At 71.4% G+C, this 51610-nt stretch carries 45 protein-coding genes; 16 read left to right on the top strand and 29 right to left on the bottom strand.

The annotated features are described in order from the left end of the window. The coding region (locus tag VFO68_RS33245) for a hypothetical protein (RefSeq protein ID WP_325162401.1) at nt 1-3234 on the bottom strand (3234 nt) is incomplete at its 3' end. Between the two features lie 124 nt (nt 3235-3358). Beyond that, the gene (locus tag VFO68_RS33240; protein WP_325162400.1) at nt 3359-3901 is read right to left on the bottom strand and encodes a hypothetical protein; all 543 of its coding nucleotides are present in this window, start codon (nt 3899-3901) and stop codon (nt 3359-3361) included. A gap of 258 nt (nt 3902-4159) precedes the next feature. Between VFO68_RS33240 and VFO68_RS33235 the strand changes: the two genes are divergently transcribed. Further along, nucleotides 4160-5380, top strand: a complete 1221-nt coding sequence (locus tag VFO68_RS33235; RefSeq protein WP_325162399.1) for a nucleotide disphospho-sugar-binding domain-containing protein — start codon at nt 4160-4162, stop codon at nt 5378-5380. 8 nt (nt 5381-5388) lie between these two features. Continuing rightward, nucleotides 5389-6594, top strand: coding sequence for a nucleotide disphospho-sugar-binding domain-containing protein (locus VFO68_RS33230; RefSeq protein WP_325162398.1), 1206 nt, complete (start codon nt 5389-5391; stop codon nt 6592-6594). A 4-nt stretch (nt 6595-6598) separates the two neighbouring features. Here VFO68_RS33230 and VFO68_RS33225 read toward each other — a convergent pair whose 3' ends face one another. Together VFO68_RS33225 and VFO68_RS33220 are read right to left on the bottom strand one after the other, a co-directional pair. Next, nucleotides 6599-7495, bottom strand: coding sequence for an NAD(P)-dependent oxidoreductase (locus VFO68_RS33225; protein ID WP_325162397.1), 897 nt, complete (start codon nt 7493-7495; stop codon nt 6599-6601). Further along, nucleotides 7492-8592, bottom strand: a complete 1101-nt coding sequence (locus VFO68_RS33220; protein ID WP_325162396.1) for an FAD-dependent oxidoreductase — start codon at nt 8590-8592, stop codon at nt 7492-7494. Before VFO68_RS33220 ends, VFO68_RS33225 begins: the two co-directional genes overlap by 4 nt. Nucleotides 8593-8722: 130 nt before the next feature. On the opposite strand from VFO68_RS33220, the gene VFO68_RS33215 reads away from it, so the two are divergent. Further along, nucleotides 8723-9448 carry a class I SAM-dependent methyltransferase gene (locus VFO68_RS33215; RefSeq protein WP_325162395.1) on the top strand — a complete coding sequence of 242 codons (726 nt, stop codon included), beginning with the start codon at nt 8723-8725 and terminating at the stop codon, nt 9446-9448. On the opposite strand, the gene VFO68_RS33210 is transcribed toward VFO68_RS33215, so the two are convergent. From VFO68_RS33210 to VFO68_RS33110, 21 genes are all read right to left on the bottom strand, one after another. After that, nucleotides 9449-10594, bottom strand: coding sequence for a hypothetical protein (locus tag VFO68_RS33210; protein ID WP_325162394.1), 1146 nt, complete (start codon nt 10592-10594; stop codon nt 9449-9451). A gap of 9 nt (nt 10595-10603) precedes the next feature. After that, nucleotides 10604-12577, bottom strand: a complete 1974-nt coding sequence (locus VFO68_RS33205; RefSeq protein WP_325162393.1) for an NAD-dependent epimerase/dehydratase family protein — start codon at nt 12575-12577, stop codon at nt 10604-10606. A 20-nt stretch (nt 12578-12597) separates the two neighbouring features. Further along, nucleotides 12598-13326 (bottom strand): glycosyltransferase family 25 protein, encoded by a 729-nt coding sequence (locus VFO68_RS33200; RefSeq protein WP_325162392.1) that lies wholly within the window; start codon nt 13324-13326, stop codon nt 12598-12600. 9 nt (nt 13327-13335) lie between these two features. Next, nucleotides 13336-14547 carry a class I SAM-dependent methyltransferase gene (locus VFO68_RS33195; RefSeq protein ID WP_325162391.1) on the bottom strand — a complete coding sequence of 404 codons (1212 nt, stop codon included), beginning with the start codon at nt 14545-14547 and terminating at the stop codon, nt 13336-13338. Nucleotides 14548-14560: 13 nt separating this feature from the next. Beyond that, nucleotides 14561-16024 carry an NDP-hexose 2,3-dehydratase family protein gene (locus tag VFO68_RS33190; RefSeq protein ID WP_325162390.1) on the bottom strand — a complete coding sequence of 488 codons (1464 nt, stop codon included), beginning with the start codon at nt 16022-16024 and terminating at the stop codon, nt 14561-14563. Next, nucleotides 16021-16632, bottom strand: coding sequence for a dTDP-4-dehydrorhamnose 3,5-epimerase (locus VFO68_RS33185; RefSeq protein WP_325162403.1), 612 nt, complete (start codon nt 16630-16632; stop codon nt 16021-16023). The genes VFO68_RS33190 and VFO68_RS33185 overlap by 4 nt, the downstream gene beginning before the upstream one ends. Nucleotides 16633-16655: 23 nt before the next feature. After that, the gene (locus VFO68_RS33180) at nt 16656-17765 is read right to left on the bottom strand and encodes a DegT/DnrJ/EryC1/StrS family aminotransferase (protein WP_325162389.1); all 1110 of its coding nucleotides are present in this window, start codon (nt 17763-17765) and stop codon (nt 16656-16658) included. A gap of 67 nt (nt 17766-17832) precedes the next feature. Beyond that, nucleotides 17833-19302, bottom strand: coding sequence for a hypothetical protein (locus tag VFO68_RS33175; protein WP_325162388.1), 1470 nt, complete (start codon nt 19300-19302; stop codon nt 17833-17835). Nucleotides 19303-19447: 145 nt separating this feature from the next. Further along, nucleotides 19448-20659 carry a helix-turn-helix transcriptional regulator gene (locus tag VFO68_RS33170; protein ID WP_325162387.1) on the bottom strand — a complete coding sequence of 404 codons (1212 nt, stop codon included), beginning with the start codon at nt 20657-20659 and terminating at the stop codon, nt 19448-19450. Nucleotides 20660-20689: 30 nt separating this feature from the next. Further along, the gene (locus VFO68_RS33165; RefSeq protein WP_325162386.1) at nt 20690-21295 is read right to left on the bottom strand and encodes a hypothetical protein; all 606 of its coding nucleotides are present in this window, start codon (nt 21293-21295) and stop codon (nt 20690-20692) included. A gap of 2 nt (nt 21296-21297) precedes the next feature. Next, nucleotides 21298-22089, bottom strand: coding sequence for a class I SAM-dependent methyltransferase (locus tag VFO68_RS33160; RefSeq protein WP_325162385.1), 792 nt, complete (start codon nt 22087-22089; stop codon nt 21298-21300). Continuing rightward, on the bottom strand, nt 22086-22835 hold the full coding sequence (locus VFO68_RS33155; RefSeq protein WP_325162384.1) for a class I SAM-dependent methyltransferase: 750 nt from the start codon (nt 22833-22835) through the stop codon (nt 22086-22088). Before VFO68_RS33155 ends, VFO68_RS33160 begins: the two co-directional genes overlap by 4 nt. A gap of 16 nt (nt 22836-22851) precedes the next feature. Then, nucleotides 22852-23619, bottom strand: coding sequence for a class I SAM-dependent DNA methyltransferase (locus tag VFO68_RS33150; protein WP_325162383.1), 768 nt, complete (start codon nt 23617-23619; stop codon nt 22852-22854). Further along, complete coding sequence (locus VFO68_RS33145) at nt 23616-24275, bottom strand: hypothetical protein (RefSeq protein ID WP_325162382.1); 660 nt, start codon at nt 24273-24275, stop codon at nt 23616-23618. The genes VFO68_RS33150 and VFO68_RS33145 overlap by 4 nt, the downstream gene beginning before the upstream one ends. Beyond that, entirely contained in the window at nt 24272-25498 is a 1227-nt protein-coding gene (locus tag VFO68_RS33140) for a nucleotide disphospho-sugar-binding domain-containing protein (RefSeq protein ID WP_325162381.1), read from the bottom strand. Before VFO68_RS33140 ends, VFO68_RS33145 begins: the two co-directional genes overlap by 4 nt. Before the next feature lie 2 nt (nt 25499-25500). Next, nucleotides 25501-26748, bottom strand: coding sequence for a nucleotide disphospho-sugar-binding domain-containing protein (locus VFO68_RS33135; RefSeq protein ID WP_325162380.1), 1248 nt, complete (start codon nt 26746-26748; stop codon nt 25501-25503). 21 nt (nt 26749-26769) lie between these two features. Next, nucleotides 26770-27891 (bottom strand): DegT/DnrJ/EryC1/StrS family aminotransferase, encoded by a 1122-nt coding sequence (locus tag VFO68_RS33130; protein WP_325162379.1) that lies wholly within the window; start codon nt 27889-27891, stop codon nt 26770-26772. Next, nucleotides 27888-29012: an LLM class flavin-dependent oxidoreductase gene (locus VFO68_RS33125; RefSeq protein WP_325162378.1), complete on the bottom strand. Its 1125-nt coding sequence runs from the start codon at nt 29010-29012 to the stop codon at nt 27888-27890. The genes VFO68_RS33130 and VFO68_RS33125 overlap by 4 nt, the downstream gene beginning before the upstream one ends. A 28-nt stretch (nt 29013-29040) precedes the next feature. Beyond that, nucleotides 29041-29454, bottom strand: a complete 414-nt coding sequence (locus VFO68_RS33120; protein ID WP_325162377.1) for a hypothetical protein — start codon at nt 29452-29454, stop codon at nt 29041-29043. Nucleotides 29455-29463: 9 nt separating this feature from the next. Beyond that, entirely contained in the window at nt 29464-29877 is a 414-nt protein-coding gene (locus VFO68_RS33115) for a hypothetical protein (protein ID WP_325162376.1), read from the bottom strand. A gap of 410 nt (nt 29878-30287) precedes the next feature. Beyond that, nucleotides 30288-31001, bottom strand: a complete 714-nt coding sequence (locus VFO68_RS33110) for a nitroreductase (protein WP_325162375.1) — start codon at nt 30999-31001, stop codon at nt 30288-30290. 20 nt (nt 31002-31021) lie between these two features. Here VFO68_RS33110 and VFO68_RS33105 point away from each other — a divergent pair, with 20 nt between their 5' ends. Beyond that, on the top strand, nt 31022-32542 hold the full coding sequence (locus tag VFO68_RS33105) for a type I 3-dehydroquinate dehydratase (RefSeq protein WP_325162374.1): 1521 nt from the start codon (nt 31022-31024) through the stop codon (nt 32540-32542). Next, nucleotides 32539-33735 carry an acyl-CoA dehydrogenase family protein gene (locus VFO68_RS33100; RefSeq protein WP_325162373.1) on the top strand — a complete coding sequence of 399 codons (1197 nt, stop codon included), beginning with the start codon at nt 32539-32541 and terminating at the stop codon, nt 33733-33735. Before VFO68_RS33105 ends, VFO68_RS33100 begins: the two co-directional genes overlap by 4 nt. Before the next feature lie 345 nt (nt 33736-34080). Here the strand turns inward: VFO68_RS33100 and VFO68_RS33095 are convergent, their stop codons facing one another. Further along, entirely contained in the window at nt 34081-35832 is a 1752-nt protein-coding gene (locus tag VFO68_RS33095) for a copper resistance CopC/CopD family protein (RefSeq protein WP_325162372.1), read from the bottom strand. Next, nucleotides 35829-36821 carry a LuxR C-terminal-related transcriptional regulator gene (locus VFO68_RS33090; protein ID WP_325162371.1) on the bottom strand — a complete coding sequence of 331 codons (993 nt, stop codon included), beginning with the start codon at nt 36819-36821 and terminating at the stop codon, nt 35829-35831. The genes VFO68_RS33095 and VFO68_RS33090 overlap by 4 nt, the downstream gene beginning before the upstream one ends. Before the next feature lie 582 nt (nt 36822-37403). Here VFO68_RS33090 and VFO68_RS33085 point away from each other — a divergent pair. The 3 genes from VFO68_RS33085 (at nt 37404) to VFO68_RS33075 (ending at nt 41949) form a co-directional block, all read left to right on the top strand. After that, the gene (locus tag VFO68_RS33085; protein WP_325162370.1) at nt 37404-39263 is read left to right on the top strand and encodes a hypothetical protein; all 1860 of its coding nucleotides are present in this window, start codon (nt 37404-37406) and stop codon (nt 39261-39263) included. A 40-nt stretch (nt 39264-39303) separates the two neighbouring features. Continuing rightward, nucleotides 39304-39999, top strand: a complete 696-nt coding sequence (locus tag VFO68_RS33080; RefSeq protein ID WP_325162369.1) for a class I SAM-dependent methyltransferase — start codon at nt 39304-39306, stop codon at nt 39997-39999. 90 nt (nt 40000-40089) lie between these two features. Beyond that, nucleotides 40090-41949, top strand: a complete 1860-nt coding sequence (locus VFO68_RS33075) for a peptidoglycan-binding domain-containing protein (RefSeq protein WP_325162368.1) — start codon at nt 40090-40092, stop codon at nt 41947-41949. Here the strand turns inward: VFO68_RS33075 and VFO68_RS33070 are convergent. Beyond that, nucleotides 41936-42943, bottom strand: coding sequence for a LacI family DNA-binding transcriptional regulator (locus VFO68_RS33070; RefSeq protein WP_325162402.1), 1008 nt, complete (start codon nt 42941-42943; stop codon nt 41936-41938). The two genes, VFO68_RS33075 and VFO68_RS33070, sit on opposite strands and share 14 nt — an antisense overlap. Before the next feature lie 127 nt (nt 42944-43070). On the opposite strand from VFO68_RS33070, the gene VFO68_RS33065 reads away from it, so the two are divergent. The 5 genes from VFO68_RS33065 to VFO68_RS33045 are packed head-to-tail and all read left to right on the top strand — an operon-like array spanning nt 43071 to nt 48949. Beyond that, nucleotides 43071-44006 (top strand): sugar ABC transporter permease, encoded by a 936-nt coding sequence (locus VFO68_RS33065; RefSeq protein ID WP_325162367.1) that lies wholly within the window; start codon nt 43071-43073, stop codon nt 44004-44006. 2 nt (nt 44007-44008) lie between these two features. Next, nucleotides 44009-44866, top strand: a complete 858-nt coding sequence (locus VFO68_RS33060) for a carbohydrate ABC transporter permease (RefSeq protein WP_325162366.1) — start codon at nt 44009-44011, stop codon at nt 44864-44866. 28 nt (nt 44867-44894) lie between these two features. Beyond that, complete coding sequence (locus VFO68_RS33055) at nt 44895-46241, top strand: sugar ABC transporter substrate-binding protein (RefSeq protein WP_325162365.1); 1347 nt, start codon at nt 44895-44897, stop codon at nt 46239-46241. A gap of 5 nt (nt 46242-46246) precedes the next feature. Further along, complete coding sequence (locus tag VFO68_RS33050) at nt 46247-48010, top strand: glycoside hydrolase family 35 protein (RefSeq protein WP_325162364.1); 1764 nt, start codon at nt 46247-46249, stop codon at nt 48008-48010. A gap of 9 nt (nt 48011-48019) precedes the next feature. Continuing rightward, a complete protein-coding gene (locus VFO68_RS33045; RefSeq protein WP_325162363.1) occupies nt 48020-48949 on the top strand; it encodes a GNAT family N-acetyltransferase in 930 nt (309 codons plus the stop codon). Nucleotides 48950-48953: 4 nt separating this feature from the next. On the opposite strand, the gene VFO68_RS33040 is transcribed toward VFO68_RS33045, so the two are convergent. Continuing rightward, nucleotides 48954-49601, bottom strand: coding sequence for a GntR family transcriptional regulator (locus VFO68_RS33040; protein ID WP_325162362.1), 648 nt, complete (start codon nt 49599-49601; stop codon nt 48954-48956). 94 nt (nt 49602-49695) lie between these two features. Here VFO68_RS33040 and VFO68_RS33035 point away from each other — a divergent pair, with 94 nt between their 5' ends. The 3 genes from VFO68_RS33035 to VFO68_RS33025 all read left to right on the top strand — a co-directional run. Next, nucleotides 49696-50481: a DUF1932 domain-containing protein gene (locus tag VFO68_RS33035; RefSeq protein WP_325162361.1), complete on the top strand. Its 786-nt coding sequence runs from the start codon at nt 49696-49698 to the stop codon at nt 50479-50481. Further along, entirely contained in the window at nt 50474-51226 is a 753-nt protein-coding gene (locus VFO68_RS33030; protein WP_325162360.1) for a PIG-L deacetylase family protein, read from the top strand. Before VFO68_RS33035 ends, VFO68_RS33030 begins: the two co-directional genes overlap by 8 nt. After that, a partial coding sequence (locus tag VFO68_RS33025) for a 4-carboxy-4-hydroxy-2-oxoadipate aldolase/oxaloacetate decarboxylase (RefSeq protein ID WP_325162359.1) occupies nt 51223-51610 on the top strand: 388 nt, incomplete at its 3' end. The genes VFO68_RS33030 and VFO68_RS33025, both read left to right, overlap by 4 nt.

Raw genomic sequence — 51610 nt, 5'->3', positions numbered from 1 at the left:
CCCCCCACCGACCAGGTTGGTGGTACGGATGTCGACGATGGTTCCGCTGCGGACCTGGTTGCCGGTGCGCGGGTCGTGGTACGTCGAGCCGCGCGGCTCGATGATGTGCGCGCCGAACAGGCCGTGCGCCCACGACTCGATACCGTTGACGTGGTCGTGCCAGAACACCGTGCCGCTGTCCACATCGGAGTACCAGCGGTACTGGGTGAACTCGACCGACACCGGGTCACCGGTGGCGTGCGCGGAGCCCAGCGCCCGGTCGAAGGTCAGCCGGGTGCCGCGGATCTCGGTGATCCGCCGGATCTCGATGTTCGCCTTGCCGCTGCCGACGGCGACGAAGATGCCGACCCGGAGGCGGTCCACATTGGACACGTTGACCTGGGTGGCGTTGGCCGGCGAGGAGGCCGTCATCTGCCGGTCCTCGAGCGTGTTCGGGTAGACCGACTGCTCGAAGGACAGGCCGGTGATGACCCCGTCCGAGCTCTGCGGGTCGAACTGCACGAAGTGCGTGTGCATGTTCACCTTGGGCTGGATCTCGGGGTCCAACTCGCTGGTCAGCGTGATGGCCACGCAGTCACCGACGTTCGATCTGATCGCCAGCGGATCCGGTGCGCGCCTGCCGCTCTCCGCGTCCTCGAGCACCCGGTCCTTGTCCTCGTTGAGGACGTAGACCATGCCGTTGGGATCGCGTTCCCGCAACGTCTCCTGGACCGGAACGCTGATCCCGGTGACGTTGTACGTCCGCACCGGGGCATTGCTCGGACACAGTCCGTCCGGTCTGGTCGAGGACGTGGTGTCGCCCAGGTAGGCGGTGCCGGTGTGGCCCGACGGGGCGAACGGCGGCCGCATACCGAGGTGCGGTTTCAACATCGGGAAGGCGGGCCGCCCGTTGTTGGGGTTGAACAGGATCTGTGGCCGCTCGCCGGGTGTCGGCGACTCGTAGTCCGGCCACACGGTCTCGTCCTCGGGTTCACCGAAGTACAGCGGTGAAGCCGAGCTACCTCCTCGCTGCCAGTCCCATACGGTGGCGTCGGTGCTGTCCAGCCGCACGCCCCGTGGTGGAATCTGCCGCTCCACCAGGTCTTCCACCGCGGTCTGGGTGTTCGGGTTGGTCAGGTTCGCCCGGGCCACGACGGTTCGGCCCTCGATGGTCCGGCCGATCAGACCCTGCGAGTTGACCGCGGAAGGAGGTGCGGCCCGGCCGGGCAGCACGGCGAGATCCCGCTGTCTGGTGTCGAAGACCCGCCAGAAGCTCCACATGCCCGCGATGTAGTGGTGGGCGATGTGGCAGTGGAACAGGAAGTCACCGACCGCCTGCTGGCAACCACCCGCCCCACACTCGTGGCGCAGGTCGTAGCCCTCGTTCGGGCCGATGGTCTGCGAGTCCAGCATGACCGACGACGCGTTGTTCGGCGGGTTCTTCTGCAGCCCGCCCGCGGAGTTGTCGGCCACCGCGTTGGGGTTCATCGGCCACCGGTCACCGCCACCGTGCAGGTGGTGAACGTGCAGCTGCTCGAACCCGGCGTGCACCAACCGGGTCTTGGTCGGCTCACCGACGTACGAACGCGGCCGCGGCGTCGCCGGGTCGCCGTTCATGTACGAGCCGTAGACCAGCGACTCGGCGGCGTCCAGTGTGGACTCGTCCTGCAGGCCGAGGAAGGTCTGCAGTTCCAGGCGCCGGAAGAACGGCTCGCTGCGGTAGTTCATCGCCCGGCTACCGGGTCGGTAGCTGTTGGTGTTGTAACCGCAGTTGTCCGGGCCGCCCTCGTCGCGCATGGGCAGCGGTGAGCCGAACTCGTCCGGCGGCCCGAAGCAGTCCAGGTCGCCGTCGGACTCCCTCGGCGGCCGGCGCAGCGAGAACTGCTCGTCGCCGATCTCGTGGTACATGATGGTGAACTCGCGGAAGGCGTTCCCGCTTCCCGGCCGGATGATCGCCGCGAAGCTGTTGAACCGCCGGTCGTTCGTCCGGTCCGCACCGGTGTCCGGGTCCAGCCAGGTCGACCCGGCCGGCTCGGCCACCAGCGTGCCGAACAGGCCGTGCGCGGTCAGCTGGGCCGAGTCGCCACCGCTGCGGAAGACCCGCGCGCCCTCGCCCATCAGCGGGTCGAGGAAGTAGCGGTAGCTGTAGGTCCCGCCCGGCGGCACCATCACGTTCGCCGGGTTGTTGCCGACCGCCTGGCCACCGGCGCCGGCCGCGGCGTCGTAGGCGACGCCGGCCATGTCGATGGACACCGACGGCACCCCACCGGGCTGCGTGTACACCGGCAGGTCACCGAAACCCGGGCCGCCGCGCGGTGGGCTGGTGAGCCGGTTGGTGAGGTTGATCTGCACACACTCACCCAGCCGGGCCCGCAGCACGAGTGGCTGGATCGGGTCCTGGCCGAGGCCGGAGGTGACCTTGGCGCCACTGCCGTCCGAGCCCTCGGCCCCGTTCTCCTGCAGCGCCGCCTCCTGGGCCCGCACCTCGTTCAGCTTCTCGGCCTGGACGAACATGAAGCCGAACGGGTCGTGGTCGCCGAACCGGTCGACGGTGATGTCGATGTTGATGGCGAGCACGTTGTAGGTGCGGGTGGGCGCGGTGAGGCAGCCACCGGTGGACGCTGCCTGCGCGGCCGGGGCGGTAGCGGCCGTGAAGGCCACCGGCGCGAGGAACATGCCGGCGATCAGCGCGGGTACCAGGGTCACGGCCGTCGCCACGAACGCCGGGTGGTGCCGGCGGCGCAGGCCGAGCCCCTCGCTCACGGTGCCCACGACGGACAGGGTCAGCAGGGTGGCGAGGAGCACCACCGGCTGGGCCGCGACCGCGTTCCACAGGCCGTGGCTGGTCCATCCGGCGATGTCCATGCCGGCCGCCTGGTGCGCGGCGTGTGCCTCGCCCCCGGCGACACCGATCATCGTGTGCAGCGGGGTCAGGGCCGCGGCCAGCGGCGTGAACAGCGGCACGAACAGCAGCGACATCAGTGCCGCCACGGTCACCCGGGCTCCCGGGCCGGTGCCCCGCACGCCCACCGCGGCCGCCGTCCGGCTACCCAGCCAGACGGCGGCCGCGGCGACCGGAACGATCAGCATGGCGTCCAGCAGGGCGCCGAGCAGATGGCCGGAACCGCCGGGCGACAGGATCTCGCCGGCGTGCCGGGACAGCGTCACCGCGACCGCGATCACGACGGCCAGCGCGACGCCGCCGTCCTGTCCCGGCGGCCCGGCTCCCGGTACCGCCGGATCTTTGTCCGGCATTAATGAATAATGGCGGCGACCGGATCTGCCGCCGCCGTGACGGGACCAGAACATCGGTTTCCCCTTTCCACCGCGGCAGCCGTGCCGCGGTGCGTCACACAAAATCCCCTAGTGGGTTCTGAGCCTATGGGTTGTGTTGGTGTCCCGGTTCGGCCCCATTAAGCGGGACGAATAGCCTGGTTGAACCATCGCCGTGCGACCATTCGATCCACGTGGCGGAATCGGCCACATCGGCCGGCGGCAGGTCGAAGTAGAGCACCCCGCTAATGACGTTGCGCCCAGCCAGCCGGGGCAGTTCGCCGAACGTGTGCGAGTGCGGGGTCCAGCTCTTGCCGTCCTTGGCCGAGTGCAGCGTGAACTCCTCGCCGGCCCGTAGCTGCCGGGTGCCGGCCGTGGTGTTGGCCACCGTGAGCTTGACCGCGATTCGCTGATCTCCCTGGTCCGGCATGCCGGGCATCATCGCGGGCGGCATCTGGTAGCCGGGCGCGTTGCCCGACATGTCGTGATCCATCTCGACCCAGCCCGCCGTGGTGACCTCCGCGGACAGCCCGTCCAGCGTGCCCACCCGGGTGACCTCGGTCGCCCCGGTCTCGGCGAACAGCCGGGTGATCCCGAATGCCGTGACGGCCATTGCCGCCAGTAAGACGATGACGATCCTGGTGCGCACCAGCGACATCGGAACCTACCCTCGATATCTGTGCCGCAAGGAACCAGCCGGCCGATAGAATGTCGACAACAGAATATTTCACGAACGTGATCATGGAGAAATAGCCAGAACCACCTAGGGACGCAATAATGCCAGGAAAGCCACCTAGGTAAGCCGATTCAATTGCGACACAAAGCCTGGTACCTAGTGGCGAACTCCTGGTGCACTAGGTAAAACCCACGATGCCGGGCGGCCGACCAGGGCGTTTACCTTTGGGCCGTGCGCATCCTGTTCACCGTCTTCGGGAGCCGGCCGCACCTCTACCCGCTCGTGCCGCTCGCCTGGGCCTTCCGCGCGGCCGGTCACGAGGTTCGCATGACCAGCACGCCGGTGTGGGCGGCCGACCTGGCCTACACCGGTCTGCCGGTGATCACCGTTGGCGGGTCCCCGCGGGTCCCGGCGGCCATGCGCGACGAGCTCGCCACGGCGATGTTCACCCAGGAGCCGTGGCCGGTGGACTGGGCGGCCGACGTCGGCGCCCTCGGCCCGCAACGGCTGGCGTACCTGGACCTCGCCGGCCGGTACCTGGCCGCCGCGGCCGAGGCGATGCTCGACGAGCTGGTCGCCTTCGGCCAGGACTGGAACCCGCATGCGGTGGTCTACGACTCGTTCAGCTATGCCGGCCCGGCCGCCGCCGCGGCGCTCGGCGTGCCGGCGATCCGGCACCTGTCCGGCACGGACTCCGCGCAGCGGCTCGAGCTCGCCCAGCCCGGCCCGGGGCCGCTGCCGGAGTATGCCGCGCTGTTCGAACGCTTCGGGGTGCCGGTCCGGACCGAACCGTGGTCCGCTGTGGATCCGACGCCGCCGAGCATGCGGGTGACGGCACCCGACGGGCTGCTGAACATGCGGTACGTGCCCTACAACGGGCCGGGAACCGAGCCGGACGGGCTGATCGGGCCGCGGTCCCGGCCCCGGGTGTGCGTCACCTGGGGCCACACCATCTCCGCGGCCGTCGGCGCCGAGGGGATCCTTCCGTTCGGTCAGGCCGTCGACGCCATCACCGCGCTGGGCATGGACTGTCTCGTCGCGGCGCCGGAGGCCGACCTCGACCGGCTCGGCCCGTGGCCGGACTCCGTGCGGGCGCTCGCCTCGGTGCCGCTGAACGTGGTGCTGCCGCACTGCGACGCGATCGTGCACCAGGGCGGCGACGGCACCGCGCTGACCGCGGCGGTGGCGGCCATCCCGCAGTTGGTGGTCACCGCGAGCCCGGAGGCCGACATGTGCGGCGGCCGGCTGGCCGCGACCGGGGCCGGCATCCACCTGCGCCACCCGCAACTGCGGCGCGACCCGGCCGGGCCCGCGGTGATCCGGGACGCCATCCACGCGCTGCTGACCGAGCCGGGACACGCCGCGGCCGCCCACGGTCTGGCCGCCGAGATCGCCCGGCAACCGGCGCCCACGGAGGTGGTGGCCACGCTCACCAACCTCCTCGACACCTAGGAGCCGGGGTGCGGGTGCTCTTCGCGGTCGCCGGCGGCCCGTCCCACCTCTACCCGCTGATCCCGCTCGCCCGGGCGCTGCGGCAGGCCGGGCACCAGGTCTGCCTCGCCGGACCGCCGCGCGCCACGGAGACCATGCGGGACACCGGACTGTCCACCGTGTCCGTCGGGACCGGACCGAGGCTCTCGGCGCAGGCCCGGGCGGACCTGGTCGACACCGCGTACGGCCAGCCGCCCTGGCCGGCCGACTGGCCGGCGCATCCGGACACCCTGACCCCCGCGCAGGCGCGGCTGCTGGAGGTGCTGGGCCGGTACACGGTCGCCGCCGCCGAGGCGGTCGCCGACGGCCTGGTGGAGTTCGCCCGCCGCTGGCGCCCGGACCTGATCATCCACGACACCCTGGCGCTGTCCGCCGCGATCGCCGCCACCGTGGTCGGCGTGCCGCACCTGCGGTACACGCACGGCACCCAGGACGCCTTCCTGGTCGAGTACCGGCTCGACGGCCGGCCGCTGCCGGGTCTGGCCGGGCTGTTCGAGCGCTTCGGGCTCGAACCGCCGCCGCGGCCCGGGAACTACCTGGACACCGTCCCGCCGAGCATGTTCATCGGCGCGGAGCGGCCGGCCATCGCCATGCGCTACGTGCCGTACAACGGGCCGGGCGCGGCGCCCGGCGGGCTGACCGGTCGCCGCCGGCCCCGGGTCTGCCTCACCTGGGGGCTGGTCGTCCCCGGCGCGCTGGGCCCGGCCGCGACGGATCCGTACCGGGCGGCCATCGCGGCGATCACCCGCACCGGCGTCGAGGTGCTGGCGCTGGTCAGCCCGGAGCGGCTGGCCGCGCTGGGCACCGCACCGCCCGGGGCGCGCTACCTCGCCGGCACCCCGCTGCGGCTGGTGCTGCCGCACTGTGACGCGATCGTCCACCACGGCGGCGAAGGCAGTGCGATGACCGCCGCCTGCCTGGCCGTGCCCCAGCTCACGATCACCCGGGAGCCGCTGGACGACCAGTGCGGCGGCCGGCTCGCCGGCACCGGCGCGGCGATCCACCTCAGACACCAGCACGTGCGGGCCGACCCCACCCGCATCGCGCGGGCCGTCGAGCAACTGCTGTCCGAACCCGGCTACACCGCGCGTGCCCGGGCGCTGCGGGACGACGTCGACCGGCAACCGGCCCCGAGCGAGGTGGTCGCCACCCTCGCCGGCCGGCCCGGAACATGACCGGCTAGCGGGCGGCCGCGGCCATGTCGTGCAGCGACTGGCGCAGCGGGGTGCTCGGGCGCCAGGCGAGCAGGTGGGCGGCGCGGGTGATGTCGGCCAGGATCCAGTCGCCGCCGAGGCTGGGGACCTGGGCGTAGCGCAGGTTCACGCGGTGCGGCGGGATGCCGGCCTCGCTGAAGAAGATCCGGGCCAACTCGGCGATCTCGACGGTGCGGCCGCTGCCGATGTTGATCGCTTGGCCGGCGATGTCCACCTCGGACGCCGCGACGACGGCGTCAGCGACGTCGCGGACGTCGACGAAGTCCCGGCGCGCGGCCGCGACGGTGACCGACGGCCTGCGGGTGCGCAGCAGATCGACCAGCTTGCCCGGAAAGCTGGCCGGCGACGGCTCCGGTCCGCACACGTTGACCAGCCGGAGCACCACCGCGTCGACCGAGGTCGCGGCCAGCACCGCCCGCGAGCCGGCGAGCTTGGCCCGGGCGTAGTCGTTGACCGGCCGGGGCGGGTGCGTCTCGGCCACGGCGGTGCCGGGCGCGATCGGGCCGTACTCGTGGACGGTGCCCAGGTGGATCAGCCGAACCGGGTGCGCCGTGGCGGCGACGGCGGCCAGCAGACGCTCCACCATCCGCGCGTTGGTCCGCTCGTGCTCCTCGGCGGAGCGCTGCCAGCCGTCGGTCGTGTTGGTCGAGTCGACGGCGTTGACCACCACGTCGGCCCGCTCCGCGCGCAACAGCCCGGCGATGGCGGCGGTGGGAGCGCCGGCCAGGTCCAGCCCGCGGAAACCCGGACCGGACGCGGTCGGGTTCCGGGCGACCGCGACCACGCGTTCGCCCCGCCGCGCGAAGGCGGCACACACGTGGCGGCCCACCCACCCGGTGCCCCCCAGCACGACGACGGTCACCGGCGCACCCCGGCCAGTGCCGGCCCGTGCGCCTCGAACAGGCAGGTCACCTTGCCGCCCAACAGGACGTGGTAGTTGGGGGTGCCGGCGAAGTCGAGCAACGGGGTGACCCGGCTGGTCGTCTCGTTGGTCTCGGTGTCGATGAAGGCGGCCCGGGTGCCGATCACGTGGCCCAGGTAGACCGACCGGCGCAGCGGCGGCAGGTACTCGGAGCACTCGCGCATCGCCTCGGCGTGGGTCTTGTCGATCTGACGCTCGTCGACCCGCTCCGACAACGCCACGGTGTCGCTCTGCTCCATCCGGCGAAACGCCGCCGCGGCGAGCAGGTGGCCGCCGCGCGCGATGGACGGCAGCGCCGAGGCGAACCGGCCCCGGATCACGGTGATCCCGGCTCTGGCCAACTCCGCCGGCAGTCGCAACAGGAAGTGCAGGAACACCTCGCACCGGATCGGCACCCGGGGTAATCGGGACCGGTCGTGCAGCGGGTTGATGCCGGCGAAGGCGACGTTGTAGACGGTCGCGGCGGACAGCACCGATCCGTCCGCCAGCAGCACCGCGTGTGAGCCGTCGTCCTGCGGGACGACCCGCGTCACCGCGGCGGACAACCGGACCCGCACACCGGTGGCGGCCAGCCGGTCGCGCATGATCGCCGCCAGGCGCACGGGGTTGAACGTCTGCTCGGCCGACCGGTAGGCCGCGACGACGTCGCCGCCGAAGTAGTTCCGGGCCGCGCGCGGCGCCGGCCGCAGCGGCAGTTCGAGTGCCGAGCAGAACTGCTCATAGGCATCCGGACCGATCTCCGAGTCCCGGTGCACCCCGAAATAGCCGACGACGTCGCGGTCGATCGCGTCCCGAAAATGTTCACCGAAGGTAGCCGCATTGCGAGCGCATTCCGCGGCCAGCTCGACATCGGCGCTGTACATGTAACCCCGGTGCAGCTGACCCTGGTTCGAGCTGGCCGCCCGGGTGAACAGCGACCGCTCCTTCTCAAGCACGACAACGGACATCGCCGGGAACCGGGCCGCAATCTGGTAGGCGATGAAACAACCGTAGAACCCGCCACCGATAATGACGACGTCATGCCTGGGCTTCGACATAATCCTCCCCGAGGCTTATATCGCACGGTACGGCGAGGCCGGCGACACCGGGAATGAGAGGTTTCCCCTAGGAGCATTCCGAATACCTAGGCGAATAGCGTTTCGGTATTACTGAGCAGACAATGGTGCTGTGGAGGAAACCTATGGCAGGGCGCTCGCGGAGGTCTACGACCAAGTCTATGCCGCCGGGCGGGGCAAGGACTACGCCGCCGAGTCCGCCGCCCTCGCCGAGTTGGTCGACGCCCGGCACCCGCGCGCGACCAGCCTGCTCGATGTCGCCTGCGGCACCGGGGAGCACCTGCGCCATCTGCGCGGGCGGTTCGCCGAGGTCGAGGGTCTGGAACTGTCCGAACCCATGCGCGCCAAGGCGGTCGCCAAGCTGCCCGGGGTCGTCGTGCATGCCGGTGACATGCGCTGCTTCGCCCTGCGCCGCAGGTTCGACGTCGTGGCCTGCCTGTTCAGCTCGATCGGCTACACCCGGTCGGTCGCGGAGTTGCACGCGGCGGTCCGGGCCATGGCCGGGCACGTCGAACCGGGCGGACTGCTGGTCATCGACCCCTGGTTCCACCCGGACGGCTGGCAGGGCGGAGCGCTGGACCACACGGTGGCCGTCGCGGCGGGCCGCACCGTGCTGCGGCTGGCCCGCTCCGCCCGGGACGGTCGCACCTCCCGGGTGGAGTACCACTATCTCGTCGGCGACGCCACGGGGATCACGTCGTTCACCGACCTGCACGAGATGACCCTGTTCACCGCCGAGGAGTACACCACGGCGATCAGCGCGGCCGGCTGCGCGCGGATCGAGTTCGTTCCCGGCTGGGCCAGCGGACGCGGCCGGATCGTCGCCGTCCGGAGGTGATCAGAACGTGGCCAGCGCCGGGTCGCCGGGCAGCAGCATGTGGGCCCGGCTGACGTTGGCCTTGGCGATGTTGTCCCGGTACCGCCGCACGGCCTGCTCGTAGCCGAACCCGGGATCCAGCAACAGCTTCGCGGCCTCGACGATCTCCGGGATCTTCGCGTCGAGGTGCTCCGGCCGCATGCTCGGGACCTTGACCGGCGTGTCCTGCGGGTAGCTGTGCGCGCGGTAGGGGTAGCCCGGATCGTCCGGCAGCACGGGGTAGAACGGCACGCCGTTGAAGAAGTACTCCGGCCAGTCTCCCCCGGAGATCGTCAGCCACGGGGTGCCCACGCACAGGGCCAGGGCGGCGAACCCGGTCCGCGGTGCGATGACCAGGTCGCAGCTTTCCATCAGCGCCACCTGGTTCCAGAAGCCGATGTCGTAGCAGTCCACGAGGTCCGGCCCGCTGCCCAGGACGGCGGCGACGTCGGCGTCGGTGTACCCGGCCGTCCGGGTCTGACCGTCCCGGGGCTGGCGCAGCCCGGTGAGGTAGAACCGGGGATCGCCCAGCCCGTCCCGCAGCGCCCGCAGGATCGCGATCCACGACGACACGTCCGGATACCACTGGTAGGAGAAGGAACCGCCGAGCAGGACGCAGATCCGCGGACCGGCGTGGGTGCGCCGGGCGGCGAGGCGCCGGGCGCTTTCCGGGACCGACAGGCGCACCCAGGTTCCCGGCCGGTAGGCCAACCCGCCGGGCAGCCGCATGGCCGGGCTGAGCGCGCCGCGCCCGGACCGGGCCGACAGGACGCCTGCGGTGAGCCGGTAGTAGCGGCGCAGCGCGACCGCCTCCGGGTCGAGCCGGGCCGGGTCGACGTGGTCGGTCTCGTGCACGATCGTGAGATCGTCGACGATGTAGTCCCATTCCCGTGGCAGGTCGCCGAGGGCCGACAGGTCGTCGGACTCCTCCAGGGCCGTCAGGTTGATGGGGTGGATCCGGGCGATCCAGGGACAACCCTCGGCGATCTCCGGAACGCAGCGGTCCGACAGCGCCAGGTGCACCTCCGTCCCCGGGTTCGCCTCCGCCAGGCCCCGGGTGTACCGCAGCGCCTCCACCGAATGTCCCACGAACGCCCGGCACAGATAGCTGAGCAGGATCGACCTCATCGAAACCCCTTACACCAGGCCGGCCCAGGCCGCCCAGTCCGCGACCTGCGCCAGCCCCCGCGCGACGTCCACCTCCGGCCGGAAGCCCAGCCCGGCGATCCGGCCGGTGCGCACCACCATCCGGCTGTCGTACAGCGCCTGGTCGTCGGCCGGAACCTGGCTACGGTCGTAGCGCGACGGCGGCGCGATCCCCAGCAGCCGGCGGTGCGCGTCGTAGAACTCGCCCCACGGCACCGTGTCCGGGCCGGAGACCAGCAGCCGCTGGCGGTCCACGCCGGGCGCGGTGGCGGCGAACCGGACCGCCTCGGCCAGGTCGTGCACGTGCAGCGCGTTGCAGACGCCGGTGTCCGGACCGGTCGGCAGGGTCTCGTTGGCGGTGGTGAGATCCTCCTCCAGGACGGACACCGTCCACGTGGGACCCCACGGTCCGTACACGATCGTCGGTTGCAGGCAGACCACCTCCAGGCCGCCGGCCATCGACAGGACCAGGTTCTCCGCCGCGAGTTTCTGCTGCCGGTACGACCCGGGGCTGCCGGCTGCCACCGCCGCCCTCGGGCAGTCCTCGTCGAGGAAGTCCCGGCCGGCGGTGTCGTAGACCTCCACCGTGCTGAGGTGCACGACCCGGCGCACCCCGGCGTCGAGCGCGGCGCCGAGCACCGCGGCCGTCCCGTCGACCGTGACCGACCACAGTTCGGCAGCGTCTCCCCTGGTGCCCACCACGGTGTGCACCACGACGTCGCAGTCCCGGAAGATCTCCTTGAGCGCGGCCCGGTCGCGGATGTCGGCGCGGGCGTGCCGCACCCGGGCGGGGTCGAGATGGGACAGCCGGGCCAGCTTGCGCAGATCGCGCACCACGGCCACCACCGGACCGTCCGCGGCCATGCGCTCGACCACGTGCGCGCCGATGAACCCGGACGCGCCGGTCACCGCGACCCGGGCGGGCGCCGGACGACCCGGGCGCGGGCGCGAGTCCTGCCACGGCCGGGGCAGCCGGGCCGCCGGCACCGACCGGCAGGACTGGAGCAGCCCGGCCACGGCCGCGCCGTCGTCGAAGGTCGCCAGCGCGGTGGGCTTTCCGTCGATGGCCCGGCGGAACTCGGCGAGCTGCAGGGCGAACAGCCGGTCCCAGGTGCCGGCGGCGCCGGGCAGCACCGGTATCGGCCCGGCCGCGCGAACCGCCCCGGACTCGTCGTGCTCGACGTAGCCGGCGTCGTCGACGTCGATCTCGACGGACAGGCTGCCGCGCGGGCCTTCCAGGACGATCCGGTCGGCGAGCTGGCGCAGCCGGCTCAACTCCACCTCCGCCATGACCTCGCCGTAGAACAACCGGACCTGTGCCTCGCTGTCGCACCCGCCGTCGCCGTTGGTCGCCACCCGTACCACCCGCCCCGCGCCGAACCAGTGGCCGAGCAGGTCGAAGACGTGGGGTCCCACGTCGGCGAGCACGCCGCCGCCCGCCGACGCCGGGGCGAACATCGAGGCGCCCGCCACCCCCCAGTCGTACGGCCCGCCCTCGGCCCACCGGACCCGGAGCACCGGCCCGATCCGCCGTTCGTCCACAATGGACTTGATCCAGGGGGCGAGCGGGAACAGCCGGCGCACGTGCCCGGGAACCACCACGGCGCCGCCGACCGCGGCCGCGGTCCCGATCCGTTCGGCCTGGGCCCGGTCCAGCGCCATCGGTTTCTCCACCAGGGTGTGCTTGCCGGCGCGCAGCAGCGTCGCGGCGAGCTCCGCGTGCGTGCCGCTGGCCGAGGCGACGATCGCCGCGTCGACGTGCGGCAGCACCGCGGCGAGATCGTCGGTGACGAGCAGGTCAGCCCCCGGGTCCCCGGTCAGCTCCCGGTACCGCTCGACGGCCGCGGCGGCGTGCTCGCGCACCGTGTCCACCAGCGCCACCAACCGGAACGCCGGGTGGTCCCGCAGCGCGGGCAGGTGCAGCTTGCGGCTCGCGCCGCCACAACCGACGATCGCCAACCGCATGGTCCGCTCCTTCGGGAAGGTCATGACCCGACCACCGGGGTCCAGTAGACGTCGCTGTCACCGCGGGGCGGGTCGCCCACGATGACCGGATCGAAGGCCAGGGCGCGCAGCCGGGGCGGGTAGTGCGCACGCAGGTCCGGCCGGGGATGATCCAGGTACATGCACGGCAGGAACTCGTCGGCCGGGATGACGGCCCGGTCCAGTCCGGCGTCCAGCAGCGCCGGCAGCGCGTTGCGGCGCAACAGGTATCCGTGCGTGCCGTAGCTCAGGCCGGGGCGCACGAACCCGGGGGCGGCCGGGGTGTCCTCGGCCGGCTCGTAGTGGATCCGGCCCAGGTAGAGCAGATCGAACGCGGGACCGGCGGCCAGCAGGCGCAGCCCGGCGAGCAGCCGGTCCAGAAAGTCCGGCGCCAGCACCGCGTCGTCCTCGAGCACCACCACGTACGGCTCGGCGCCGGTGCGCAGGGCGTGCCGCCAGGCGGCCAGGTGGTGCAGTGTGCAGCCGATCTCGCCGAGCTTGAGCGACCGGCACCAGTCCTCGTCGTCCGAGTCGATCCGCCAGGGGTAGAGGCCGACGCCGGCCGCGTCGATGGCCGCCCGGTCCAGCCGCAGCCCGTCGAACGGACCGTCCCAGTCGGTGGTGAACACGACCGGCAGATCCGGCGGGAGCATCCGGCTGATCCGCTCGCGCCGGTCGGCCCGGCGCGGCAGGTTCAGCACGTAGCAGCGGAGGTCCGCGACGTCGACCACGGTAGCGCCTCAGTCCGCCCGGACCGTTGGCACGTAACGGATCCACCGGCCGCCCCGGCGGGAGAACTCGCGCTCGTTGGCCATGATCTCGGCGGCATGGTTCCAGGCGAACAGCAGCGCGTAGTCGGGCGGGCCGGCGGCGAAGGTTTCGTGCGGCCGCACCGGGATGTGCGCGCCGGGAGACAGCCTGCCCTGTTTGGCCGGGGTGGTGTCGCAGATGTAGGACACCAGGTCCGGTCCGATACCGCAGAAGTTGGTGACCGTGGCGCTCTTGGCGGTGGCGCCGTACCCGGCGACGGTGTGCCCCTGCGCCCGCAGCCGGGTGAGCAGGCCGGTCAGGTCGTCGCGGATCCGTTCCACGCCGGTCCGGAACTGCTTGAGGGTGACCTCCTCGGTGATCCGCGCGGCCGACTCCGCCGCGAGCAGGTCCGCCACCGCCGCCGACGGTTCGCGGGCGCCGGCCCGCATCAGCGTGTAGCGCACCTCGCCGCCGTGCACCGGCAACCGTTCCACGTCGACCAGCCGCAGGCCGTGCCGGCCGGCGAGGGCGGCGACCGACCGGGCCGTGAAGAAGTAGAAGTGCTCGTCGTAGATCTGGTCGAACGAGGTCTGCGCCAGGATGTCGGCGAAGTACGGATCCTCGAACACGAACATGCCGTCCGGAGCCAGCAGTTCCGCCACTCCGAACAGCACGGAGTCCACGTACGGTATGTGGCACAGGGTGTTCGCGGCGAAGATGACCTGTGCGGGGCCGTCCGTGGCGCGGATGTCGGCGGCGACGTCGGCATCGAAGAAGTCCCCGCGCACCCGCACACCGCGTTGCGCCGCCACGGCGGCGACCGCGCCGGACGGTTCGATGCCGACATGCCGGCGGCCGGCCTCGGCGACCACGTGCAGCATCGCCCCGTCGTTGCAGCCCACCTCGACGATCAGCCCGTCCGGGCCCGCGTGGTCCAGGAACCGGTGCGCGGTGCGCTCGAAATGCGCCCGCATGACCGCCGAGCCGGACGAGTAGTAGGGGTATCCCGCGTGGAACATCAGCTCCCGGGGCACCTCCTCGATGAGCTGCACCATCGTGCACGCCGAGCACATCCCGACCGCCAGCCGGAAGAAGAACTCCTCGCTCACCTCGTCCGGCAGCCGGAAGGCATCCGACAGCGGTTGCGCGCCGAAGTCGGCGAACTCGCTCACCGGGCCCGCGCAGATACGGCAGACCGACATGTGACCCCGCCTCTCACCCGGTTCGGGTGTCCGGCAGGCCGGCGACCATGGCGTGCAGGCACGCGATCATGGTGCGGGCCTGGATGTTGACATAGTGACTGTGCCGCAACAGCTCGCTGAGCTGGCGGACGGTGAGCCAGCGGAAGTCGCCCGGCACGGTGCGCGGGTCGATGTCGGTTTCCACGATGCGGTAGGAGTTGCGCGCATGGTGGAACCGGCCGCCCTCTTCGGAGAGCACGCTGGCGAACCGGGTCCGCCCCGGCCCGGCCCCCAGCACCTCGTCGAGGTAGGGCGGCCGGGCAGCCGGTGGCAGGCAGACGTAGTTCTGCGGCGTGCACTGCACGGTCGGCGCCAACTCGATCACGTCAACGAACCCCGGCTCCACCCGGGCCCGCACCAGGATGTGCAGCACGCCGCCGATGTCCTGAACCAGAAACGCGACGACCCCGGTGCCGTGCGGCGCGAACATCGGCTGGCTCCAGCGCGCGACCTCCCGGCCGCCCGCGGCCACCTCCACCCCGACCACGTCGAAGAACAACCCGCTGTCGTGCCGGATCCGGGCCGCTTCCCGGTGCCAGCCCCGGATCGCGTCGAGCGCGACGATGGTGGTGCTGATCTCGGTGCGGGTGCGCAGGTCGGTGATCCAGCTCAGGATCTCGCCCATGGGATGCAGTCCGGGCGCGTCCGCGGCACACGAGCGGACCAGCGCGGCGCGCAGGCGATCGCCGGCCGGCCGGTACACCGCCGCCAGGTCCGTGCCGGGGAACGGCAGACAGGACAGCACGGTCCGGGCGTCCATGTTGACCACGTCGTCGACCGCGAGCAGCCGGTGCACCTCCCCCAGCGTCATCCAGCGGAAGCCGTCCAGCACCTCGATCCGGTCCCGGATCTCCACCACCATGTTGCGGTTGCGCTTGCGGTGGAACCACGATCCCTGCTCGGACTGGCGCACGTCGGCGAGCACCGTGGACCGGCCGGTGTCCACGAAGTACTCCAGGTACGGCACCGCGCGGCCGCCGTGCACCCGGGTGTAGTTGCTCCGGGTGGCCTGAACGGTCGGGGAAAGCTGCAGCCCGTTGGCGTTGCCGGGTTCGATCTTGGCCTGCATGAGGCAGTGCAGGACGCCGTCCAGTTCCGTGACGATGATGCCGAGGATGCCGATCTCCGGTTGCAGGATGATCGGCTGTTCCCACCGCGGCACCGGTCCGTCCGGGATCTCGACCGACAGGCCGGCGATCGTGAAGAACCTGCCGCTGCGGTGCCGGATGTTGCCGGTGTCCGGGTCGATGTGCCAGTCCCGCAACCCGTCCAGCCCGATCCGCCGCACCTCCGCATGGGAATGCCGCTGGCATTCGGTGAACCACCGGCGAAACGCCGCCAGTTCGGCCGGCCACGGCCCGGCCGGACGCATGGACCGCGCGATCCGGCCGGGCGTGCCCGAGTCATGGTCGGCCAGCAGTTCGGGGTGGGTCGTCATGGACTGCTCAGTGCGATGTCGGGCCACAACGCCTGGCAGGTGGCGTAGTCCGGCAGCAGGCCGGCGGCCTGCGCCTGCGCCAGGGTCGGCGCGACACTGTCCCGGTTGGACACGGTCGGGATGACGTCGACCGGCAGCGGCAGCCCGAGGGCCGGATCGAACGCCTGCACCGCCAGCTCGTTGCGCGGGTCGTAGGCGGCGGACATGAGGTAGCTCATGATCGTGTGATCGGCGCGGGCGACGAAGGCGTGCCCGACGCCGACCGGCAGGTACACCGCCCGGGGTTGCGCGGCGTCGAGCACCACGCTGTCCCACCGGCCGAACGTGGGGGATCCGGTCCGCAGGTCCACCACGATGTCCAGGGCCTGCCCGTGCGGCACGTAGACGTACTTGGCGCAGCCCGGCGGAGTTGCGGTGAAGTGCACGCCGCGCACCACGCCGCGGCGGGAGGTGCTGTAGCTCACCTGCGCGGCGGGAAACGCCGGCAGTCCGGCCGCCTGCCGGAAGGCGGGTTGCTGCATGGGTGAGACGAACGACCCGCGGCCGTCGGTGAACACCTCCGGGGTGAACACGACGGCACCGGCCACGGCCAGTTCCTCGGGCCGCATCACCTTCACCACCTTCCGGCCGGCTACAGCTCGGCGAGGACCTTGAGCAGGGCCTCGATCACCTGGTCCTGGGTCTGGCCCGGCAGCGAGGGATACATCGGTAGCGAGAAGATCTCGCCGGCCAGCGCCTCGGTCACCGGCAGGGAACCCGGGGCGTAGCCGAGCTTGGCGAACCCGGTCATCGTGTGGACCGGCCACGGGTAGCTGATGTTGAGCGTGATGTCGAACCGCTTCATCGCCGCGATGATGTCGTCGCGGCGATGATGGCGGACGACGTAGAGGTAGTAGACGTGGTCGTTTCCGTCCACTGTGGCCGGCAGGGCGAGGTCGGTGCCGGCCAGCGCCTCGGCATAACGCGCCGCCACCGCGCGCCGGGCGGCGATGTAGCCGTCCAGCCGGCGCAGCTTGCGCCGCAGGATCTCCGCCTGCACCTCGTCCAGCCGGCAGTTGTGCCCCGGAGTGGTCACCACGTAGTAGCGCTCCGCCATGCCGTAGTAGCGCAGCCGGCGCAGCGTCTCGGCCACCTCGTCGTTCGGCGTGATCGTGGCGCCGCCGTCGCCGTAGCCGCCGAGCACCTTGGTCGGGTAGAAGGAGAAACCCGCGGCGTCGCCCAGGGTTCCGGCCAGCCGGCCATGGTGCCGGGCGCCGTGCGACTGCGCGCAGTCCTCCAGGATCACCAGGTCGTGCCGGGCCGCGAGATGGTGCAGCGGAGCCATGTCGACGCACTGCCCGTAGAGGTGCACCGGAAGCAGGCAGCGGGTGCGCGGCGTGATCGCGGCGGCGACCGCGGCGGTGTCCATCAGGTAGTGGTCGGGGTCGACATCCACGAAAACCGGTGTGGCGCCGACGCTGTCGATGGCCACCACGGTCGGCGCCGCCGTGTTCGAGACGGTGATCACCTCGTCGCCCGGGCCGATGCCCAGCGCCTGCAGGCCGAGCTTGAGCGCGTTGGTGCCGTTGTCCACCCCGACGCAGTGCGCGATGCCGTGGTAGGCCGCGTACTCCGCCTCGAAACCACGCACGCTCTCGCCCAGGACCAACCGGCCCGAACGGAACACGGTCTCGACCGCGTCCATGATGTCGTCGCGCTCGTTTTCGAACTCCAGCAGGTAGTTCCACACGAGGGTGGTCATACTGACACTCTCTGCGCCTCGACCGGCGGCCGGTATTGCCAGATCTGCCTAGGAAGCGGCGGATCACCTAAGGGAGGGCGGCGACCGGCAGCCGTTCGGCGATGACCACCTTGATGCGCTCGGCGCATTCCCGGTAGGCGGCCGCCGGTTTTCCGTGTGGTTCCGGCAGGTCTCCCGCGGGATCGAGGCGCATGGTCTTACCGGCGGCGTCCGCCGCGATGCGCAGCACCGCGTCGCACTGCGCCGATGTCATGCAGTAGATGGTCGCCGCGTCGGCGACCTGCGCGGCGGTCAACCGGCGGGACCTGTGCCCGTTGCTGGGGATCCCGGATTCCCGAAGCGCGGCAACGGCTTCGTCGGCCATCGGAGAGCCCGCACGGGCCGAGACCCCGGCACTGGCCACCCGGTACCGGCCGCCCACGGTGTGCCGCGCGATCGCCTCGGCCATGGCCGACCGGCAGGTGTTGCCGCCGCAGACGAACAGCAGCAGCGGGCGCGGGGCGCGCCGCAGCGCCGCGCGTAGCGCGGGCCAGCTCAGTGCGAGGATCGCGAGGAACACGAACCCGGTCGCCAGCAGTTGCCCGGTGCCGGGCAGGGCGATGCCGGTCAACGCGCTCAGCCCGAAGGACGCGACCAGCCCGGAGAACAGGCTCGCGCACCGGTTGGCCGGTACGCACCAGGTGTACTCCCGGGGGTCGAGGTAGATCAGCGTGCCGTACACGTACAGCGCGGAGTAGAGCAGCCCGATGCCCAGTGCCGGCAGTACGGCGGGGGTGAGCAGGAACGTGGTGAACCCCTCGCGCAGCGCGGCGGACACCTGGCCGAGCGGCATCAGCGCCAGCACCGCGCACAGCACGACCTGCCACACCGCGGAGGTGACCGACTCCTCGGCGAAGTAGCGCCGGTCGGTCAGCTCGTCGCTGGTCTTCGCCACCCGGCTCATGATCCGGAACCGGCCGATGTAGCCGGTGAAGTAGATCGCCAGGCTGACCAGCGCACCCGCGGTCAGCACGTAGCTGTTGACGTCGGCCAGCGCGGTGGTCACCGCGCACAGGCTGAAGCCCAGCGCCACCCAGGAGTAGACCCGGACCCGGCGGCGGCGCACGGTGTCCACGATGGGCGAGAGGATCAGCACCCCGCCGCGCATCATCAGCAGCATGAACAGGATCGACACGCCGGCGAAGGTGTAGTTCAGCGTGGTCGTGGCGATCACCAGCGCCATGAAGAACCCGGCGATCAGCATGGTGTTGCTGGGCGCCCGGCGCCGCCCGCGCCGCCCGAGGTAGCGCCACCAGCCGGTGGCCGCGAGGAACACCGACGAGCCGACCAGCGTGCCGATCGCGGCGGCCGGCAGCAGCACCAGCCCGCCGAGGTGCTTGTCCATACCCGGCAGCAGCCCGGCGGACAGCGCCTTGGTCAGCGCCGCGTAGGGGGTGTACCAGAAGAAGTAGCCGAACGCGAGGCCCAGCATCCCGCCGGCGAGCCACCAGTACTTTGTGGACGGTAGCGGGTCATCCCGCACGACAGCAGCCGACATCGCGTGCTCCCAATGGTTTCGCGCCTGTTCCCCGGAGATCCGTCTTCTCAGCAAAGCGCGCTACCCACCGGTAACTACCACCTGGGGTGGTGGAACCCCCTGCCACGGGCTGTGTCACCCTGGCGGGCGTGGCTCCCCTGAGGGTTTAACGAAAAATGCCGATCCGGTCGGCGAGCGGGCGTAGTTCGGCGCGGGTCAGGGAGTTCTCCCGGCGCAGCAGTTCGCGCACCATGGCACGGACCTCGACGTTGAAGCGAAGCTCCTCCGCCGACTCCCGCTCGGCCCGCAGCAGCATGTGCACCGCGGCCACATCCTCGGTGCGGATGCTGTACGCGCGCGCGAGCTCGACATAGTAGGAGAACCGCCGCTCGACGCTCGGCAGCGCGGTGACGTCGTAGCGCTGGGCCAACCGGATCGCCTCGCCGGGCTTGGACAGCTCCACGGCGAGCCACACCCGGTAGATGCCCACGTTGGTCGGCCCGAACACGGTGCGGAAGTCGTTGCGGTCGCCCAGCTTCGCCGCGACCGAGTCGGCCAGGTCGAGTGCGGCCACCGCGGACGGCTCGTCGCCGAGCCGGGCGAACTGCATGGCGCGCAACAGGTGCAGCGCGCCGAAGATGCTGCTCCGCGCCGGACAGTCGGCCGACAGCTTCGGTTCGAGGTCGGCCGCGGCGTCCCGGGCCAGTTCGAGCACGACCTCGGTATGACCCTGCTCGGCCAGGATCATTCCGACATTCCACGCCGAAGCCGCGCGGTAGTCCAGATCGTCGGCCTTGATCGCGGCCGCCATGGCCCGGTCCGCGGCCAGTAGCGACACGTCGTGCGCGCCGACCCGGCTGGTGAACGCCCGGGTCAGGAAGTACAGCATGGACGCGGTGCGCAGCAGCCGGTCCCGGTCCGGGCCCTCGGCGACCAGCGGGATGGTCGCGCGCACCTCGGTGATCAGGCCGTGCAGCATGGTGCCGATCTGGGTGAACGGCCGCCGTTCCTGCCAGATGTCCCAGGCGCTCTCCACCGCCGCGGCCAGCCTGGCCACGTCGGGTTCGTCCGGCAGCCGCGGGTCGAAGGAGATCATGGCGGCCCGGATGGCCGGCACGGTTTCGTGCTCGATCGGCTCCTCGGGCAGCTCACCGACCGGCAGTCCGGTCAGCTTGTACAGGTCCCGCACGCGCAGGATCCGGGCGATCTCGATCCAGTCGGAGAACGCGGCCACCTGCCGCTCGCCGGACTCCCACTTGCGCCAGGCCGAGACGGTGCACCCCTTGAGCTGGGCGCACTGTTCCTGGGTCAGCCCGGCACGCCTGCGGTAGAGCCGGATCCGGTCCCCCGGCGGCAGTCCCGACGCGACAGCGGTCACGGCCTCACCTCGTCAGCTCGCGCCTGGTGATCAGCGGCGCCGCGCCCAACCCAACCGGCCCAGCTCACCGGCCGGTGCGGTGTCCAGCAGACGGAAGCCACCCGTATCTAGTATCAGTTCTAGTTCGCGGGGCAGGAAGAACCGGATCGCGTGCGACTCCTCGACCCGGTCCAGCACCCGCGCGGAGTCCAGCCGCCACACCTGCGCCGCCACCCGGTAGATCCCCTCGTCGACGTCCACCGTGCCCCGGACACACCGCACCACCCGGATGTTCCCGTCGACGTCCGGGGTGAACTGTCCGCTCGGCGCGTGCCGCAGCACGGCGGAGCCGTCCAGGATGTCGAACAGCAGCAGACCCCCGGGCCGCAGGGCGCGATGCGCGGCCCGAAGCCGGTCTCGCAGCGCCTCGTCGCTCCGCTGCCGGCCCACCACCAGGCCCAGCATGAGCGCGACGTCGAAGGTTCGCGCCGGGGTTTCCTCCGGCCCGGCCGCGACGACCTCGTATCCCGCGGCGACCAGCGGCTGTGCGTGCCCGCCGTCGCCCAGGTCGAGTACGGACGACACCGGGCCGGCCTCGGCGAGGATCGCCACCAGCTCGTCCACTTCCGACACGTCGGCGAACATCCTGGGTTCCACGGTCACCTCTTCCGCGCCGACACCAGCCGAAGCCACGGCTGGCTCGGGTTGTTGGCGTCACCGGACAGTGGTTCGTAGCCGACCAGCTCCAGCCCGGCCCGTTCCAGCAGCAGCCGCAGCTCCGGCCGGGAGAAGTACCGGATCAGGTGGGTCTCCTCGACGTGGTCGAGCACCCGCGCCCCGTCGATCTGCCACATGTGCATGACGATCTCGATGACCTGCTCCCGCTCGTTGACCGAGGTGTTGTGCCCGAACAGCAACGGCAGCGGCCCGTCCCGCAGCAGCGAGCCGCCGCTGAGCGGGGTGGGCGCCCGCAGCACCGCCGCGGCGTCCTCGACGTCGAAGACCACCAGCCCGTCCGGGGCGACCTGGCGGGCCATCGCGGCCAGCGCCTCGATCACCCGCGCGCTGGTGACGAAGTAGCCCAGCAGCGAGTACATCATGATCACGAGATCGAACCGGCGGTCGAAGGTCACGTCGAACAGGTCGCCCTCGACCACCGAGGCCCGTTGGCCGAACCGGGCCAGCCGGGTGCCGGCCCGCCGGGCCATCGCCGCCGACCGGTCCACCCCCACCACCTCGTACCCGGCCGCGGCCAGCAGTTCGAGGTGCCGGCCGGTGCCACAGCCCAGATCCAGCACGGACCCGGCCGGCCGCACGCCCGCGGTCGCGGTGAGCTGGTCCACCTCGGCCCGATAGTCCTTGCGCCGGTGGAAGATGTCGAAGTAGCGGGCGTGCAGCGGCCCGAACAGGTCCGCGTGCAACGGCTCGACCACCTCGGTGTCGTATCTCACGCCCGCACCTCCACATAGATGGTCTCGTCGTTGCGCCGCTCGTCGTCCAGCCCGGCGACGTCCGGCCGGGCCCCCTGCTGGAACGCGCACACCCGCATGGCCGACGGGGTGAAGCCCGCGCGGCCGAGCACGTAGCGCAGCTCGTCGGCGTCGTAGATCCAGCGGTGGTCCCAGAAGTAGAAGATGTGGTTGACCATGAAGGCGAGCCGGTCGGGCATGGCGGGCGTGCCGCGGGCGCGCAGCCGTTCCCGGTACCCGGCGAAGAACCCGCCGCCGGCCAGGTAGCTTTCGATGTAGCGCCGAAGGTCCGGGGTGGTCAGCCGGAGCAGGCCGCCCGGGGCCAGGATCCGCCGCACCTCGGTCAGCCACGCGATGGCGCCCAGCAGCGGGACATGCTCGATGAGATGCTCGGAGTACGCCCAGTCGACACAGTCGCCGGCGAACGGAAGCGGCTGGCACACGTCCAGCCGGACGAAGTAGGTCGAGCCGTCCACCCGCACCAGCCGGCCCAGCTCCGTCTCCGTCACGCCGTCGGTCAACGGCCGGAGGTCGACGTTGAGGCAGCCCGGCGCCCGGCGCTGCAACGAGCCGAACTGGACCCCGGACAATCCCAGCCCGGCCAGGCAGTCGCGGTCGAACGGCGGCGCGACGTCGACCGGCTCGATCCGTTCACAGCGCAACGGCCCGGTGGTCAGCACCGGACCCGCCTCCCACGACCACGCGGGCGAACCGGCGGCGGTACTCATCGCGCCTCCCCTCCGGTCACGGGCGTCTCGCCCAGAACAGCCGGGACAACTGCCGCGCCTGCGGCCCGCCGGCCAGTGGTTCGCTGCCCAGCGGCTCGAACCCCGCGGTGTGCAGGATCAGCTCGACCTCCCTGGGCAGGAAGTAGCGCACCGGATGGGTCTCCGCCGCGGTGGCGACCACCCGGTCACCGTCGAACATCCACATCCGCAGGCCGATCTCGTAGACCTGCTCGGCCGGGCGCAACACCGGCTCGGACACCCGCAGGAACTGCGTCGTGCCGTCCTCGACGACGCGCAGGCTCGTCGACACCCCGTCGCGGAGCAGCACCGAGCCGTCCACGACGTCGAAGGCCAGCAGGCCGCCCGGGCGCAGGTGCCGGTGCAGCACGGCCAGGGTGGTGAACAGGTCCTCGTCGCTGACGTGGTAGCTGAGCACCCAGGACATCATGATCGCGGCGTCGAAGGCGCGGGCCAGCCGCAGCGTCGCCACGTCCGACTCGAGCACCGTCGCCGCGACGCCGGAGCCCGCCAGCCGTTCGCCGGCCACCGCGACCATCGCCGGCGACCGGTCGATCCCGACGACCTCGAGGCCGTGCCGGGCCAGCAGTTCGAGATGACCGCCGGTGCCGCAGCCGATGTCGAGCACCGAGCCCACCCCGGCGCCCGCCGCGGCGAAGATCCGGGTGAGCTGCTCGACCTCGGCCGGCAAGCTCCGGGCGCTGAACCACCGGTCGTACCAGGCGGCGTGCAGCCGCCCGAACGTCGCCGAGTCCACGGCCGTCATGCCTTCCTCGCCCAGGCCAGCCGCAGCCAGGCCGGGTCCGGCTGCCCGGCCAGCGGTGCGGTGCCGGCCAGCTCGAACCCGCTCACCGACAGCAGGAACGCGAGCTCGCGCGGCAGGAAGTAGCGGACGTCCCGGACCACGATGCTCCGGTCCACGACCCGATCCTCGGCCAGCCGCCAGGTCCGCACGGTCAGCCGGTAGACCTGCTCGTCGGTGTCCACCTCGTCGGCATAGCCGATCATCCGCCGGCCGTCCGGACCGGCGAGCTCCCGCAGGCCACGCCCGGGCAGCCGGGCGCCCAGCACGGTCTGGCCGTCGACCAGGTCGAGCAGCATCAGCCCGCCGGGCCGCAGGCAGCCCGCGTACCCGGCGAGGGCCGTGAGCATCCGGTCGTTGGCGACCAGCCCGCCCAGCGCCGAACCCAGCACCAGCGCGGCATCGAAGGTGCGCCCGGCCGGCGGGTCGGGATCGGCGGCGGTGACCCGGAACCCGGCCTGCGCCAGGGGCGCCAGGTAGCGGTGGGTCTCCGGGCCGAACCCGACCACCGATCCGGCCGGGCCCTCCGCCGCGAGCACCGCCAGCAGCTGGTCCACTTCGGACCGAAGGTCGGCGCCGCGGGCCAGCCGGTCGTGGCCGTGCTCGCCGGGACCGGTCACGACGGGCCGTCCGGGGCCAGCCGGGCCAGTGCCGGCACGACCTCGGCCGGCGCCGGCTGCCGCTCGATCTCCTGGCGCAGCCTGCGGGCCGCCGCCCGGTAGCCGTCCTCGCGCAGCAGCCGCCCGACCGCGTCCCGGATCACCTGGGCGCGGGCCGGGTCCTGGCGAAGTTCCTGGTAGCGCAGGTGAATGCCGGCGCCGACGGCGGCCAGCCGGCCCGGCGCCATCTCCGCGTCGGGCTTGCGGCTGATCGCCAGCTGCGGGACACCGGCCGAGGCGGCGGTCAGCGTCGTGCCGTCGCCGCCCTGCTGGACCAGCACGTCACAGTGCGGCAGCACCAGGTGCAGCGGCACCGACGCGGCCGCGTGCACACCGCCGCGCAGCTCGGCGCCGAGCAGCTCCAGCTGGGCCGGGGTGGTGATCACGACGATCTCCACGTCCATCCCGGACAGCGCGCCGATCGCGTCCCGGAACGGATGGGTGGCCGCGTCGCCGATCGTCGCCGCGGTGTGGCCCCAGGTGACGCACACCCGGGGGCGGTAGCGCGGCCGCAGCAGCCAGGCCGGCAGCTGGCCGGCGCCGTTGTACGGGACGTAGCGAACGGCCAGCCGGCCGGGATCATGCTCCAGCCGCATGCTCGGCGGGGTGGGGTCCACGGTGGCCGCCGCGGTGAGCCGGGCACGCATCCCCCGGTCCTGGAACAGCCGCACGTACTCCGGCAGCGGCGCGCCGGTCGCGTCCAGTTCGGTGCGCGGCACGGTGGCGGTGCCGAACAGGTGCCGCACCCCCGGCACCCCGAGCTGCTCGGCCACGACCGGCCCGGCGAACGCCTCGGCGTCGTAGACCACCAGGTCCGGCCGCCAGCGCCGGCCGAACGCGGTCAGCTCGTCCACCATGGCCTCGGCGATGCGGATCATGCGCCGCCCGATGAACTCCTGGTAGGCCCGCTGCTCCTCGCTGAGCACCGACAGGTCGCCGGTCCAGCCGGCCGGCAGCGGATCCTGCTGGTAGATCTTCCTGATCGTCTCGGCGCGCTCCTCCTCCGTCCACTCCGGAGTGCGGCTGATCTCCACCACCGGCAGGCCGGTGTGCATCAGCGCGTCCAGAATCCGGGCCTGGCTGGCGATCCGCACCTCGTGCCCGGCGCTCCGGAACGCCCAGGCGAGCGGCACCATCGGAAACAGGTGCGGCATCCCGCCGTGGCAGGTGAACAGCACACGCACGGCTACCCCCTTCGGTCCCGGGCCAGCGCCGCCAGCTCGCCGGCCAGCGTGGCCGGCGGCGGTTGGGTGTCGATCTCCGCCCGCAGCCGGGCGGCCGCCGCGGCGTACCCCGGGTCGGTGAGCACCTTCTCGGCAGCGGCGCGGATCGTCTCGCGCGCGTCCGGCTGCCCCTCCAGCTCCTGGTACCGCAGGTGAATGCCGACGCCCGCGGCGGCCAGCCGGCCCCCGGTGAGGGCCGGGTCGGGTTTGCGGGTGATCGCCAGCTGCGCGGTCCCGGCCGCGGCCGCGGTCAGCGCGGTGCCGTCGCCGGCCTGGTGCACGATCAGCGCGCAGTACGGCAGCAACAGATGCAGCGGGACCGACTCGACCGCGCGCACCCGCGGCGGCAGCCCGCCGAGCAGTTGGCGGATCACCTCGAGCTGGTGGGCCGTGGTGGTGAGGATGACCTCGACGTCCAGCTCGCACAACGCCTCGATGGCCCGCTGGAACGGTTCGAGCGTGGCCGGACCGAGCCGGCGGGTCACCCGGTCCAGGGAAAGGCCCGAGGTGACACAGATCCGGGTGCGCCCGGTGTCCGGTCGCAACCACGGCGGGGCCACCCCGGGTCCGTTGTAGGGCACGTAGCGAACCCCGCGCCACGGCGCCGGCACCGGGAGCCGCAGGGTCGGCGGCGACGGGTCGACGGTCAGCGTGGGCGGCATCCGGACCCGCAGGCCGCGGCTTTCGAACAACGCGGCGTACTCGGGGATCGGGTCACCGCGACCGACCCGGGTCTCCATCGGCCGCAGGCCGACCCCGGTGAGGAACCGGATGTTCGGCACACCGGTCGCGGCGGCGGCGACCGCGCCGGCGAACGCGGCGACGTCGTGCACCACCAGGTCGGGCCGCCAGAACCGGGCGTAGCCGACCAGATCGTCGGCCAGGTACTCGGCGAAGGCCGCCGATCGCCTGCCGAGCAGTTCGAGCACGGTGCGGTGCCCGTCGTCGAGCCGGTCGGTGTGCAGCGGCCAGTCCGGGGGGAACTCGCGGTGCGCGAGCACGGCGAGCGTGTCGGCGTCGTCCCGGCTGGTCGGCGGCGGTAGCCGGGGTCCGACCGGGACCGCGGTGAGTCCGGTGTGGACGATCGCGGGCACCGAGGCCGGGCTGGCGGCGATCCGCACCTCGTGCCCGCCGGCCCGCATCGCCCAGGCAAGCGGGACCAGCGGGTAGAGGTGTTGCGCATCCGGATGGCAGTTGAACAGCACGCGCATCTGGCCCGGCCCCTCCGATCGTCAGCCGGCGAGTGCCGGGGTTCGCGCGATCATCCGCAGCGTGTCGGCGATCCGCGCGATCTGCGACTCGCGCAACCCACCCCAGAACGGCAGGCAGACGATGCGCCTGGCCGCCTCGTCGGCCCGCGGCGCCGGTCCGGCGGCCGCCAGCCTGGCGATCCGGTACCGCCCGCCGAAGTACGCCCGGGCATGGATTCCACGTGGTTGCAGGGCATCGCAGAGCCGTTCGGCGTCCACCGGCGCGTCCGGGGCGAGCCGCACCGCCAGCGCCGCCACGTTCGGGCCGGCGCCCGGCCGGAAGGCACAGAGCCGCAACCAGTCGATGCCGGCGAGCGCCTGGCGGTAGAGCGCGCGAACGGCCCGGCGGCGGGTGATCTCGGCCGGCGCCTCGGCGAGCACCGCCGCGCCGACCGCCGCGTGCAGTTCGCTCATCCGTCCGTTCGTGCCGGCACTCAGCGCGCCGCCCGGGCCGGTGCCGAAGTTGCGCAGCCGGCGCACGGCCGCGGCGACCTCGCGGGTGTTGCCGACCACCGCCCCGCCCTCGATGGCGTGGGTCAGTTTGGTGGCGTGCAGGCTCAGGGTCGCGACGTCGCCATAGGACAGCAGCGGCCGGCCCTGGTAGTACACACCCCAGCCGGGTGCGGCGTCGCACACCAGCGGGACACCGGCCGAGGCCGCGACCGCCTGCAGCGCCGTGACATCCGCCGGGCAGCCGAACGTGTGCACCGGCAGGATCGCGCAGGTGCGCGACGTGACCGCGGCGGCGACGGCGTCCGGGTCGGCGGTCAGGTAGGTGTCCTCGATGTCCACGGCGACGGGGGTGGCGCCGGCCCGCAGCACCGCCTGGGCGACCGCGGGGAAGGCAGCCGCCGGCACGATCACCTCACCCCGCAGACCCAGCGCCGCGCAGGCGAGTTGGATGGCGACGGTGCCGCTGCCGGTCACCGCCACATCGGCGCGGCCGATTCCCGCCGACAGCAACGCTTCCAGCCGGCGCACCCGCGGACCGTCGTTGGTGAGCACCTGGCTCTCGATCACCTCACCGAGTGCCGGCCCCAACGTCTGCCATGCGGGCAGCAGTGGCCGGACGACGACGATGGGATCATCGTGCGGAGCGGTCATCGGCCGTCCCGGGCGCGTCCGCCTGCGGCGGCCAAGGGCTCGTGCTCCTCCCGCTCCCGGATCCTGGGCAGGATCTCGGTGCCGAACAGGGTCAACATCTGCAGATCGGGCCGGCCCTGGAAGAGGAACTGGCGCACGCCGATCCGCCGGTACTCGAAGATGGCGTCGACGATCTCGGGCACACCGCCGATCAACGAGATGGACATCGGGCCCATGTACGGCACCAGGCCGGACCACAGGAAGGGCGTGATCCAGTTGGACCGCTCGGCGAGCCGGAACATCGTGGTGAAGCCCTGGGACTCGGTGGTCATCGCCCGCCACTGCGCCACCGCGGCCTTGCCGGCCTCGCCCGCGCCCTCGACCAGTTCGGAGGCCAGCGACACGGCCCCGTCGAGGGTCGGCGCCGCCAGCAGGTTGCAGATGACCGCGACGTCGATGCCGGCGGACAGGGCGGGCTCGATCTTCGGCGCCAGTTCGTCCGGTGGTTCGATCAGGCTGATCGTGCAGTCGGCGTGCTTGATCGCGAGCTTCCTGGCCAGGTCGGAACTGCCGCCGATGTAGACATACGGTCGGCGGCGGTCCGGCGCGATGAACTCCTGGTTCACCCGGGCGCCTTCCACCCGCAGGTACTTTCCCTCGAAGTTGACCGGGAACTCGCGCCGCCACAGGGCATGGCAGATCGTCCAGAACTCGTCGGTGATCTGGTAGCGCTCGTCGTGGCTGGAGAAGTCGCCGTAGTACCGCAACTCCGCCGAGCCCTGGCCGGAGACCACGTTGATCGAGACCCGGCCGTTGGTGAACGCGGAGATGGTGTTGATCTGCTGGACGAAGTGGGTGGGCGAGATGACCGACGGCCGGGAGGCGGTCATGAACGTGACGCGTTCGGTGGCCAGCCCGAACGCCGTGGCCACCACGGTGGGGTCGGCCCGCTGGAAACCGATCGGCAGCAGCAGCGAGTCGATGCCGAAACCCTCGGCCCGCCGGCAGAACTCACGCTGCGAGTCCAGGTCGGCGACCGGGTTGAGGTCGTTGCGGAACACGGCTCCCCGGCGCCGGTCCTGGATCCCGTTGGCCGGCAGGCTCCAGTGGAAGCGCATTCGGTCGGTGCTGTCAGGGGGCATGGTTCGCTCCGGAGAGTCGGCCGCCGCATCATGGGCAGTAGAAGTGGTCCCGGTGGAAGTAGTTGGCCCGCCCGCTGCCGTCGGCGAAGGTGGTGTACGCGTCGACCACGAGGAGACGTTTGTTGAGGTAGCCGGCCAGCAGGAGATGAGCGAAACGGAGGTCGAAGCAGGCCGTGAAGGCGACCGCCTCGTGGTCGTCGACACCGCCGGCGAACGCCGCGCCGGGCACCTCGCCCCAGTCGATCGGACCGGTCGGGCAGGCGCCGAACGCGCGCACGACCGGCGTGCCCTCCCACTCGTCGATCTCCATTCGGTGGATGCCCGTCGCGTGCTTGTCGTAGTTGAGCCACTCCCCGCACAGCGGCAACGGATCGACCGGCCGGACCGGACCGTTATCGGCCAGCGGCACGTCCCAGGCCCGGGTCATCAGCATGTCGGCCATTCGCGCACCTCACCGGTGGAAGAACTCACGGCTGAAATAGTTCGAGCGGCCACTGGAGTCGGTAAAGGTGTTGAACGTGTCCAGCACCAGAATTCCCTGCTTGGCGTACGCGGCCAGAATTGTGACGAGAAAGCCGAAGTCGTACACCGCGCTGAAGGCCATGGCGTCCGCCGCGGTCACGGCCGCCCCGTACGCGGTTGCTTCGATTTCACCCCAATCGTACGGTTCGCCCGAATCAGCCCCGTATGCCCGAACGAACAGCGTCTCACCCCGCTGGCGCAGCTCCAGCCGAACCACGCCCAGGGCCTGTTTGTCGGTCGCGAACCAGGTTCCGACCAGCGCCGACGAACCAAGCGCGCCGCCCGGCGGCCGCGCCTGCTCGGGGAGTTGGTCCTCGGCCCGGACGTAGTCGAGTGCTTTCACCCAGGTACCTCCACGACGGATTCCCGGGCCGCGCCGGATCGGCTCGGGTATTGCGAAGCGGGTCGCCGGCTCATTCCCGGCACGCCCCGAGCGGCTTCGCTACCGAAGGTAGGCCACCGTTCGACCGCTCGGACATGGCGCGTTCTTCCTAGGCCGACAGCGTGCCCCTAGGTACTTTTGACAGACAAGCCGTACGGGACATGGGGTAACGTAAAAGTGACGGCATGGTAAGACGCGGCCAACGGCATGCCGGCCCCACCACAACTGCATATCCTCGCGTGTGCGTGACTGGGTGAGCACGTGCCGCGCGTTTCCTGCTCCCGATTTCCCCTGCAAGTCGGAGGAGAAATACAATGACGCGCGCACGTCAGCCCGACCCTGGCATGCCCGTAAGACCTCGCCCGAGCGGCTCACCGGGCGGCGCTCGCCTCCGGCGCGCCGCGATCGTGCCACTGCACGAAGTCGGTCAACTCGGCCCGGCGCGGATGGAAGCGGTTGACCGACGCCGAGTAGTCCGGGTATCCGACCGCGAGACCGCAGACCACGAGCCGGTCCGCCCCCAACCCGAGTTCCGCGCGGATGGTGTCGGCATAGCCGGCCACGCTGTACTGCGGGCAGCTTCCGAGTCCACATGCGACCAGGCCGAGCATCACGTTCTGCAGGAAGAAACCCATCTCGAGGAACAGCCCCGGCGGAGCGTCCGCGGGCAGATGGAAGATCATCTCCGTGGGGGCGCCGTAGAACTCGTAGTTGTCCCGCAGGTGCGACCGCCGCGCGGCCGAGTCGGTGCGCTCGATTCCCTTGGCCCGCAACACTCCGGCTCCGGCCTCCCGGGCCCTTGCCTCGGTCGCCGCGTCCGGCGCCACCGGGCGGTTGAGATAGTCCGGGCTGGGCGGCACGCCGCGGTCGAAGTCCGCGACCAGCCGTCGGGCCAGTTCGTCGCGCCGCCGGCCGGAGACGACCGCGACCTGCCACGGCTGACCGTTTCGAGTGGACGGTGCGTGCGCGGCGGCGAGCAGCACCCGCTCGATGAGCTCCCGGCGGACCGGCTGCTTGAGAAACGCCCGCTTGCTGTGCCGGGCGCCGAGCACCGAGGCGAATCCGGTCCACAGGAAGGCATCCATACCAAGCGATTGTCGTCGAGATGAGAACATTGTCCAGACCCGTTTCGGTCAAGAACGACGTGCCGGCCCGAACCTGCTCCATTGTGGCTACGCTGACCACCTCGGTGTGGACCCAGCGGCAGGAGCTGCGCGCTTTACGTGGCACGGCAAGCGGTCTGGAGATCCGCGCGGATCTCACCGGCGACCTCGACCCGGACATGCTGCGCCGGAGCACCGACACCGCCCTGGTCTACTGCCTGCGCAGCAGCCAGTACGGCGGCGCGTTCGCGGGCGGCCAGGATGACCGCGAACGCCGCCTGCTGGCCGCGGCGCGGAGCTACGACCTGGTCGAGCTCGAGTTCGACCGGGACCTCACTCCGGAGCTGCTGGCCGCGATCCCGCCGCAGCGCAGGCGGATCTGCTGGTACGGCCCGGGCCGGACCGACCTGACGGCCCTGTTCGGCCGGATGGCCGCGACCCCGGCCCAGCTGTACCTGCTGGCGCCGGAGGCCGAAACCGTCGAACAGGCGATGGCGCCGCTGCACCTGCTCCGCGGTCTCGGCCGGTCCGACGTGACCGCGTTCGCCACCGGCGAGCTGGGTGGGTGCAGCCGGTTGCTGGCGCCCTGGCTCGGCGCGCCCGTGGTGTACGGCGGTCTCGGTCACAGCGGGGCGCACGGGCTGCTGACCGTGCGGCGGCTGTTGCGCGACTACCCGTTTCCGGAGCTGCCCCGGCTGGACAAGCTGTTCGGCATCGTCGACCGGCGGGTCGGTGAGTCGCACTCACCGCGCCTGCACAACGCCGCGTACCGGGAGCTCGGCCTGTCGGCGTTGTTCCTCCCCTTGCACGCCAACGAGTTCACCGACTCGTGGCGGGCGACGTGTGCGGAGTTCGAGCGGCTGGGCCTGCCGTTCGACGGCGCGACCGTCGTCGCGCCGTACAAGGAGGAGGCACTCTGGCTCGCCGACTCGGTCAGCGCCGAGGCGGCCAGCAGCGGCGCGGCCAACCTGCTGGTCCGCACCGGCGGCGGCTGGCGCGCGTACACCACGGACCCGATCGGGGTGGTGGGTTCGCTGCGGGCGGCCGGTGTCCGGGCCGGCGGCCGCAAGGTCGCCGTCGTGGGCTGCGGTGGCGCCGGCCGGGGCGCCATCTCCGGCCTACTCCGCGCCGGCGCCGATCCCGTTGTGGTGAACCGGAGTCCAGCCCGCGGCCAGTACGCGGCCGACCTGCTCGGGGTGGACTTCGTTTCGCTGGAGGAGTTCGCGCCGGAGGACTACTCGCTGATCGTGCACGCCACGCCGGTTCGTGGCGAACCGCCGTTCTCGGTCGACCGGGCGCGCGGCAATGCCGTGCTCGTGGACCTCGCCTACGGCCCGGAACCGACCAGCCTGGTCGCCGCCGCACGCCGCAGACGGCTTCGCGTGGTCGACGGATGGCAGGTGCTGGCGGTCGAGGTGGCTCGGCAGTTCCGCCTCATGACCGGTCGCACCTATCCCCCGGCCATCGCCAACCGCGACGACGGCCCGCCGCCGGCCATAAACCACAGGGAGTTCGCCAGATGACCATCACCAACGTCGACTGCCAGCAGCTCGAGGCGACGCTGGCCGCCGACCTGACGGTGCTGACCGACCGGTTCGCCCAGCGCGCGGCCGAGTACGACCGCACCGCCACCTTCCCGGCGCAGGACTTCGAGGACCTGTTCACCGGCGGTCTGCTCGCGCCGACCGTGCCGCGCAGCCACGGCGGGCTCGGACTCGGCCCGCTGCACGGCCGGACCCACGCCCTGTGGCTGATGACCAAACAACTCGCGGGCGCGGACCTGTCCCTCGGCCGGTGCTGGGAAGGCCACACCAACTCCCTGGTCCTCATCGACGCGCTGGGCACCGACGCGCAGAAGGCGAGATGGTTCGACGGGGTGGTGCGCCGGGGCGAGAAATGGGTGGCCTGGAGCGGCGAACCGCGCGCCCCCAAACCGGGCGAGCAGCAACGCTTCGGCACCACCGTGCAGCGCGTCGGCGGCGGCTGGGTCGTCAACGGCAGCAAGGTGTTCGCCACCAGCGCGGTGGGGGCGGACTGGGCCATCCTGCTGGTCGACCCGGCCGGCCCGGGCGGCGCCCGCAACGCGAGGTCCGACTCCGGCGTGCTGATGCTCGCCTGCGAACTGGCCGACCCGTCGGTGTCGGTGGACACCTCGTGGTGGGATCCCATCGGCATGCGGGCCACCGCGAGCCATCTCGTTCGGTTCGAGAACACCTACATCCCGGACACGCAACGGATCGGCGAGCCGGGCGCCTACCTGCGCCAGGAATGGCAGACCGTGTTCATCCCGCACTACGCCGCGAGCTTCCTCGGCGCGGCGGAGGCCGCCTACCGCTACGCGCTCGACTACCTGTTGCGCCAGCACAAGACCACCGATCCGTATGTGCAGCAACGAGTGGGCGCGATGGCGGTCGACGTGGAGACCGGCCAGCTGTGGCTCAAGCACGTCGCGGACCTGTGGGACTCGGGCCGCAAGCGGGAGGCCAGGATCGCCGGGTCCCGGGCCCGGCACCTGGTGGAGCATCTGGCACTGGACACCGTGGACCAGTGTGTCCGGGCCTGCGGCGCGCGCAGCCTGGTCCGGCCGAGCCCGGTGGAACGAATCCACCGAGACCTCACGTTCTACGTGCGGCACGACAATGATGACCACATTCTCGCAACGATTGGTCGGGCCGCGCTCGGCGAACCTTACGATGCGTCTTTCTACAAGCCATGAACACTTGGGTAAACATCGGCTACTAGGGAGAACTCACTATTCCAGAAGTTGATCGTCGGCTGCCATATTTCCTGGTACGGCCGGCGCACGTACAAACCGATTAGTACGAAAAAAAATCGCCGCGTACACGGCGGACGGCAACAAACTCGGCGACAATGGAATTTGCCCAGGTCAGGACCGGACGCGTGTGGCGACGTGGCCGGTGCTGGCCTGGCTCACCCAGGAATTCCGCCCTGCCGGGTGCCAGGAATCGCTCCGCCGTGCACGGCGGGCGGGGAGAACGGCGATCAGCATGCGCGGTTCACGATCGCGCGGTGCTCCCCGCTCGCAGCCAGATCGCGCCGGTCATCTCATCTGGACCTGGGTGTCCACAGTGGTCTCGTCGAAGTCCGAGCTGCGCACCCGCAGGCTCAACTGCCAGGCGCCGGACACCGGAACCATCACGTCGCTGGCCGTGAACTGGCCCGCGCCGGTTCGCGACATGGTCACCGGCAGCGGGCCGATGTTGTTGGCGGGCAACCGAAGCTGCGCCTGCACCTCCGGCACGTCCCGGTTGATACCGCGTCCGTCCCGGACGTTGACGACGATCTGGTTGCGTCCGGTGCGCGCCGGGTCCACCCAGACCTGGACGTCCCCGCCGGGAACCGCGAGGGCGGACAGGAACGGGCCGGTCGCGGCGGCGGCGGCCGCGGCGGGACCGTGGTCGTGTCCGCCGGGCGGGGTGGCCACCAGCGCGGCGGTCAGCCCGAGCACCACGCCGGCGATCATCACCTCCCAGCGCACCGACTGCCGCAGCCGGCCGAGCATGTCCTGCTGGGCCTGGCGGCCACCGCCCTGCCGGCGGGTGGCCGGGGCCAGCAGCCGGCGGCGCACGGCCGACCGGGACAGCGCCGCCAGCCAGATCAGCAGTCCGAACGCACCGATCTTGAAGGCCAGCAGCGAGAAGTAGGCCGGACCGACGCCGGACAGCACGATCTCGCGCAGGGCCTGCAGAAGCCCGCTCGCGCCGAGCACGACGACCGCGATCCCGGCGGCCCGGGAGTAGGCCGTCACCGCCGCCGCGGCCTCGTCCTCCCCGGTGCGGCCCCGGCTGCCGAGGGCGCAGGCCGCGAGCACCACCAGGCCGCCGAGCCAGATCGAGACCGCCGCCAGGTGCGCCATGTCCAGCGGGAGCGCGGCCCAGGTCAACCGCCCACTCGCGGCCTGGTGGCCGGCGCCGCTCCAGGTCGCGACGAGCACCAGACCGAGCCCCGCGAGCAGTGCGATCCGACCGCGCGACAGGGACTTCCGGGTCCGGACGAGCCGGACCACCAGAAGTCCGGTCAGCGCGAGCAGCACCACCCGGGCCAGCAGCAGGACGCCGTAGCTGGTCGTCAGGGTGTCGGCCAGCAGTCCCGGGTCGAACAACCGGACCAGCGACTCCCCCGCCGCGTTGGGACCCTGCAGTGCCAGCGCGAGCACCGCGGCGCCGACGGCGCTGATCCAGGCCAGCCGGATCAGGCGATGGGCCCGCGGGTCGGAGCGCCCGGCCGGCCAGCACACGACGACGAAGAAGGCGCCACCGACGAGCACCGCGAGGCTGAGGTAGCCGAGCAGCCGGAACACCCAGAACGCAACCCCGACAAGGGGATCGGTCCCGGCCTGGGCTCCGGCGTCGGCCAGCGGCGCGGCCTGCGCGGCGCCGACGCTGAACACGAACGCGCCGTGGATCGGGTGTGAGTCGGCGGAAACCACCCGCCAGTTCACGACATAGACGCCGTCGCCGAGCGAGTCCGGCAGGGGTACCCGGATCCGCGACCCGTCGTCGACCGTGCCGGCGGTCGGGCTCGCAACCGTGGCGCCGGAGCCGTCCAGCAGGCTGAACCCGCCGCGCACCGGGCTGACGGTCTCACTGAACCGGAGCACCACCTCGCGCGGCGCGTGCTCCAGATGCGCCCCGTTTGCCGGGTTCGTGTCGATGAGCTCGGCATGGGCGGATGCCTCGGTGGTGAGCAGAGCCAGCAGTGTCGCCACCATCGTGGCCACGGCCAGCACCCGCCCGCCCAGCTTGCGCACCAGGCCGCGCGACTCACTGTCCACTGTGTACCTCTGCGTCACTCGTCGAGCAGACCCAGGTCGTGCGCGGCGACCAGGGCCGCCGCCCGGCTGTGCACTCGTAGCTTGCGGAACAGGTTGCTCTGCAGGTTCTCCACGGTCCGGGTGGAGATGCCCAGCAGCCGGGCGGTCTGCTTGGTCGCCTGGCCGCGGCCGATGGACTCGAGAATCTCCCGTTCCCGTTGGGTGAGGGCCAGTTCCCAGCGCTGCCAACCCCCGCCCGCGCCGGTGCCCGGCGGACCGAGCAGCGCCCGCAGGTAACTGGAGTTGACCAGAACGTGGCCCCGGGCGGCGGCGCGGATGGCCGGCACCAGCAGGTCGTCCAGCCGGCCGGCCGGAACCGTGGTGATGCCACCGGAGAGCGCCTTGGTGACCTCGGTCCGCCTGGGCTCCTGGCCGGTGACGATCACGGCCGGGCCGGCGCGGCGGTCCCGGTGGCTGGACCAGTCCTGCTGGGTCGGATCGACCAGCACCGCGACCACCGGGTTCGGCTCGACGCCGTCCGGCCGCTCCTCCTCCTCGGCCAGGGAAATGCCGTTCTCGTCGAGCAGTTCCCGAATCCGGCCGGACAGTCGGCCGTCCAGGTCGTGCAGTGCGGCCCGCACCGGCCGGTACCGCTTCGGCTGGCGGGGCGCCGGCACCGCACCGGCCGGGGGAACGTTCCGGACCGCGGCCACCGCGTGCGCCTGGTTGTGCACGTCCAGTTTGGCGAAGATCCGCTGTTTGTGAATCTCCACCGTGTGCAGGCTGATCCCGAGTTCGGCGGCGACCTGCTTGGACGGGTACGCGGCGCTGACCAGATAGAGCACCTGCAGTTCGCGTTCGGTGAGCGCGTGCCCGTTGACCCGCTTGGCGCGCGCGGCTTCCACCGGAAGCAGCGGTGTCTTCACCGCCTCGAGCAACGCCTCCAGCCCGCTGGTGTAGGAGACCAGCGCGCTCACACCGGCGCCGTAGGCGCGGATCAGATACGCCGTCGGTAACGCGTCGTGCACCCCGACCAGACGAATATCCCGGCCCGACTGTGTCAAATGAGTGACCAGCCGCTCGTTACTCCAGCGCGGAGTGTCCGCCTCGAACACGGCGACGGCGGGTTTACGCAGATTGCAGAGCCGAATGAGTTCTGGACCCGAAGACGCCGTCCCGGCAAGCGCGATGCCCGGCTCGCGTTCGAGATGTCCCGCCAACATCTCGCGAACCAGCCGGTTCTCGTGTTGCAGCACGACGCTTACAGAATTGGTCCCCTCCATGGTTGACCTCGGGTTCGTGAAGTTCCCCAAGAACCGACACGCCTTACGGGCGTTTACCCTACGGGGACCGGAGCGATACGGCCAATCCCCTAGGGGTTTCGACCACCCCCCGCGACGCCGTAACAACAATTGAATTTATCCAATATCTGCGGGATTTTTCGACAGTTAATGCCGGGCTCCGCCGCGGCCGCCTGCGCGATGGGGCATGGCGCGCGGCAGCCGGGTGGAGTAGAACTCTTGAGAGCGCTCTCTCAGCCCGTTGAGCGTCTGGAGCTGGCTGACTGCTGCGCGGAGTCGATGAGAGCGTTCCCACGGAGGGCGAGCCGCATGCCGAACCCCGCACGACGCCACCTCGGCCGGGCGCTCGCGCTCGGCCTGACGCTGAGCACGGTCCTGACGAGCACGGTCCTGACGAGCACACCAGCCGCCGCCACGGCCACCCCACCCCGGACCGGCACTGCGGGCCTCGGTCCGAACGTCACCGTCTTCGACCCCGGCATGCCGGTCGAGCAGATCCAAGCGGTGCTCGACGCCACCCACGCCACGCAGGTGGACGACGAGATGGGCGCCCGCCGGGTGGCCTTCCTGTTCAAGCCGGGCAACTACGGCACCGCCGAGCATCCCCTGCAGCTCAAGGTGGGCTACTACACCGAGATCGCCGGCCTCGGCGCCTCCCCCACCGACGTCGTGATCAACGGCAAGATCGAGGTCTACAACCGGTGCCTTGAGGGCGGCGGCACCAGCAACTGCCTGGCGCTGGTCAACTTCTGGCGCACGCTGTCCAACCTGTCGCTGACCATCGACGCGGCCGGCCAGGACGGCTGCCGGGCCTCGGCGAACTTCTGGGCGGTCTCCCAGGCGGTGTCCCTGCGCCGGCTCAACATCACCGGCGGCACCCTGTCCCTGATGGACTACTGCACCGCCGGCCCGCAGTTCGCCAGCGGCGGCTTCATCGCCGACTCCCGGCTGCCCTCGGTCGTCAACGGGTCGCAGCAGCAGTGGCTGACCCGCAACAGCGAGATCGGCGGCTGGTCCAACGGCGTGTGGAACCAGGTCTTCGCCGGCGTCACCGGCGCTCCGGACGACGCCGCCTTCCCCGTCCCGCCGTACACCACGCTGCCGGCCACCCCGGTGAGCCGGGAGAAGCCCTACCTGTTCGTCGACGCCCGGGGCGCCTACCAGGTGCGGGTGCCGGCCGCGACCACCGACTCCCGCGGGGTCTCCTGGGCGAACGGCCTGACGCCGGGGCGCACCGTGCCGCTCCGCGACTTCTTCGTGGCACACCCGGGCGACCCGGTGCACCTCATCAACGCGCAACTGGCCCGGGGCAAGCACCTGCTGCTCACCCCCGGGGTGTACGACATCGCGCGGAGCATCGAGGTCCGGCGGCCCGGCACCGTGGTGCTCGGCCTCGGCCACGCCACGCTCACCGCCGTCGACGGGTCGACCCCGCTGGAGATCGCGGACGTGCCCGGCGTGATCGTCGCGGGCGTCACGGTCGACGCCGGCGCCCGGGAGTCCCGGACCCTGCTGCGGGTCGGCGACCGGCACGGCCACGGCCGCGGCTCGGCCCGCGACCCGATCACCCTGTCCGACGTGTACTTCCGGGTCGGCGGGCCGCACGTGGGCCGGACCGACACCGCGCTCGAGGTCAACAGCGACCACGCGATCATCGACCACACCTGGGTGTGGCGCGCGGACCACGGCGTCGAAGGGCTCACCGACACGCAGCGGTGGAACACCAACACCGGCCGCACCGGCGTGGTGGTCAACGGCGACCACGTGACCGCCACCGGCCTGTTCGTCGAGCACTTCCAGCGGTACAACACGGTCTGGAACGGCGAGGACGGCACCACGATCCTCTACCAGAACGAACTGCCCTACGACCCGCCGACGCAGGCCGACTGGATGAACGGTCCGGTGGAGGGCTTCGCCGGTTACAAGGTCGGCAACCGGGTGCGCACCCACACCCTGCACGGCGCGGGCGTCTACGTGTTCAACCGGAACAACCCGGACATCCACACCGAGAACGGCTTCGAGGTGCCGGTGACCCCCGGCGTCCGGCTGCGCCACATCATGACCGTCAACCTCAGCGCCGGCACCATCGACCATGTCGTCAACGGCCTCGGCGAGGCCGCCGACACCACCCGGGTCGGCCAGCCGGTCTTCGTCGTGACCTACCCCTAATCGAGTTGGCACCGCGTGACCTCGCTGGCATCGTCGCGGCATGACGACGTGGGACGAGGCGTTCGCCGACCGCTACGACGAATGGGCTTACCTGACCGCGGACATCCCGTTCTACGTCGGCCTGGCCCGCGACGCCGACGGACCGCTGGTCGAGTTGGCGATCGGCAACGGCCGGGTGGCGATCCCGGTCGCGCGGGCCACCGGGCGTCCGGTCATCGGGCTGGACACCTCGCCGAGCATGCTGGCGCAGGCGGGGGAACGGGCCGCCGAGGCGGGCGTGACCCTCGAACTGAGCCAGTCGGACATGCGCGAGCTTGCGCTGGAGACGCCGGCCGCGCTGGTCTACTGCCCGGCCCGCGCGCTGATGCACCTGCCCACCTGGGCCGACCGCCGGCGCACCTTCGAGCGCGTCGCCTCGGCGCTGCGGCCCGGCGGCCGGTTCGCCTGGAACGTCTTCGCCTTCGACCACCAGCTCGCCACCCACCTCGACGGCAGCCGACAGGACCATCCCGTGCCGCACACCATCCACTACGCGGTGGGCGACAACCGGGTCGACCTCGTCGTCGCCGCCGGCGACGCGACCAGTTCCCTGTGGTGGGGCACCAGGAACGAATGGCTCGGCCTCATCGATGTCGCCGGCCTGGAACTGGAGGCACTGTACGGCGGCTTCGCCGGCGAGCCGTTCACCGAGGACAGCCGGGAGTACGTTTTCGTCACCCGACGCCCCGCGCACTGACCGCACCATTTTCTGCCCTCTCGGACATCTGAGCAGCAATGCCGCAGGCGGGAGAATTCCCCCCTGGTAGCTCGTACCGAGGAGGTCGCCATGGGGAGCCCGACCGACATCGCCGGAAAGGTCTTCGAGATCTTCACCAGCTTGGACTCCAAACAGAAGTGCCTGATCGAGGTGGTCAACCACACCGGGTCCACGCTCAAGCGGATGAGCGACGAGCATTCCAGCGGCGGGTTCGCCACACTGCCCGAGAGCGAGATCCCGGCCGGCGGCGCGGACGCGTTCGTCTCGCACGACACCGGTTTTCTGCGCGGCGCGGTCGGCCAGGTGACCTACGGCGTGTTCCCCGCCGGCTCGGCGTCTCCGCAGGGAACGTGGACCATTCACTGGAGCATTCCCGAGGTCGGCGACTCGACCGCCAGTGCCGACCTGCAGGGCCTCGACCCGGCCACCTTCGTCTCCCGGGCCAGGATCGGCGCCGGCAACGAGACCGAGGCGAAGTTCGAGTTGGAGGGTCCGGGCGGGGGCGGCGGCAAGCCGGGCACACCGGACGCCGGGCTCAAGAGCACGGTGCTGATCGAGGTCCGCAACAACACCGACGTGCCACTCGTGCTGCTCGACCAGGGCCATGACCACGGCGGCTTCGTCACCCAGCCGGCGCTGGAGATCCCGGCCGGCGGCACGGACTCGTTCGCGTCGTTCGAGACCGACCGCGCCGCGCCGGGTTCGAAGGGGTTCCTGAAGTACCAGGCCGGCGATGACTGCGAATGGACGATCGGCTGGGACAACCCGGAGAATGCCGACAACACCAGCGAGTCCAGTTTGGACGGTGCGGGTGCGGGCGCGTTCCGCGCGCTGGACCAGATCGGCGCCGGCGAGGAGAACGTCCCGGCCACGTTCACCATCCTGCGGCGGTCCGGCGGCGGCGGCATCGACCCGCCGGAGACCGGCACCGAGAACTCGGTGGAGATCCTCGTCGTCAACCAGAGCAGTGACACCCTGCTCCTGCTGGACAGCGGCAGCTTCACCGGCCGGTTCCAGACCGAGCTGTCCCAGGAGATCCAGCCCGGCGAGTCGTTCCCGTTCGTCAGCGCGGAGACCGAGGACCGCACGACCGGCTGCTCCGGGTTCGTGCGCTACTTCGTCGGATCGCCGGACGGCTGCGTCTGGACGCTGATGTGGGACAACCCCGAGGAGGGCGAGAACACCAGCAGCGCCACGCTGGAGGGCCCGAACGCCGACTCGTTCAGCACCGACAACCAGATCAGCCAGGACAAGCCGGCGGCCGCGGCCATGTTCACCATCATCGGCGGCGGTTCGACGCAGGAGCCGGTGTTCGAGCCGCCGGCCGAGGCGGACGAGCCGACCCTGCGGCTGGGCGACCAGAGCGTCGACGGCTGGGTGGAGTATCTGCAGACCCGGTTGACCGCACTGGGTTTCGGCCCGCTCACGATCGACGGGAACTTCGACAACGCGACCCTGCAGGCGGTGCGCGCCTTCCAACTGCAGCGCAAGCTGTTGGTGGACGGCGTGGTCGGCAACCAGACCTGGGCGGCGCTGCGCGAGGAGGACCCCCGCCCACCGAGCACCGACGGCCGCGAGCCGCACACCTATGTCGAGGCCGGCCCGGAAGCCCGGTTCTTCACCGAGGACTCCTCGATCACCTTCTTCCCCGGCGAGGACCTGCTGATCCTCTCCGCCGTCAATACTGGCGACGAGACCCTGAACCCGGGCCAGTTCGAGGCCACCGCCCGGATCACCTTCCCCAGCGGCGAGCAGCACACCTTCACGGTGCCCCTGGTCAACAACCAGACGCCCGCCGAACCCGGCGCCCTGTTCTCCTTCGAAGGCTCCATCGGTCGCCCGCTCGACCCCGGCACCTACCTCGTCGAGGCCTACCTGCCGGCCGAACTGGGCGGCGACCAGACCTCCGACAACATCACCGTGCCGTAGTCCTGCTACGACCCGGTGGAGGTGCGGTGCTGGCGCGGTGCACCAGCGCGGTGGGAACGATGATCGAGGTGACGGTCCGGTCGCCGGAGGCGATCTCGGCGACCAGCGTGGCCACGGCCCGGCTGCCCATCTCCGCGAACGACTGGCGGATCGTGGTGAGCGGCGGCCAGAAGTGCGCGGACTCGGCCATGTCGTCGAAGCCGACCACGCTGACCTCCGCCGGCACCGCCCGCCCGAGTTCGTGCAGCGCGCGCAGCAGGCCGAGGGCCATCTGGTCGTTGGCGGCGAACACCGCGGTCACCTCGGAGTCACGGCACAGGGTCGCGCCCCGGGTGTGGCCGGACTCGGCCGTCCAGTCGCCGGCCAGGACGGGCGGAACCCGCCTGCCGTGCCGGCGCAGGGTGCTCCGCCAGGCCCGCTCGCGGGCCTCGGCGGCGTAGGAGTGCCGGGGGCCGGCGATGTGCCACACCGTGTCGTGGCCCAGTTCCAGCAGGTGGGTCGTGGCCAGTTCGGCGCCCTGCGCCTGGTCGATGTTGACCATCGTGTGGTCGGTGCGCGGGTTGGAGTCGATCACCACGACGGGCAGGCCATCGGGTAGCTCGATCTCGCTCGTCTCCAGTTCGTACTGCTCGATGAGGATCACGACGCCGTCCACCGCGTGCTCGTTCAGCTTGCTGAAGGCCCCGGTGACCTCGCCCTGTGTCGGCTGCCCGACCGGCATCAGGGTGATCGAGTAGCCGTGCGCCACCGCCGCCGCGGTGATCGCCTCCAGGGTGCGGCTGTTGCCGAAGCTGGACAGCGCGGACATGATCACGCCGATGCTGCGGAACTGGCCGTTGCGCAACGCCCGGGCCGCGCTGTTGGGCCGGTAGCCCACCCGCCGCATCGCGTCCAGCACCCGCTGGCGGGTCGCCGCCTCGACGTTGCTGCGGCCGTTCACCACCCGGGACACGGTCTGTCCCGACACCCCGGCCTCCCGGGCCACGTCCACCATGGACGGGCCGCGCTGCTGACCCCGTTCCACGAATCTCCTTGGGTGCTAGACATGTTGACGTCAACACACTAACCTTCCGCATGCCGATGTTGACGTTAACATTCGCCGCGGCATCAGCGGAGGGACGATGGCGTCCACAGTGACCGCACCGGCCACCCCGGCTTCGGTCCGCCGCGCGCCGGCCGCCCGGCCGCGGCCGAACCGCAACCAGCGCGGCTGGATCTTCGTCGCGCCGTTCCTGATCGTGTTCGGGCTGACGTTCATCGCCCCGATCGTCTACAGCATCCAGCTCAGCCTCTTCCGCGAACAGCTCTTCTTCGGCGGCACGACCTTCGTCGGTCTGGACAACTACGCCGCGGCGTTCGGCGACGCCAAGTTCTGGGAGGCGTTCGGCCGGGTGCTGCGCTTCCTCGCCGTCCAGGTGCCGGTGATGCTGCTGCTGGCGCTGATCGCGGCGCTGGCGATCGACAGCGCCCGGCTGCACGCCGCCGGCATGTTCCGCATCGTGATCTTCCTGCCGTACGCGGTGCCCAGCGTCGTGGCCACGCTCATGTGGGGCTTCATGTACGGCGACCTGTTCGGCCTCGCCGCCGACCTGAACAAGCTGTTCGGCGCCGAGGTCGTCCAGCCGCTGTCCGACCGCTGGATGCTCACCTCGATCGGCAACATCGTCACGTGGGAGTTCATCGGCTACAACATGCTGATCTTCTACTCCGCCCTGCGGGTCGTCCCGCAGGAGCGCTACGAGGCGGCCGCCATCGACGGCGCCGGGCAGTTCCGGATCGTCCGCAGCATCAAGCTGCCGGCGCTGCGCGGAGCCCTGGTGATCGCCACGATCTTCTCGATCATCGGCAGCTTCCAGCTGTTCAACGAGCCCAACCTGCTCAGACCGCTGGCGCCCAACGTGATCACCAGTCACTACATGCCCAACGTGTATGCCTACAACCTGTCGTTCGAGGGGCAGCAGTACAACTACTCGGCCACCGTCGCGATCGTGATGGGAGTGCTCACCGCCGTCGTCGCCTACCTCGTGCAACTGCGCGGCGCACGAAGGGAAGCCTGACCATGGCGACGACCCTGCGACCGCGCCGTTCGGTACTGCTCACCGGACTGATGAGCCTCTACCTCCTCTACACGATCGTCCCGCTGCTCTGGCTGGTGATCAACTCGAGCAAGACCCGGGAGGCGTTGTTCACCACCCCGGGCCTGTGGTTCGGCGAGGAGTTCGCGCTGTTCGCCAACATCGCGCAGACGTTGTCCTACAACGACGGGATCTACCTGCGCTGGGTCGCGAACACGCTGTTGTACGTGGTCATCGGCGCGGGCGGGGCGACCGTGCTGGCCACGGCGGCGGGCTACGGGTTGGCCAAGTTCCACTTCACCGGCCGGCGCGCCGTGTTCGCCGTCATCCTCGGTGCCATCGCGATTCCGCCCACCGCGCTGGCCGTGCCCACCTTCCTGATGTTCACCGAGCTGGGGCTGACCAACACTCCGTGGGCGGTCATCATTCCGTCGCTGATCCACCCGTTCGGCCTGTACCTGATCTGGGTCTACGCCGTCGACGGGATTCCCGACGACCTGCTGGAGTCGGCCCGCATCGACGGCGCGGGCGAGGTCCGGATCTTCCGCACCATCGCGCTTCGCCTGCTGGCACCGGGAATCGCCACGGTCGCGCTGTTCACCACGGTGGCCACCTGGAACAACTACTTCCTACCGCTGATCATGCTCAACGACCAGAGGTGGTTTCCGCTGACCGTGGGCCTCAGCCAGTGGAACGCGCAGGCCCAAGGGGTGAACGCCCGGCCCATCTACGACCTCGTGATCACCGGCTCATTCCTCATGATCATCCCATTGATCGCCGCATTCCTTCTCCTGCAACGGTTCTGGCAATCTGGATTGGCCGCGGGCAGCGTCAAGCAGTAGCCGGACCGTCCTTCGCGAAAGGACAGAAATGATATCGACCAGGTCCAACGGGAAGGTGGCGGTCGCACTCGTCGCGGCCGTCGCGCTCGGGCTCACCGGCTGCTCGTCCGGGTCCCCGGACTCCGGTTCGCCGGCCGCCAACGGTTCGCAGGACGCGGTCGACGCGGCCCTCAAGCAGGGCGGTGAGATCACCTACTGGACCTGGACGCCGCAGGCCGAGGAACAGGTCGCCGCGTTCCAGCAGGAGCACCCGAACGTCAAGGTGAAGCTGGAGAACGTGGGCACCGGCAACGACCACTACACCAAGCTGCAGAACGCCATCAAGGCCGGCTCCGGCGCACCGGACGTGGCGCAGGTCGAGTACCAGGCGATGCCGCAGTTCGCCCTCACCGACGCGCTGGTCGACCTCAACCAGTACGGCTTCGGCGCGTTCGAGAAGGACTACACGGCGTCCACCTGGGCCTCGTCGAAGGTCGGCGACGGGCTGTTCGGCCTGCCCCAGGACTCCGGACCGATGGCCCTGTTCTACAACAAGCAGGTGTTCGACCAGTACGGCCTCACCGTGCCCAAGACCTGGGACGAGTACCTGGCGGCGGCCCGGAAACTGCACACCGCCGACCCGGCCAGGTACCTCGCGGCCGACAACGGCGACGCCGGGTTCACCACGAGCATGATCTGGCAGGCCGGCGGGCGTCCGTTCAACACCGACGGCCGCTCGGTCACGATCAACATGGCCGACCCCGGGGTCAAGAAGTGGACCTCGGTGTGGAACCAGCTGCTCAGCGAGAAGCTGATGGCGCAGATCCCGCCCTGGACCGAGGAGTGGTACCGGGCACTGGGTAACGGCACCATCGCCACCGCGCCCACCGGCGCGTGGTGGCCGGGCGTGCTGGCGTCCTCGGTCGCCGAGGGCGCGGGCAAGTGGGCCGTGGCACCGATGCCGAGCTACGACGGGCAGCCGGTGACCGCGGAGAGCGGCGGCAGCGCGCAGTCGGTGCTCAAGCAGAGCAAGAACCCCGCGCTGGGCGCGGCGTTCGTGCGCTGGCTCAACAACAGCCGGTCCAGCATCAAGATCTTCCTGGACACCGGCGGCTTCCCGGCCACCACCGCCGACCTCGGTTCGGCCGAGTTCCGGGACAAGCCATCGGAGTACTTCGCCGGGCAGAAGATCAACCAGGTGCTCACCGCGGCCGCGGGCCAGGTCGCGAAGGGCTGGACCTACCTGCCGTACCAGCTCTACGCCAACAGCATCTATCCCGACACGGTGGGCAAGTCCTACCTCAACGGCTCGAACATCGACGCCGGGTTGATGGACTGGCAGAAGGCGCTGGTGGACTACGGCAACCAGCAGGGCTTCTCGGTCAAGGCCGGCTAGCGCCGATGCCCGAGTTCGTCATCGGTGAGCGGGACTTCCTGCTCGACGGCCACCCGATCCAGCTCCTTTCCGGCGCGCTGCACTACTTCCGCGTGCATCCCGACCTGTGGGCGGACCGCATCGACAAGGCGCGCCGGATGGGGCTGAACACGATCGAGACCTACGTCGCCTGGAACGCGCACGCCCCCAAGCCGGGCATGTTCGACCTCACCGGAGGTCTGGATCTCGACCGGTTCCTGCGGCTGGTCGCCGAGGCCGGGATGTTCGCCATCGTCCGGCCCGGCCCCTACATCTGTGCCGAATGGGACAACGGCGGCCTGCCGGCATGGCTGTTCCGCGACCCGGAGGTCGGGGTGCGCCGGTACGAGCCGCGTTACCTCGCGGCCGTCCGCGACTACCTGGCGCAGGCGCTCGGGGTGGTGGCGCCGCACCAGATCGAGCGGGGCGGCCCGGTCGTCCTGGTCCAGGTGGAGAACGAGTACGGCGCGTTCGGCGCCGACCAGCGGTACCTGGCGGCGCTGGTGGACGACATCCGCGCCGCCGGGATCACCGTCCCGCTGACCACTGTCGACCAGGCCGACGACGCGATGCTCGCGGCCGGCGGCCTGGCCGGCGTGCACCGGACCGCGTCCTTCGGGTCCGCGGCGACCGAACGGCTGGCGATGCTGCGGGCGCACCAGCCGACCGGACCGCTGATGTGCTCGGAGTTCTGGAACGGCTGGTTCGACCACTGGGGCGAGCGGCACCACACCACGCCGGCCGACCGGGCCGCGGCCGACCTCGAGGCGCTGCTCGCCGCCGGTGCCTCGGTGAACCTGTACATGTTCCACGGCGGCACCAACTTCGGCCTGTGCAACGGCGCCAACCACACCGGCGGGTACCGGCCGCTGGTCACCTCCTACGACTACGACGCTCCGCTGGACGAGGCCGGCCATCCCACCGCGAAGTACCACGCGTTCCGCGCGGTCATCGCGCGGCACCGGGACGTGCCCGGCCCGGCGCCCGGACCGGCCCCGCCGGCTCCGGAGTTCGCCGTGCCGCTGACCGATCCGGTGGCCCTGTTGGCCGACCCGAGCCGCTGGGGCACCTGGCAGCGGCACGAGCGGCTGCCCACCCTCGACGACCTGGACCCCGCGCCCCGCCTGGCCCTGCTGCGCACCCGGCTGCCCGGCACGGACCCCGGCGTGCTGGTCTTCGGCGAGGTCCGGGACCGGGTCGCGGTGTTCCTGGACGGGGCGCCGGTCGGGATCCTGCACCGGGAGCACGGTGAGCGGGCGATCCCGCTGCCCCGCGGCTCGGGCGAACTGGTGCTGCTGCTGGAGGACCAGGGCCGGGTCAACTACGGTCCGCACATCGGCGAGCCCAAGGGCATCATCGGCGGCGCCGTCCTGCACGGGCGGCCGCTCACCGGCTGGGACGTGCTGCCGCTCGACCTGGACCGGCCGCCCAACCCGTGGCCACACGGCCCGGCCGGACAGCCGCCACCCACCGGACCGGTCGCCGGACCGGTGCTGCTGCGCGCCGCGTTCGACCTCGACGAGCCGGCGGACCTGTACCTGGACACCGGCGCCTGGGGCAAGGGAATGGCCTGGCTGAACGGTTTCCCGCTGGGCCGCTACTGGCGCCGGGGTCCGCAGCGCACCCTCTACGTGCCCGCGCCTGCCACCGCCGCCGGCACCAACCATCTCGTCATCTTCGAAAACGAGGTGCTGTTGTCCCCCACGGCCCGCTTCCTCGCCCGCCCCGACCTCGGCCCGACCGACCCGTAACCTGTGCTCATGTCCGAGCTGCCGGTACGCACCGAGCGACTGGTCGTGCGGCGGTTCGCCGCCGGGGACGTGGCAGCTTTCGCGGCGTACCGGTCGGACCCGGAGGTGTCCCGCTACCAGTCCTGGGACGCACCGGTGTCCGAAGTGGACGCCGGCCGGCTGGTGGCCAACTTCGCGGCGGCCGAGGAGGCCGCCCCCGGCTGGTTCCAGTACGCCGTGGAGTTGGCCGGCGAGCTGATCGGCGACGTCGGCATCGGCTTGCACGACAACGGGATGCAGGCCGAGGTGGGGTTCACCCTGGCCCGGCCGTACCAGGGGCAGGGCTACGCGACCGAGGCGGTGCGGTGCGTGCTGGACCGGGTCTTCGACGCCGGCGTGCACCGCGTCTCGGCGGACTGCGACGCCCGCAACACCGCTTCGGCGAAACTCCTGGAGCGGCTCGGGTTCCGCCGCGAGGGCCGGCGCGTCCAGCACACCTGGGCCAACGGCGAGTGGACCGACGACCTGCTGTTCGGCCTGCTGGCGACCGACTGGCCCAGCCCGGTGCCCGCCATCTACGCCTGCCGGCCCAACGTTCTGGTTCGAGACCTGTCGACGAGCCTGCGGTTCTACCGGGACCTGCTGGGGTTCGGCGTCGGCTGGCGCTGGTCCGACCCGTCCGGCCGATTCCTCGCCGAGGACGACCCGGACGAGCCGGGCACCGCGCTGGTCGTCCGGGAGGGCGCCCACCTCATCCTGACCCAGGTGGCCGATGCTCACCCCACCCGGCTGCACCTCGACGTCAACACCACCACCCAGGTCGACGACCTGTTCGCGGAGTGGCACGGACGCGGGGCCACCATCGCCGAACCACCGTCAGTGCGGCCCTGGGGCATGTACGAGATGCGTCTGCACGATCCCGACGGCACGGTCCTGAGAGTCAGCGCACACCCGGCCTGACCAGCTATCCGGCGGTGTCGCGCAGCGCGGTGATCACGCTGGCCAGGTGCCGGCGCACGGCCCGCTCGGCGCCGTCCGGGCTGCGCGCGCACAGCTCGTCGATGATGGCCAGGTGCTCGGGCAGGGAGACCTGCGGGCGCCCGGGCCGCAGCGCGAGCTTGAACGCGTGCCGGACGTTGCGGGCGCGCAGGTTCACCAGCACCTCGGCGGCGACCGGCTGCGCTCCGATGTCCCGGATCCGGTCGTGCAGCGTGTGGTTGAGCTGTGAGTAGGTCATGACCTCGCCGGTGCGCACCGCGTCCTGCATGCGCCGGCCGAGGTCGCGCAGCTCGGCGATCTCCGCCTCGGTGATCCGCTCGGCCGCCTTCGCCGCGCACAGCCCCTCGACGACCATCCGCACCTCGGTGATCGCGATGGCCTCCTCGATGCTGACCGCCCGCACCCGGGCGCCCCGGTTCGCGATCCGCTCGACGATGCCCTCGTGGGTCAGGTCGATGAGCGCCGCGCGGATGGTGCCCCGGGTGGCGTGGAACAGCTCGCACAGCTCGGCCTCGACCAGGCGCTGACCGGGAGCGAAGTCCCCGGCGAGGATGGCGGCCCGGATCCGCTCGGCGACCCCGGCGGGTTCGGTGTCGGGACTGCTCGCACTCACCGGCAGAGCCTAACCCGTCGACATCATTGTCGACAATTTTTGGCGAGTTTCCAGGTAATATCGCCAATATTGTTGACGATCTGGGAGGGGTCCCATGATCACCGTCGCGGTGCTCGGCCTCGGCGAGGCCGGCTCGATCCTGGTCGCCGATCTGCTCGGCGCGGGCGCCGTCGTACGCGCCTACGACCCGGCCGTGCCCGCTCCCCCGGCCACCACGGCCTGCTCGGACGAGGCGACGGCGACCCGCGGCGCCGATCTGGTGCTCAGCGTGAACAGCGCGGCGGACTCGGTGCCCGCCGCCGCGGCCGGTGGACCCGGGTGCGCCGCCGGCACCGTGTGGGCCGACCTCAACACCGCCGCTCCCAGCCGCAAACTCGAAGCGGCGCAGGCACTTCCGTCCCGGGTCCGGTTCGCCGACGTGGCGCTGATGGCGCCCGTGCCCAACGCGGGCCTGCGCACGCCGATGCTCGCCAGCGGTCCGGGCGCCGCCGGGGCGGCGCGGCTGCTGTCCGGGATGGGCGCGCGGGTTTCCGTGCTGGACGGCGGAGTCGGCGCGGCCGCCCGGCGCAAACTGCTGCGCAGCGTGTTCGTCAAGGGGTTGGCGGCGGCGGTGACCGAGAGCCTGGCCGCCGCCCGGGCCGAGGGGCTGGAGGACTGGCTGCGCGCCGAGATCGCCGGCGAGCTGAGCCGCGCCGACCACCGCACGGTGCACCGGCTCGAGGCGGGCAGCAGACGGCACGCCGTGCGCCGGGTGCACGAGATGGCCGCGGCGATCGAGATGCTCGACGGGCTCGGCGTGCCGCCGCGGGTCAGCACCGCGAGCCGCGACTGGCTGGCCGACCTGGCCCGGACTGGCGACAGGATGGTTGACAATGACTGAAGGGAGCACAGTGTCCGGGGAGCAGCACGTCACGCTCGTCGTCACCGCGCACGCCGGGGACTTCGTCTGGCGGGCCGGCGGCGCGATCGCTCTGGCCGCCTCCCGGGGGGAACGGGTCACCATCGCCTGCCTGACCTTCGGCGAACGCGGGGAGTCGGCCCGGGCCTGGCGCGAGGGCAGGTCGCTGGCGGAGGTCAAGGCGATCCGCCGGGCCGAGGCCGAGGCGGCCGCGGCCGTGCTCGGCGCCGAGATCCGGTTCTTCGACGCCGGCGACTACCCGCTGCTGCCCACGCCCGACCTCACCGACGCGCTGGTCGGCGTGTACCGGGAGGTCCGGCCGACCGTCGTGCTGACCCACGCGCTCGCCGACCCGTACAACCTCGACCATCCGGCCGCGGCCCGGATGGCGCTGGACGCCCGGGTACTCGCCCAGGCCGCCGGCTATCCCGCCGAGGGAGAGGTGCTCGGCGCCCCGCCGGTGTTCTTCTTCGAACCGCACCAGCCCGAGATGTGCGACTTCCGGCCACAGGTGCTGCTGGACATCACCGAGGTCTTCGACACCAAGCGCGCCGCCATGGAATGCCTTGCGGCGCAACAACACCTGTGGGAGTACTACACCGAGCTGGGTCGCCGCCGGGGCGTGCAGCTGCGCCGCAACGCCGGCCCCAACCTCGGCCTGCCCGCGAACACCTTCGGCGAGGCCTACATGCGCTACTTCCCCCAGGTCACCGGGCGGCTGGCATGACCCCGATGATCGTCACCAACCCGCCCCGGCCGGACCCGGCGGCGGTGGCCCGACTGCGGTCGTTCGGGGTGGCGACCATTCACGAGGCGATGGGTCGCACCGGCAGCCTGGGGCCGGACCTGCGCCCGATCCAGCGGGACCTGACCATCGCGGGCGGCGCCGTGACCGCGCTGTGCTGGCCGGGCGACAACCTGATGATCCACGCCGCGGTCGAGCAGTGCAGCGCGGGCGACGTGCTGGTGGTGGCCACGGCCGCGCCGTGCACGCACGGCATGTTCGGCGAGCTGCTGGCCACCAGCCTGCGCCGGCGCGGCGTCGCCGGCCTGGTGATCGACGCCGGGGTGCGGGACACGACCGCGTTGCGCGCCATGGGGTTCGGCGTCT

Origin of the sequence: Actinophytocola sp., assembly GCF_035712165.1 — a bacterium.
Classification (GTDB): Bacteria; Actinomycetota; Actinomycetes; order Mycobacteriales; family Pseudonocardiaceae; genus DASYTH01.
The sequence above is the reverse complement of the archived record's forward strand: the minus strand, read 5'-3'. Positions and strand labels throughout refer to the sequence as shown.

Bases quoted from the DNA above. Each gene is read 5' to 3' on its own strand.
- VFO68_RS33220 (WP_325162396.1), bottom strand. From the start codon at position 8,592: ATGTCGAAGCCCAGGCATGACGTCGTCATTATCGGTGGCGGGTTCTAC.
- VFO68_RS33210 (WP_325162394.1), bottom strand. From the start codon at position 10,594: ATGAGGTCGATCCTGCTCAGCTATCTGTGCCGGGCGTTCGTGGGACAT.
- VFO68_RS33205 (WP_325162393.1), bottom strand. From the start codon at position 12,577: ATGCGGTTGGCGATCGTCGGTTGTGGCGGCGCGAGCCGCAAGCTGCAC.
- VFO68_RS33195 (WP_325162391.1), bottom strand. From the start codon at position 14,547: ATGTCGGTCTGCCGTATCTGCGCGGGCCCGGTGAGCGAGTTCGCCGAC.
- VFO68_RS33190 (WP_325162390.1), bottom strand. From the start codon at position 16,024: ATGACGACCCACCCCGAACTGCTGGCCGACCATGACTCGGGCACGCCC.
- VFO68_RS33185 (WP_325162403.1), bottom strand. From the start codon at position 16,632: ATGCGGCCCGAGGAACTGGCCGTGGCCGGTGCCGTCGTGTTCACCCCG.
- VFO68_RS33180 (WP_325162389.1), bottom strand. From the start codon at position 17,765: ATGACCACCCTCGTGTGGAACTACCTGCTGGAGTTCGAAAACGAGCGC.
- VFO68_RS33175 (WP_325162388.1), bottom strand. From the start codon at position 19,302: ATGTCGGCTGCTGTCGTGCGGGATGACCCGCTACCGTCCACAAAGTAC.
- VFO68_RS33155 (WP_325162384.1), bottom strand. From the start codon at position 22,835: ATGAGTACCGCCGCCGGTTCGCCCGCGTGGTCGTGGGAGGCGGGTCCG.
- VFO68_RS33150 (WP_325162383.1), bottom strand. From the start codon at position 23,619: ATGACGGCCGTGGACTCGGCGACGTTCGGGCGGCTGCACGCCGCCTGG.
- VFO68_RS33135 (WP_325162380.1), bottom strand. From the start codon at position 26,748: ATGCGCGTGCTGTTCAACTGCCATCCGGATGCGCAACACCTCTACCCG.
- VFO68_RS33130 (WP_325162379.1), bottom strand. From the start codon at position 27,891: ATGACCGCTCCGCACGATGATCCCATCGTCGTCGTCCGGCCACTGCTG.
- VFO68_RS33125 (WP_325162378.1), bottom strand. From the start codon at position 29,012: ATGCCCCCTGACAGCACCGACCGAATGCGCTTCCACTGGAGCCTGCCG.
- VFO68_RS33120 (WP_325162377.1), bottom strand. From the start codon at position 29,454: ATGGCCGACATGCTGATGACCCGGGCCTGGGACGTGCCGCTGGCCGAT.
- VFO68_RS33110 (WP_325162375.1), bottom strand. From the start codon at position 31,001: ATGGATGCCTTCCTGTGGACCGGATTCGCCTCGGTGCTCGGCGCCCGG.
- VFO68_RS33105 (WP_325162374.1), top strand. From the start codon at position 31,022: ATGAGAACATTGTCCAGACCCGTTTCGGTCAAGAACGACGTGCCGGCC.
- VFO68_RS33100 (WP_325162373.1), top strand. From the start codon at position 32,539: ATGACCATCACCAACGTCGACTGCCAGCAGCTCGAGGCGACGCTGGCC.
- VFO68_RS33085 (WP_325162370.1), top strand. From the start codon at position 37,404: ATGCCGAACCCCGCACGACGCCACCTCGGCCGGGCGCTCGCGCTCGGC.
- VFO68_RS33080 (WP_325162369.1), top strand. From the start codon at position 39,304: ATGACGACGTGGGACGAGGCGTTCGCCGACCGCTACGACGAATGGGCT.
- VFO68_RS33075 (WP_325162368.1), top strand. From the start codon at position 40,090: ATGGGGAGCCCGACCGACATCGCCGGAAAGGTCTTCGAGATCTTCACC.
- VFO68_RS33070 (WP_325162402.1), bottom strand. From the start codon at position 42,943: ATGGTGGACGTGGCCCGGGAGGCCGGGGTGTCGGGACAGACCGTGTCC.
- VFO68_RS33065 (WP_325162367.1), top strand. From the start codon at position 43,071: ATGGCGTCCACAGTGACCGCACCGGCCACCCCGGCTTCGGTCCGCCGC.
- VFO68_RS33060 (WP_325162366.1), top strand. From the start codon at position 44,009: ATGGCGACGACCCTGCGACCGCGCCGTTCGGTACTGCTCACCGGACTG.
- VFO68_RS33055 (WP_325162365.1), top strand. From the start codon at position 44,895: ATGATATCGACCAGGTCCAACGGGAAGGTGGCGGTCGCACTCGTCGCG.
- VFO68_RS33050 (WP_325162364.1), top strand. From the start codon at position 46,247: ATGCCCGAGTTCGTCATCGGTGAGCGGGACTTCCTGCTCGACGGCCAC.
- VFO68_RS33045 (WP_325162363.1), top strand. From the start codon at position 48,020: ATGTCCGAGCTGCCGGTACGCACCGAGCGACTGGTCGTGCGGCGGTTC.
- VFO68_RS33035 (WP_325162361.1), top strand. From the start codon at position 49,696: ATGATCACCGTCGCGGTGCTCGGCCTCGGCGAGGCCGGCTCGATCCTG.
- VFO68_RS33030 (WP_325162360.1), top strand. From the start codon at position 50,474: ATGACTGAAGGGAGCACAGTGTCCGGGGAGCAGCACGTCACGCTCGTC.